The sequence below is a fragment of the uncultured Methylobacterium sp. genome (assembly GCF_964251405.1).
GTDB lineage: Bacteria > Pseudomonadota > Alphaproteobacteria > Rhizobiales > Beijerinckiaceae > Methylobacterium.
In genome coordinates this window covers 94,138-135,834 of sequence record NZ_CAXUJR010000001.1, presented here as the reverse complement: position 1 = coordinate 135,834, position 41,697 = coordinate 94,138, and the positions used below count along the sequence as shown (strand labels likewise).

Annotated in this window: 40 protein-coding genes and 1 pseudogene; 18 read left to right on the top strand and 23 right to left on the bottom strand. The window is 67.3% G+C overall.

Annotated elements, in window-relative coordinates; genetic code table 11:
- On the bottom strand, positions 1-2,651 hold a 2,651-nt coding region (locus ACFE7U_RS00680; protein ID WP_375407840.1), incomplete at its 3' end, for a DUF3971 domain-containing protein.
- Positions 2,652-2,802: 151 nt separating this feature from the next.
- Between ACFE7U_RS00680 and ACFE7U_RS00675 the strand changes: the two genes are divergently transcribed.
- Both ACFE7U_RS00675 and ACFE7U_RS00670 read left to right on the top strand, forming a co-directional pair.
- Positions 2,803-3,270, top strand: coding sequence for a peroxiredoxin (locus ACFE7U_RS00675; RefSeq protein WP_375407839.1), 468 nt, complete (start codon positions 2,803-2,805; stop codon positions 3,268-3,270).
- A gap of 119 nt (positions 3,271-3,389) precedes the next feature.
- Positions 3,390-4,574: a M23 family metallopeptidase gene (locus ACFE7U_RS00670; RefSeq protein WP_375407793.1), complete on the top strand. Its 1,185-nt coding sequence runs from the start codon at positions 3,390-3,392 to the stop codon at positions 4,572-4,574.
- Between the two features lie 126 nt (positions 4,575-4,700).
- Here ACFE7U_RS00670 and prfB read toward each other — a convergent pair.
- Positions 4,701-5,829, bottom strand: a protein-coding gene (prfB, locus tag ACFE7U_RS00665; protein ID WP_375407792.1) for a peptide chain release factor 2 whose coding sequence is annotated in 2 segments (ribosomal slippage) — positions 4,701-5,759 and positions 5,761-5,829 — 1,128 coding nt in all. Because the reading frame shifts where the segments join, the coding sequence is not laid out codon by codon here.
- A gap of 384 nt (positions 5,830-6,213) precedes the next feature.
- Between prfB and ACFE7U_RS00660 the strand changes: the two genes are divergently transcribed.
- A complete protein-coding gene (locus tag ACFE7U_RS00660; protein WP_375407791.1) occupies positions 6,214-7,269 on the top strand; it encodes a histidine kinase dimerization/phosphoacceptor domain -containing protein in 1,056 nt (351 codons plus the stop codon).
- A gap of 117 nt (positions 7,270-7,386) precedes the next feature.
- Here the strand turns inward: ACFE7U_RS00660 and ACFE7U_RS00655 are convergent, their stop codons facing one another.
- The gene (locus ACFE7U_RS00655; RefSeq protein WP_375407790.1) at positions 7,387-7,719 is read right to left on the bottom strand and encodes a hypothetical protein; all 333 of its coding nucleotides are present in this window, start codon (positions 7,717-7,719) and stop codon (positions 7,387-7,389) included.
- Positions 7,720-7,936: 217 nt separating this feature from the next.
- On the opposite strand from ACFE7U_RS00655, the gene ACFE7U_RS00650 reads away from it, so the two are divergent.
- Positions 7,937-8,215 (top strand): hypothetical protein, encoded by a 279-nt coding sequence (locus ACFE7U_RS00650; RefSeq protein WP_375407789.1) that lies wholly within the window; start codon positions 7,937-7,939, stop codon positions 8,213-8,215.
- A gap of 77 nt (positions 8,216-8,292) precedes the next feature.
- Here the strand turns inward: ACFE7U_RS00650 and ACFE7U_RS00645 are convergent, their stop codons facing one another.
- The 3 genes from ACFE7U_RS00645 to ACFE7U_RS00635 all read right to left on the bottom strand — a co-directional run bounded on the left by ACFE7U_RS00645 (position 8,293) and on the right by ACFE7U_RS00635 (position 10,329).
- Positions 8,293-8,505, bottom strand: coding sequence for a hypothetical protein (locus tag ACFE7U_RS00645; protein WP_375407788.1), 213 nt, complete (start codon positions 8,503-8,505; stop codon positions 8,293-8,295).
- Positions 8,506-8,670: 165 nt separating this feature from the next.
- Positions 8,671-9,888 (bottom strand): LL-diaminopimelate aminotransferase, encoded by a 1,218-nt coding sequence (locus tag ACFE7U_RS00640; protein WP_375407787.1) that lies wholly within the window; start codon positions 9,886-9,888, stop codon positions 8,671-8,673.
- Between the two features lie 111 nt (positions 9,889-9,999).
- On the bottom strand, positions 10,000-10,329 hold the full coding sequence (locus ACFE7U_RS00635; RefSeq protein ID WP_375407786.1) for a hypothetical protein: 330 nt from the start codon (positions 10,327-10,329) through the stop codon (positions 10,000-10,002).
- Between the two features lie 104 nt (positions 10,330-10,433).
- Between ACFE7U_RS00635 and phaC the strand changes: the two genes are divergently transcribed.
- The gene (phaC, locus tag ACFE7U_RS00630; RefSeq protein ID WP_375407785.1) at positions 10,434-12,281 is read left to right on the top strand and encodes a class I poly(R)-hydroxyalkanoic acid synthase; all 1,848 of its coding nucleotides are present in this window, start codon (positions 10,434-10,436) and stop codon (positions 12,279-12,281) included.
- Positions 12,282-12,366: 85 nt separating this feature from the next.
- On the opposite strand, the gene ACFE7U_RS00625 is transcribed toward phaC, so the two are convergent.
- On the bottom strand, positions 12,367-13,725 hold the full coding sequence (locus ACFE7U_RS00625; RefSeq protein ID WP_375407784.1) for an OmpP1/FadL family transporter: 1,359 nt from the start codon (positions 13,723-13,725) through the stop codon (positions 12,367-12,369).
- Between the two features lie 176 nt (positions 13,726-13,901).
- Between ACFE7U_RS00625 and ACFE7U_RS00620 the strand changes: the two genes are divergently transcribed.
- The 3 genes from ACFE7U_RS00620 to bioB all read left to right on the top strand — a co-directional run bounded on the left by ACFE7U_RS00620 (position 13,902) and on the right by bioB (position 16,106).
- Positions 13,902-14,069, top strand: a complete 168-nt coding sequence (locus ACFE7U_RS00620; RefSeq protein WP_375407783.1) for a hypothetical protein — start codon at positions 13,902-13,904, stop codon at positions 14,067-14,069.
- A gap of 61 nt (positions 14,070-14,130) precedes the next feature.
- Complete coding sequence (locus ACFE7U_RS00615; RefSeq protein ID WP_375407782.1) at positions 14,131-15,015, top strand: fumarylacetoacetate hydrolase family protein; 885 nt, start codon at positions 14,131-14,133, stop codon at positions 15,013-15,015.
- A gap of 71 nt (positions 15,016-15,086) precedes the next feature.
- A complete protein-coding gene (gene bioB / locus ACFE7U_RS00610) occupies positions 15,087-16,106 on the top strand; it encodes a biotin synthase BioB (protein ID WP_375407781.1) in 1,020 nt (339 codons plus the stop codon).
- A gap of 12 nt (positions 16,107-16,118) precedes the next feature.
- On the opposite strand, the gene ACFE7U_RS00605 is transcribed toward bioB, so the two are convergent.
- From ACFE7U_RS00605 to ACFE7U_RS00585, 5 genes are all read right to left on the bottom strand, one after another.
- Positions 16,119-17,669 (bottom strand): PAS domain-containing sensor histidine kinase, encoded by a 1,551-nt coding sequence (locus tag ACFE7U_RS00605; RefSeq protein ID WP_375407780.1) that lies wholly within the window; start codon positions 17,667-17,669, stop codon positions 16,119-16,121.
- 384 nt (positions 17,670-18,053) lie between these two features.
- On the bottom strand, positions 18,054-18,839 hold the full coding sequence (locus ACFE7U_RS00600) for a TVP38/TMEM64 family protein (protein WP_375407779.1): 786 nt from the start codon (positions 18,837-18,839) through the stop codon (positions 18,054-18,056).
- 25 nt (positions 18,840-18,864) lie between these two features.
- Complete coding sequence (locus tag ACFE7U_RS00595) at positions 18,865-19,515, bottom strand: class I SAM-dependent methyltransferase (protein ID WP_375407778.1); 651 nt, start codon at positions 19,513-19,515, stop codon at positions 18,865-18,867.
- A gap of 33 nt (positions 19,516-19,548) precedes the next feature.
- Positions 19,549-20,712: a tRNA 2-thiouridine(34) synthase MnmA gene (gene mnmA, locus ACFE7U_RS00590; RefSeq protein WP_375407777.1), complete on the bottom strand. Its 1,164-nt coding sequence runs from the start codon at positions 20,710-20,712 to the stop codon at positions 19,549-19,551.
- 296 nt (positions 20,713-21,008) lie between these two features.
- Positions 21,009-21,293, bottom strand: a complete 285-nt coding sequence (locus tag ACFE7U_RS00585) for a hypothetical protein (protein WP_375407776.1) — start codon at positions 21,291-21,293, stop codon at positions 21,009-21,011.
- 60 nt (positions 21,294-21,353) lie between these two features.
- Between ACFE7U_RS00585 and ACFE7U_RS00580 the strand changes: the two genes are divergently transcribed.
- From ACFE7U_RS00580 to ACFE7U_RS00565, 4 genes are all read left to right on the top strand, one after another.
- A complete protein-coding gene (locus tag ACFE7U_RS00580; RefSeq protein WP_375407775.1) occupies positions 21,354-22,487 on the top strand; it encodes a flagellar hook-length control protein FliK in 1,134 nt (377 codons plus the stop codon).
- 12 nt (positions 22,488-22,499) lie between these two features.
- The gene (locus tag ACFE7U_RS00575) at positions 22,500-23,174 is read left to right on the top strand and encodes a flagellar hook assembly protein FlgD (protein ID WP_375407774.1); all 675 of its coding nucleotides are present in this window, start codon (positions 22,500-22,502) and stop codon (positions 23,172-23,174) included.
- A 104-nt stretch (positions 23,175-23,278) separates the two neighbouring features.
- On the top strand, positions 23,279-23,554 hold the full coding sequence (locus tag ACFE7U_RS00570; RefSeq protein ID WP_055885701.1) for a DUF1153 domain-containing protein: 276 nt from the start codon (positions 23,279-23,281) through the stop codon (positions 23,552-23,554).
- A 321-nt stretch (positions 23,555-23,875) separates the two neighbouring features.
- Positions 23,876-24,967: a flippase-like domain-containing protein gene (locus ACFE7U_RS00565; protein ID WP_375407773.1), complete on the top strand. Its 1,092-nt coding sequence runs from the start codon at positions 23,876-23,878 to the stop codon at positions 24,965-24,967.
- A 9-nt stretch (positions 24,968-24,976) separates the two neighbouring features.
- Here the strand turns inward: ACFE7U_RS00565 and gmk are convergent, their stop codons facing one another.
- The 4 genes from gmk to ACFE7U_RS00545 all read right to left on the bottom strand — a co-directional run bounded on the left by gmk (position 24,977) and on the right by ACFE7U_RS00545 (position 29,149).
- Positions 24,977-25,630: a guanylate kinase gene (gmk, locus tag ACFE7U_RS00560; RefSeq protein WP_375407772.1), complete on the bottom strand. Its 654-nt coding sequence runs from the start codon at positions 25,628-25,630 to the stop codon at positions 24,977-24,979.
- A 13-nt stretch (positions 25,631-25,643) separates the two neighbouring features.
- Positions 25,644-26,522, bottom strand: a complete 879-nt coding sequence (locus ACFE7U_RS00555; RefSeq protein WP_375407771.1) for a YicC/YloC family endoribonuclease — start codon at positions 26,520-26,522, stop codon at positions 25,644-25,646.
- Positions 26,519-27,886 carry an endolytic transglycosylase MltG gene (mltG, locus tag ACFE7U_RS00550; RefSeq protein WP_375407770.1) on the bottom strand — a complete coding sequence of 456 codons (1,368 nt, stop codon included), beginning with the start codon at positions 27,884-27,886 and terminating at the stop codon, positions 26,519-26,521. Before mltG ends, ACFE7U_RS00555 begins: the two co-directional genes overlap by 4 nt.
- A 183-nt stretch (positions 27,887-28,069) precedes the next feature.
- Entirely contained in the window at positions 28,070-29,149 is a 1,080-nt protein-coding gene (locus tag ACFE7U_RS00545; RefSeq protein ID WP_375407769.1) for a GSCFA domain-containing protein, read from the bottom strand.
- 76 nt (positions 29,150-29,225) lie between these two features.
- Between ACFE7U_RS00545 and ACFE7U_RS00540 the strand changes: the two genes are divergently transcribed.
- Positions 29,226-30,293 carry a WcbI family polysaccharide biosynthesis putative acetyltransferase gene (locus ACFE7U_RS00540; RefSeq protein WP_375407768.1) on the top strand — a complete coding sequence of 356 codons (1,068 nt, stop codon included), beginning with the start codon at positions 29,226-29,228 and terminating at the stop codon, positions 30,291-30,293.
- A 1-nt stretch (position 30,294) separates the two neighbouring features.
- Here the strand turns inward: ACFE7U_RS00540 and fabF are convergent, their stop codons facing one another.
- From fabF to fabD, 4 genes are all read right to left on the bottom strand, one after another.
- Complete coding sequence (fabF, locus tag ACFE7U_RS00535) at positions 30,295-31,560, bottom strand: beta-ketoacyl-ACP synthase II (RefSeq protein WP_375407767.1); 1,266 nt, start codon at positions 31,558-31,560, stop codon at positions 30,295-30,297.
- An 89-nt stretch (positions 31,561-31,649) separates the two neighbouring features.
- Positions 31,650-31,886 (bottom strand): acyl carrier protein, encoded by a 237-nt coding sequence (locus ACFE7U_RS00530; protein WP_018044468.1) that lies wholly within the window; start codon positions 31,884-31,886, stop codon positions 31,650-31,652.
- Positions 31,887-32,164: 278 nt separating this feature from the next.
- Positions 32,165-32,905, bottom strand: coding sequence for a 3-oxoacyl-[acyl-carrier-protein] reductase (fabG, locus tag ACFE7U_RS00525; protein ID WP_375407766.1), 741 nt, complete (start codon positions 32,903-32,905; stop codon positions 32,165-32,167).
- A gap of 30 nt (positions 32,906-32,935) precedes the next feature.
- Positions 32,936-33,877, bottom strand: a complete 942-nt coding sequence (gene fabD / locus ACFE7U_RS00520; RefSeq protein ID WP_375407765.1) for an ACP S-malonyltransferase — start codon at positions 33,875-33,877, stop codon at positions 32,936-32,938.
- A 201-nt stretch (positions 33,878-34,078) separates the two neighbouring features.
- Between fabD and rpoZ the strand changes: the two genes are divergently transcribed.
- The 4 genes from rpoZ (at position 34,079) to ACFE7U_RS00500 (ending at position 38,623) form a co-directional block, all read left to right on the top strand.
- Positions 34,079-34,489, top strand: a complete 411-nt coding sequence (rpoZ, locus tag ACFE7U_RS00515) for a DNA-directed RNA polymerase subunit omega (protein ID WP_375407764.1) — start codon at positions 34,079-34,081, stop codon at positions 34,487-34,489.
- 181 nt (positions 34,490-34,670) lie between these two features.
- A complete protein-coding gene (locus ACFE7U_RS00510) occupies positions 34,671-36,923 on the top strand; it encodes a RelA/SpoT family protein (RefSeq protein ID WP_375407763.1) in 2,253 nt (750 codons plus the stop codon).
- Positions 36,924-37,011: 88 nt separating this feature from the next.
- Positions 37,012-37,602, top strand: coding sequence for an orotate phosphoribosyltransferase (pyrE, locus tag ACFE7U_RS00505; protein WP_375407762.1), 591 nt, complete (start codon positions 37,012-37,014; stop codon positions 37,600-37,602).
- 361 nt (positions 37,603-37,963) lie between these two features.
- Positions 37,964-38,623, top strand: a complete 660-nt coding sequence (locus ACFE7U_RS00500; protein ID WP_375407761.1) for an NYN domain-containing protein — start codon at positions 37,964-37,966, stop codon at positions 38,621-38,623.
- Here the strand turns inward: ACFE7U_RS00500 and ACFE7U_RS00495 are convergent.
- The 3 genes from ACFE7U_RS00495 to dapA all read right to left on the bottom strand — a co-directional run bounded on the left by ACFE7U_RS00495 (position 38,620) and on the right by dapA (position 40,688).
- Complete coding sequence (locus tag ACFE7U_RS00495) at positions 38,620-39,198, bottom strand: peroxiredoxin (RefSeq protein ID WP_375407760.1); 579 nt, start codon at positions 39,196-39,198, stop codon at positions 38,620-38,622. The genes ACFE7U_RS00500 and ACFE7U_RS00495 overlap by 4 nt on opposite strands.
- A 36-nt stretch (positions 39,199-39,234) precedes the next feature.
- The gene (gene smpB / locus ACFE7U_RS00490) at positions 39,235-39,708 is read right to left on the bottom strand and encodes an SsrA-binding protein SmpB (protein WP_375407759.1); all 474 of its coding nucleotides are present in this window, start codon (positions 39,706-39,708) and stop codon (positions 39,235-39,237) included.
- Between the two features lie 80 nt (positions 39,709-39,788).
- Positions 39,789-40,688, bottom strand: a complete 900-nt coding sequence (gene dapA / locus ACFE7U_RS00485) for a 4-hydroxy-tetrahydrodipicolinate synthase (RefSeq protein WP_375407758.1) — start codon at positions 40,686-40,688, stop codon at positions 39,789-39,791.
- Positions 40,689-40,888: 200 nt separating this feature from the next.
- On the opposite strand from dapA, the pseudogene ACFE7U_RS00480 reads away from it, so the two are divergent.
- A pseudogene (locus ACFE7U_RS00480) lies at positions 40,889-41,697 on the top strand (lytic transglycosylase domain-containing protein); the annotation flags it as partial.

Here is a 41,697-nt window from a genome sequence, read left to right as displayed (position 1 = left end):
GTGACGATGGCGAGGTTCACGTCCGCGTCGACGTCCTTCGAGGCGGTCTCCTTGGAGGGCTTGCCGTCTGGGCCGCCGAACCCTTTCAGGAAGGGCCGCGCATCGGCCACCTGCCCTTTCACGGTGACCTTGTAGCCTCCCCCGGAGCGCTCAGCCAGCAGCCTCATGTCGTCGCCGGGCGACAGCTTCAGCGTGGAGAAGTCGGCGCGTTCGAGCCCACCCTCCGCCGAGAGCACCGCCGTGCCCCGGGCCGAGCCCGGCGCCGCGTCGAAGACGAGGTCGCGAAGCTCCATGCCGCCGCCCGAGCCGACCTCGACCATCGTGAAGGTGAGGCGGCCGGGCCTGCCGGACGGCTTGGTGAGGCCGGGAACGTCGATCGCTGCCCGCGCCAGGTCGGCCTCGACCCGGACATGGGCCTTGGCGAGCCCGCCCCGCCCGATCGGCACGGTGATCCGGGTCGGGATCGACCCAGTGAGCTGGGGCGCGACCGGCATTCCCTTGCGGGCTCGAAGCGCCTCGTCGAGGGACAGGTTGACGAGGATCTCTCCGGCGCCTCCGGCCTTGGCCTGCCGCAGGTCGATGCTCACCGGGGCGCCGACGACCCTGCCGTCGCCCTTCAGGGTGAAGCCGCCGCGGTCGTAGGCGACCGCGAACTTCCCCGATTCCAGCCGGTCCTTACCGAAAGCCTTGTCGTAGCTGAGGTCGGTCAGCGTCCCGGTCATGGTGGCAGGCAGGTCGGGCAGATCGGGCATGTGCTTGAGGTCGAGGGGAAAGTCGATCCTGAGGTCCGCGTGGCCCTTGACGCTGGCGGGGTCGATCTCGGCTCCTGTCAGGCTCTTGAACATCTTCGTCTGCAGCAGCGCGGCCAGGCCGTCGGCGCCTCCCCCAAGCCCGAGCCCGATCTGGGCCACCACCTTCTCGGGCTTGATCTCGGAGATGATGAAGGAGCCGTCGCTGATGGCCAGGTTGCGGTTGTCGGCCATGCGGACCTCAGCCGTGGCGCCGCGGATGGTCGTGCTCTGCCCGGTGATGGTGCCGGCGACGCGACCGCGGCTCAGCGGCGGGGCGTCGGGCGAGATGCCGAGCGTGGCGTTCGAGACCGCGAACTTGATGTTCACTGCGTCGTCGGGCATCGGCTCGCCGCGGGTGGCGGAGGCCAATTCCCCGGCACTCATATCAACCACGATGTCGACGGAATCGACCTGACCATTGCGAAGGTTGTCGACGAGGTAGTTGCGGGCCGGCGGGGCGACATGCTCCGGCCAGAGCCGAAGGGCGGTGCGTGCCTCGGTGGTGCCGGCCGTGATGTGGAGGGTGAGGCCGCCGTCGTCGGCGGCCGTTCCGATGCTTCCGGTGATCCGGCCGCGGCCGCTGCCGGATTCCATCGTGAATTCGTCGATGATGATGCCGCCGGCACGGCCGACCAGCATGGCGTCGAGCTTATCGACAGGTACCGGCTTGTCACCGGGCGCGGCTCCGCGCAGCACCGCATCGCGTCCGGACAGGGCCAGCGACCACTCGGTCTCGGTGCCGGCAGGACTGGCAGCCCAGGCGCCCGAAAGGCGCACCGCGTTACCGGCGCCGCGAAAGTCGATCTCGTCGATGCGCAACGCCCGCGTCGTCTCGTCCCAGTTCGCGACGGCGCGCAGGCTCTCGACGGTGACCGGATTGAAGTCCTTCTCCTCGATGAGGAGGTTGCCGTCGCCGGTGCGCAACTCGGTCGTCATGCTCTCGATGCGGCCGTTATCGAGGGCGATGTCGGCCTTGGCGGAAAGCTTGAGGTCAGTGGTCACGGGCAGCCTCGACTGGCCGGACAACAGGAGAAAGTCGGAGACGGGCAAGTCGTCGAGGGTGATGGTTCCGGTGCGTCGCAGGCCGCCGGCCTCGTGCAGGTCGCCGCCGAGTCGCCATTCCCCGTGCGGACCGTCGATGCGAAGCTCGAAGACGCGCGCGTCGCGGGCGGCATCGCGCCGGAACAGCGCGTTGACGCGGTCGAACACCGCCCGTTCGCGGGCGTCGTCGTCGATCAGGGTCAGGCGGCCATTGGTGATGCGCGCCCGGTCGAGGGCGCCGACCACGCCGGCCGAATCGAGCACGACGCCGAAGATCGAGGCGACGGACGCCGAGAGCGGCGAGACGTTGCCGCGCGCGGCGTCGACGCTCGGCAGGGTATGCGGCTGCGCCTCGCCGGGATGGCCCGGGGAAGCGGCGGCGAATGCGATCGACCCGTCGCGATGGACGAGCGCGGTCATCTGCAGGTCGCGGAATTCGATGAAGCGCGGCTGGATCGACAGCCTCAGCAGGCCCCAGGTATCGAGGCTGACCACGGCCATCGGCGCGCGCATCACCAGCGCTCCCTCCGGGTTGCGGATGTCGAGCCCGCCGACCTGGAGCGCGAGGGAGCGCTCGCCATCGAGCTGGAGGGCGCTGTCGCGCAGGTCGACCCGCCAGCCCGGCCCGATCCGCGCGGCGATCGCGGAGGCCACCTGTTCCGACAGCCCCTCGATGCGCAGCGGGCCCGAGGCCAGGCGCAGGATGCCGCCGCCCACCGCGAGCACGACCAGGACCAGCGCGAGGGCGCACCATCGCAGCGGCCGGAGGCGTGTGGGCCGGCGCGTCTGGCGCGGGCTCGGGGCGGTTTCCTGAACCATCAGTCCTTAAGCCGCTGGATCGGCGGGCCGGCGCGGGATATCGATCTGCCGGCCGCCTTGCGGTCGTTTCTGGTTACGCCGCCCGGCTTCTGCGCCGATCGCGATGTCTCACCCCCTTGCCACACCATCAATCGGCCGAAAGGAAGGCATGATGTCCCTCGTTACCGGTGATCAGGCCCCCGACTTCGATTTGCCCGGCGCTGGCGGCGAGGTCGTCACCCTCGCGAGGCTGCAGGGCCGCAAAGTCGTTCTCTACTTCTACCCCAAGGACGACACCAGCGGTTGCACCCTGGAGGCGCAGGGTTTCAATGCCTTGGGCGAGGCCTTCGCCGAAGCAGATGCCGTCGTGATCGGCGTCTCGCCGGATTCGGTGAAGAGCCACGACAAGTTCTGCGCTAAGTACGGGCTCACCTTCCCGCTCGCCTCCGACGAAGGCAAGGCCATGCTGGAGGCCTACGGAGTGTGGGTCCAGAAGAGCATGTACGGCAAGACCTATATGGGGGTGGAGCGCACCACCGTGCTGATCGACCGCGCCGGCAAGATCGCCCGTGTCTGGCCCAAGGTGAAGGTCCCCGGCCACGCGGACGAGGTACTGGAGGCGGCGCGCACCCTGGCCTGATTTGAAGGGCGGACATCTCCTCTCCCCCAGGGCCGGGGAGAGGGGATGCTCTCGTCGGCTTACGCCTTCATTAACCCTAATGCCCCCTAATGACGCGCACCTGCCTCGGGTCCGATGTCATGCGTTTCCCATCCATTCCCGGCACCAGACTCCGCGCCGCGCTCGCCTCGCTCGGAGGCATCCGCATCCTTGCCGCCGGCTTCGTGGTCACGAGCCTCTGGGCCGGGGCCACGACCTGGTACCTCGTGTTCCGGGACGAGCTCCTCGCCCGCTTCGTCGCGCAGCAGGGCGCGATGCAGTACGGCTACGAGGAGCGGATCGGTGTGCTGCGGACCCAGATCGACCGGGCCGCGATCGAGCGCCTGTCGGCCAGCGATGGCGTCGAAGTCCGGCTGACCGAACTCGCCCAGCGCCAAGCCGCGATGGAGAAGCGCCACGCGATGCTGTCTGCGCTTACCGGGGCGCCCACCGTCCCTGAAGTGGCCACTGCTGCGGCACCGGCCGCCAAGCGACCGACGCCATCCGGCAAGCCCGTGCCCAGCCCCGACGCGCTCGAACTGCGCAGCCGCGACGAGGAGAGCCCGGAGGCGCTCGGCCGACGCTCCGCCCGCGACCTGCCCGTGACGATCGCCGCCCTGGAGGCCCGCCTCGACGGAATCGCGGCGGCGCAAACCCGCAGCCTCGAGCGCATCGCGCAACGCGCCGGCCACACGGCCCAGCGCCTGCGCGGCCTCGTGGCCAACACCGGGCTCGATGCGGCCCGCTTCGAGCGCCCATCCGCCGCCGGCCTCGGCGGTCCCCTTGTGCCGATCGTCATCGACCCCTTCGGCATCGCGTTCGTCGAGGCGCAGCGTGCGCTCGCCGATGAGGATCGGATGCGCCGCGTCGCCGACGGGCTGCCACTGCGTCAGCCGCTCGCCGGATCCTTCAGTCAATCGAGCCAGTTCGGCCCCCGCCTCGACCCCTTCACGCGGGGGCTGGCGCTCCACACCGGCATCGACATGAAGGCGGATGCGGGCGATCCGGCCCGCGCCACCGCCGCTGGCCGGGTCGTCGCCGCCGAGTACGCGGGCGGTTACGGCAACATGGTCGAGATCGACCACGGCCACGGCGTCACCACGCGCTACGCCCACCTCTCGGCCTTCGCGGTCCAGTCCGGCCAGACCGTGGAAGCCGGCAGCCTCGTCGGCCGCGTCGGCTCGACCGGCCGCTCCACAGGGAGCCACCTGCATTACGAGACCCGCATCGACGGCGAGCCGGTGGACCCGCAGCGGTTCTTGCGGGCGGGAACAGCCGGGCGGTAGCGATCGGGACCAGCGGGCTCGGGGAGCTTCGCCAGACGCGGCCGCGAATGATCCAGCTCCGCGCAGGTTGGAAAGAGGTCGCTACAAACGTCGGCTTTGGGCCGCGACGAGCTTAAGTAGCGAGCACTACTCGATATCCTCCACCCCCTCCCCGCCCCCATAGACCCGCTGCGCCAGCGACGCCTCCATGAACGGGTCGAGCGCGCCGTCGAGGACGGCGTCGGGGTCGGTGGATTGGGTGCCGGTCCGGAGGTCCTTCACAAGCTGGTAGGGCTGAAGCACGTAGCTCCGGATCTGGTGGCCCCAACCGATGTCGGTCTTGGCGGCGTTCTCGGCGTTGGCCTTTTCTTCCCGCTTCTTCAGCTCGGCCTCGTACATGCGGGCGCGCAGCATGTTCCAGGCGGTGGCACGGTTCTTGTGCTGCGAGCGTTCCTGCTGGCAGGCCACCACGATCCCCGTGGGATTGTGGGTGATGCGCACCGCCGAATCCGTGGTGTTCACGTGCTGGCCGCCCGCACCGGACGAGCGGTAGGTGTCGATGCGGCAGTCGCTCTCCTTGATCTCGATGACGATGCGGTCGTCGATCACCGGATAGACCCGGACAGAGGCGAAGCTGGTGTGGCGCCGGGCGCTCGAATCGTAGGGCGAGATGCGCACCAGCCGGTGGACGCCGGATTCGGTCTTGAGCCAGCCATAGGCGTTGTGGCCCTTGACCATGAGCGTGGCGCCCTTGATCCCGGCCTCGTCGCCGTCCGTCCACTCGACGATCTCGACCTTGTACTTCCGACGCTCGGCCCAGCGGCCGTACATGCGCTGCAGCATGTTGGCCCAGTCCTGGCTCTCGGTGCCGCCGGCCCCCGAATGGACCTCGACATAGGTGTCGAAGCCGTCGGCCTCGCCCGAGAGCAGCGTCTCGATCTGGCGGCGCGCGGCTTCCTTCTCGACCGCGCGGATGCCGGCCTCGCCCTCCAGGATGGTGGCCTCGTCGCCCTCCATCTCGCCGAGCTCGATCAGGGTCGCGGCGTCCTCGAGGTCCTGGGACAGCTTCCTGATCGCGTTCACCGCGTCGTCGAGCTGGGTCCGGTCGCGCATGACGGCCTGCGCCGCCTCGGCGTCGTTCCAGAGGTCGGGGTTCTCGGAGGCCGCATTCAGCTCCGCGAGGCGTTTCTCGACGGTATCCCAGTCAAAGATGCCTCCTCAGCAGTCCGATCGACTGCTTGGCGGCATCCGAGAGTTGTTCGATCTCGGCGCGCATTGGGTGTGGTTCACATGTCCGATGAAGGGCGGGGTGATACCCCCGCCGGGACGGAGTGTAAACGGTCCCGTTCGGTCGGCGAACAAGGACGCGGCGAGGAACTCATGCCCGGTGTCGCCGGGCCGGTCCCCAAGAACCATCTCAAACACATCTTTGTTTTATCGGTGAAACCGACCCAGCCATCAGCCGACGGTCTCGCTTCGGTGGTCTTAGGCTGTGGGAAATCCGCAGTCGGAGGCGATTGAGTAGTCCGCCCTGCGTTTGATGGTTGCCGACAGTCAAAATCGTCGGGTAGCCTCGTTGTGCGTCGCGGGTTTGGACAACTCACCGTTGCACAATGAATACAACAGGATCAGTGGAGCGGACCTGACGGGCCAGGTGGACATGACGCTGTCGTCGTTCGATCGAGATCGGGCGGACCCGTTCACCGCGGCCATGCGGGCGACCAGCGTGGCCATGGTGATGACGGACCCGCGGCTCCCCGACAATCCCATCGTGTTTGCGAACGACGCGTTCCTCGGACTGACCGGTTATTCGTCCGCCGAGGTCATCGGGCACAATTGCCGCTTCCTCCACGGGCCTCGCACCGATCCCGTCGCCGTCGCCAAGATCCGCGACGCCATCGATGCGAAGATGAACATCTCCATCGACCTCGGGAACTACCGCAAGGACGGATCATCCTTCCACAACGGTCTCCATATCAGCCCGGTCTTCAACGAGGCGGGCGAACTGCGGCTCTTCTTCGCCTCGCAGCTCGACCTGACCGACCGCTATCGGCTGCTCGGCGAGTGGGAGCAGGCGAACCGCACCCTGTCGGATGCGCTCGAAACCACGGCGACGCTCGTGCACGAGATCGATCATCGGGTGAAGAACAACCTCCAGATGGTGTCGGCGATGATCCTTCTGCAGAGCCTCGACCAGCCGGACCCGGAACTGCGCCGGGGCCTCACCGACACCCTGGCGCGCGTCGAGGCCCTGAGCACGGTCCACCGTCGCTTTCACCAATCGCCCGATGTCTCCCAGTTCGACGTCGCCGACTACGTCCGCGACCTTCTCGGTGATCTCGTAGGCGCGACCGGGCGTACGGACATCCGGCTCGACCTCGACCTCGCCTCCGCGATCGTCCCCGCGAGCAAGTCCGCGGCCATCGCCCTTCTGTTCAACGAGGTCTTCACCAACGCCCTGAAACACGCGTTTCCGGCCGGCTCTGGCGGAACCCTGCGCGTCAGCATGGTCTCAGCCGATGACCATCTCGCCGCAATCGTCGAGGACGACGGCGTCGGCATGCCTCAGGCACAAAGGCCGACGACCTCCTTCGGCCAGTCGCTCATCAAGACGTTGGCCCGTCAGCTTCGAGCCGAGGTCGCGGTCAAGCGGGTCGAACCCTCAGGTACGCGCATCGAGATCCGGCTGCCCAGGGAGAGGAAGGTCATGGCGTGAAGCGGCCCTCGCACAGGTCCCGGACGGCCGCTCCGACGCGAGGTGGCGGACGCAATCGCACACGGACACCCGCTCCTGGTCCGCCTCCCCGCTTTCATCCGAAGCGGTCGATACGGTTCAGTGTGGGGGCGCGATCCTGAGCGCCGGAGCGAGGATGTAGCTGTTCTGCCGGATACCGCTCCCCAGGCTGCCTTCGTGACGCCCGTCACTGTAGTAATCCGTCCCGGACTGGCCGAAGCCGCTGCCGTTCATGACACTCGGCACCGGGACGGCACGGTCGAGCCGCAGATCCTGCCGGTAGGGACTCGGCAGCGGCAAGCCACTGTCGGGATCGACTCTGAGGACCACGGGTCCCTCGGCCCCGACATGCCGTCGCTGTTGAGCCGCGGCTTCGACGGACATCATCGCTGCCGCGGCGGCGAGTGTGGCGGCAAAGGCAGATGCGATCATCCGAAACATGAGACTCTTTCCTTCGCGCGCGAACGCCTCGCCACATCTCGAAGCTGCGCCACTGACGTTCCTATCACGCTTCATCGAGCATGGCCGGTCCCAACGAGATGGTCGTCCTCAGGGGCAGTATGCTTCTGCTAGAGAGACAGGCACTGAACAATCTCTGGGTTGAGACGTTGGGAAAAACCAACATTCATACTGGAAGAGACACCGCATCATGATCCGTATCGGAACTCTCGCCGCCGCTGCCCTTGTGGTAGCCGGCATGTCGGGCACAGCGTATGCGCAGATCAGCACGCAGACCCAGGACAACGTCGGCACGAACGCCGCCGGTTCGAAATCCGGCGTCGTCGGCAAGGGCGACAGCATGGAGACGTCTCCCTCGACCACCGGAACGGCCGTCGCGCCGGGCACCCGCATGGCGCCGGATTCCCGTGGAATGACGAATGATCCGAGCGTCGCACCGCGGTCGACCGGCCCCGTGCCCGCGCGCTAAGCCAAACCTCTGTTCGAAACGACAAAAGGCCGGACCCTGTGTCCGGCCTTTTTTACGTTCCCGATGCGTCGACGCTCTCAGCCCTTGGCACGCACGACGGCCTGGGGCCGACGGGAAACGGGTTCGCATTGCGTGATGAACGCATTGAGGACGAGGGGCCGTGAATCGCACGCATAGCCGAGATCCGGCGTCGGTGCCGGCACGGGATCACGCGCAACGATGGGGTTAGGTCCGCAGCCGCAGAGTAAGCCCGCAAGGGCGAGGGCGGCGATCCGGTTCAATCGGTACATCAAGACCCTCGATCAAGCCATCGCGACCGTCTGGCGAAGGCATGTATCGAGCGAGCCTGATCGTCCCGGACGGGCCTGACAAGTTACGAGGCCCGCCCCGAGGCGCTTTACGTCGCGATGTATCCCCATGGCCACATGATCTGGCGATGATGGCGGCAGGCCTCCCTATCCGACCTTCGCCATCGGCACGACGTTGTGCAGGGTACGGTCGGCGCTCTCGAAGAAGCGCCGGATGTTGCGGGCGGCTTGCCGGATGCGCTGCTCGTTCTCGACGAGGGCGATGCGGACATACCCGTCGCCGTGCTCGCCGAAGCCGATGCCGGGCGCCACCGCCACGTCGGACTTCTCGAGCAGCAGCTTCGAGAATTCGAGGCTGCCCAGTTCCCTGAACTTGTCCGGGATCGGCACCCAGGCGAACATCGACGCGGACGGGCTCGGGATCTTCCAGCCCGTCTTGTCGAACGATTCGATCAGCGCATCGCGGCGCTTCTTGTAGATCGAACGCATCTCGACGATGCATTCCTCCGGCCCGTTCAGCGCCGCCGTCGCCGCCACTTGGATCGGCGTGAAGGCGCCGTAATCGAGGTATGACTTCACGCGGCTGAGCGCCGCGAGCAGGCGCTCGTTGCCCACGGCGAAGCCCATGCGCCAGCCGGCCATCGAGAACGTCTTCGAGAGCGAGGTGAACTCCACCGTGCAGTCGATCGCGCCGGGCACCTGCAGCACCGAGGGCGGCGCGTCCCCGTCGAAATAGACTTCCGCGTAGGCCAGATCCGACAGGATGATGATGTCGTGGCGCTTGGCGAAGGCGACGAGGTCCCGGTAGAAATCGAGGCTCGCCACGTAGGCGGTGGGGTTCGACGGATAGCAGACCACGATCGCCACGGGTTTGGGGATCGAGTGCTGCATCGCCTTCTCAACGGCCGGGAAGAAGGCCGGCGTCGGCTCGGCCGGGACGGAGCGGATCACCCCGCCCGCCATCAGGAAGCCGAATGCGTGGATCGGGTAGCTCGGGTTCGGCACCAGCACCACGTCGCCCGGCGCGGTGATGGCTTGCGCCATGTTGGCGAAGCCCTCCTTCGATCCGAGAGTCGCCACGACCTGGGTATCGGGATTGAGGCTGACGCCGAAGCGGCGCTGATAGTAGCCGGCCTGGGCGCGGCGCAGGCCGGCAATGCCCTTCGACGAGGAATAGCGGTCGGTGCGCGGCCGTCCCGCGGTCTCGACCAGCTTGGCGATGACGTGCTTGGGCGCATCGAGATCCGGGTTGCCCATGCCGAGGTCGATGATGTCGGCGCCGTTGGCGCGGGCCTGGGCCTTGATCCGGTTCACCTGCTCGAACACGTAGGGCGGCAGGCGCTTGATGCGGTGGAAATCGGTCATGGCCTTCACGGTATCCGTTGGGATGGCGGCTCTCCATCCACTCTGTCTGTCATCGCGGTGACATGCGCCTGCTGTTTAGCACCACGGACGGAAAACGCCGACCCCGAATCGTTATGGGGCCGCCGCTGCGGGTTTCGTCGCACGCCCCGCGTTCTCTGCCGCCCTGCCCTTGGCCTCGTTGGCGCCGCGCGCGCCTTCGAGCTCCGCAGCGAGCGCCTTGGTCCCCTCGCTCGATTTGGCGCGGACTTGGCGCGGCGGGGCCGAGACGCCCACGGGCAGGTACTCCGCCTCGCCCTTGCGGGAGCCGGCGACGAAGTCCGGTGCCGCCACGGGCTTCGGTTTCGGGACCGCCTGCATGTAGGCCTCCCGCAGGGGACTGAGATCGCTCGAGCAAGAGGCGAGGAGCGTGGCCAGGGCAACGACGATGGCGGGCCGGAGCATATCGGTCCTGCGCAAAAACCAGCGGACGATCGTTGGCGTATTGTCGGCCTCGCGCGTTAATTTGTCAGAAACGAGGCTAGCCCCGCCGAGCCGGACCCGGCACGGTGAGGAACGAAAAGGCCGGAACAGGGAGACTCGCACGCGTGAGCATCGACGGCACCACGCCGCGGCCGGACTACGAGGCCCTGTCGCGCAACACCAGCCAGTTCATCGAGGAGTTCGGGCGGGCCGCAGCCCTCTACATGGCTCCCAAGGTCGTGCCTCCGGCCGAGGGACTGGTTCCCATGCCGGCCAAGCCGCCCGAAGAGGTCAACGACGTCGTGCGAACCCTCGGCACCGTGGCCGAGCGCTGGATGGTCGATCCCAAGAAGGCGATGCAGGCCCAGACCAAGCTGAGCGAGGCTTTCATCGCGCTGTGGGGCTCTACTTGGCATCGCCTCCAGGGCGAGACCGTCACGCCGGTGGCCGAGCCCGAGCCGAAGGACAACCGTTTCAAGCACGAGGAATGGTCCAGCAATCCCGTCTTCGACTTCATCAAGCAGAGCTATCTCATCACCTCTCGCTGGGCCGAGGATCTGGTGGTGGAGGCCGACGGAATCGACGAGCACACCCGCCACAAGGCCCAGTTCTACCTGCGCCAGATCTCAGGCGCGCTCTCGCCCTCGAACTTCGTGATGACGAACCCGGAGCTGATCCGTCACACCCTCGAGGAGAACGGCGCAAACCTCGTGCGCGGCATGAAGATGCTCGCCGAGGACATCGAGGCCGGCAAGGGTGAGCTGCGGGTCCGCCAGACCGATCCGTCGAATTTCGAGGTCGGCGTCAACATGGCGGTGACCCCGGGCGAGGTCGTGTTCCGCAACGATCTCATCGAGCTGATCCAGTACGCGCCCACCACCGAGACGGTGCTCAAGCGCCCGTTCCTCATCGTGCCGCCCTGGATCAACAAGTTCTACATCCTCGACCTCAACCCTCAGAAGAGCCTGATCCGCTGGATGGTGGCTCAAGGCCTGACGGTGTTCTGCATCTCCTGGGTCAACCCGGACGAGCGGCACGCCGGCAAGGACTTCGAGAGCTACATGCGCGAGGGCATCGAAGCGGCCATCGACGCGATCGGCGTCGCCACCGGTGAGAGCGAGGTTGCTGCCGCTGGCTATTGCGTCGGAGGCACGCTCCTCGCCGTGACCCTGGCGATGCAGGCGGCCACCGGCAACAAGCGCATCAAGAGCGCGACCTTCCTGACGACGCAGGTCGACTTCACCCATGCCGGAGACCTCAAGGTCTTCGCCGACGAGGAGCAGATCCGCGGCATCGAGGCCCGCATGAAGAAGCGCGGCTACCTCGAAGGGACCGGGATGGCAGCAGCGTTCAACATGCTGCGCCCCAACGACCTGATCTGGTCCTACGTCGTCAACAACTACGTCAAGGGCAAGAAGCCGATGCCCTTCGACCTTCTCTACTGGAACGCCGACGCCACCCGGATGCCGGCGGCCAACCACTCGTTCTACCTGCGCAACTGCTATCTCGAGAACACTCTGGCGCGGGGCAAGATGATGATGGGCAACATCCGGCTCGACCTGAAGAAGGTGAAGGTCCCGGTCTTCAACCTCGCCACCCGCGAGGACCACATCGCCCCGGCTTTGTCGGTCTTCGAGGGATCCTCGAAGTTCGGCGGCAAGGTTGACCTCGTGATCGCCGGGTCCGGCCACATCGCCGGCGTCGTCAACCCGCCCGATAAGCCGAAATACGGCTTCTGGACCGGAGGTCCCGTCAAGGGACGCTTCGAGGATTGGCTCGAAGCTGCCACCGAGACCAAGGGCTCGTGGTGGCCGTACTGGTTCTCCTGGCTGGAGCATCAGGCTCCCGCCCGCGTGCCTGCCCGTGTGCCCGGAACGGCAGGCTTGCCATCCCTCGGACCGGCGCCCGGCACATACGTCAAGATGAAGGCGTGATCCCGGAACGACGAAGGCCGGCTGATCGCCAGCCGGCCTCCCGTCAGGTGGTCGGGCGCGGTGCTGCCACGCCCGGCCGTTCTGCTCAGAACTTGCGGATGATCGGCGCCGCGGCGATCGGCCGGGCGGGCTCGCCGAACACGTAGCGGAAGCCGACCGACACGATATCGGCGCTGCCGCTGGTGTCGCCGGCGAACGCGATGCTCTGGCCGGTGAGAAGCCGCTCGTTGTAGTCGCGTCCCGCGCCGGACAGGATCTTCGAATCCCCGACGAGGAAGAGGTGCGAGTATGCGAACAGTAGCGTCAGCTTCTCGTTCCAGCGGTAGCTCGCGCCGACGGAGACGTTGAAGCGGTCGCTGTCGGGCAGGCGCACCGAACGGTTCGAGAAATCGATCGGCGAGATCTCGTAGGCGACGCCGGCCCGCACGGTCAGGCTCTGGGACCAGTCGTACTCACCACCGACCGAGTAGGTGTAACCGTCCTTGTAGTTGAGCGGCAGCGAGGAGACGACGTTGCCCGTGCTGCGCTGGACGATGCCGATGTTGCCGGCCCTCGACCAGTTGTCCCACTCGAAGCCGAAGCTGACGCGGGTGACCGGATTGATGACCTGGGTGAGGCCGACCGTGACCTTATCGGGCGTGTTGAAGTTCGCCTTCACCTGGCCGGCGTTGCGGGCCAGCGCCACCAGCGGGACCCCGATCGCGCCTTCGATCTCCTGGTGGATCGAGGACCGGTAGCCGACGCCGAGGGTTGTCCCGGTCGGGGCCGTGATCACCGCACCTGCCGTGAAGCCGATGCCCCAGGAGTCGCCCTTCAGCGACGTGCTGGGAAGATTCGTGACCGGAATGTTGAAGGGAGGTCCCGACAGGACGCCGGTCGCTTGGCGCAGGGTCAGGCGGAAATACTGGATGTTGGGGCCTGCCGCCACCGACAACCACTCGTTGACCTTGTAGGCGATGACCGGATTGAAGGCGAGGGAGAAGATCCGGTTGGAGCGGCCATAGGCCTCGCCGGCCCAATTCTGGCGGGGCTTGGTCACGAGGCCGAAGGGCGCGCCCGTCGCGAAGCCGAGCCAGATGCGGTCGTTGAGCTGGTAGGAGGTCGCCCCGGCCGGCACCACGGCGCCCTGGCCGATGTCGCCGCTGCCGCCGAGGCCGGCGAAGTTCGCGCTCGTCCCGGCCTCGGGCCTGATCCGTGCCGAGAGGTTGATGAAGCTGAGATTCTGCTCCTTCACGAAGCCCGGGGCCATCGTGATGACGGCCGGGTTCCAGAACATCGAAGAGACACCGCCCGAGCCGGACGCCGCGCCCGCGAAGGCCAAGCCCTGAGCCTGAGTGCTCTGCTCACGGATGCCGAAGGCACCCGCCTTCACGTCGCCAAGCCCGGCAATCAGCGCCGATGCCGAGAGGCCCGCCAAGGCCAGTCCCCGAATATGTCCGCTCATGACCCGTTCCCACCTTATCTTGCGTCTGGCGTTCGCTTGCTCGTTCGAAACGGTCCGAACCGCCGCCTTGCCGCCATGATTGCCGCGCAATCCGCAACTTCGCAATGCCCCGGTCATGACTTACAGTATAAAATTATAATACTAAACTAAGCTATCGAGAACAGATTTGGCGCAAGATGACCGTGATGTTCGGAACGATTTATCAAGCAATTCGTATGATTGGTTTACATCTAAACGTTCTGCATGATGTTGCCGGTTTTGGACCGAATTTCACGGGGCTTCGCGCCTTGGTGGCGGCCCGTGTGTTTCCTGCAACACGTCGCCGCCCGGGTTTCACGCCATGACCTTGTCGCGCAGGCGGCACGCCCAATTTCATCAACAAAGGGTAAGCAGAAGGCGAAAAACATGAAGCTGGTTCGCCATGGCGACAGGGGCGTCGAGAAGCCCGGCGTGATCGATGCCGAGGGGGCGATTCGCGACCTCTCGGGGATCGTGCGCGATATTGCAGGCCCGACCCTCGCGAGGGTCTCGCTCGAGCGGATCCGGGCCGTCGATCCGCTATCCCTACCGCTCGTCCCTGCCGGGACGCGGCTCGGGCCTTGCGTCGGGGCGACCCGCAACTTCGTGGCGATCGGGCTGAACTATGCCGATCATGCCGCCGAAACCGGAGCGGCGATCCCGTCCGAGCCGATCGTCTTCAACAAGGCCCCGTCCTGCATCTGCGGACCCGACGACGACCTGATCCTGCCCAAAGGCTCGGCGAAGACCGATTGGGAAGTCGAACTCGCCGTCGTGATCGGCGCGACGGCATCCTATGTCCATGCCAACGAGGCGCTCAGCTACGTCGCGGGGCTCTGCGTCTGCAACGACGTCTCGGAACGCGAATTCCAGATGGAGCGCGGGGGCACCTGGACCAAGGGGAAGGGTTGCCCGACCTTCGGCCCGCTCGGGCCATGGCTCGTCACCCTCGACGAGGTGCCGGACCTGCGCGACCTATCCATGTTCCTCGACGTCAACGGCGAGCGGATGCAGACGGGCTCCACCGCGACGATGATCTTCGACGTGGCGCAGATCGTCGCCTACCTGTCGCATTTCATGATCCTCGAGCCGGGCGACGTCATCACCACTGGCACGCCGCCAGGGGTCGGCCTGGCTCGCAAGCCGCCGCGCTATCTACAGAGCGGCGACGTGGTCAGCCTGGGAATCGCCGGGCTCGGGCAGCAGCGCCAGACGGTCGTCGCCTTCGACGATTGGACCGCGAAGGTCGCCGCAGGCGAACCGACGAACTGAGCGGGATCGCGGGGAGCGTATCGGGACCGGTCCCGGCTTGATTTTCGGGTCGGGATTGGTCTCTTGGGCGCATGACCGAGACCATGGCTCCCCTCGCCACCCTGCCCGTCGCCGAGATCGCAGCGATCCGCCACGATTGGAGCGTGGCAGAGATCCAGGCGATCCACGATCTGCCGCTGCTCGATCTCGTCCACCGCGCCGGCCTCGTCCACCGCGCCCACAACGACCCGGCCGACATCCAGCGGGCGAGCCTCCTCTCGATCAAGACGGGCGGCTGCCCGGAGGATTGCGCCTACTGCCCGCAATCGGCCCATCACAAGGATGCCGGCCAGATCCGTGAACGCCTGATGCCGGTGGAAGCCGTGTTGCAGGAAGCGGCCGCCGCCAGGGCCGCCGGGGCGCACCGCTTCTGCATGGGCGCGGCCTGGCGCCAACCGAAGGATGGGCCGGATTTCGACGCCGTCCTGTCCATGGTGCGCGGGGTCCGTGCGCTGGGCATGGAGGCCTGCGTCACGCTCGGCATGCTCACCGCCTCACAGGCCGGGCGCCTCGCCGAGGCAGGCCTCACCTCGTACAACCACAACCTCGATACCGGCCCGGACTTCTACGGCGACATCATCTCGACGCGGACCTACGCGGATCGGCTCAAGACCCTAGAGAACGTTCGCGAGGCCGGTATCGGTGTCTGCTGCGGCGGCATCGTCGGCATGGGCGAGGGCGTGCACGACCGGGCCGCGATGCTTCAGGTGCTGGCCAATCACGCCCCCCATCCCGAGAGCGTGCCGATCAACGCGCTTGTCGCCGTACCCGGCACCCCGCTGGAGGACCGCCCGGCTGTTGATCCCCTCGACCTCGTACGGATGTGCGCCACGGCGCGGATCGTGATGCCGCGCGCCCGCGTGCGGCTCAGTGCTGGGCGCAAGGACCTCACCCGCGAGGCACAGATCCTGTGCTTCCTCGCTGGCGCCAACTCGATCTTCTACGGCGAGCGCCTGCTCACCACGGCCAACAACGAGACCGATGCGGATGCCGAGCTCCTGCGCGACATCGGCATCACGGTCCCGGGACTTACGCTCGCCGCGGCCGAATAGCCTTCGCAGGTCTCAGGCCGGCCGACCCTCTGCGACCTTGCCGGGCACGACGATCCGGAAGCAGGCGCCGCTCGTACCCTCGTCGAGATCGAGGGTCCCGCCGTTGAGGCGGACGAGTTCCGAGGCGATGGCGAGGCCGAGCCCGGTACCGCCCGCCCGCATGGAGCCCTGAAAGGGCGCGAACAACGTCGCTCTGGCGCTTTCGGGCAGTCCCGGGCCGTTATCGGCGAGGAGAATGACCACCCGATCGTCCTGGCGCCGCGCCGTGATCGTCACGAGGGGTGCGACCTCCTGGGTGCCGGCGGCATCCAGAGCCTGGACCGCATTGCGGACGATGTTGGTGAGCGCCCGCGCGAATTGCTCGGGATCCACGTAGATGGCGAGGTCAGGTTCGGCATCGGTCTCAATCCGGATGCGCGCGTCGGCGCCGAGTGCTGCCAGATCCTCCATCTCGTCGAGGAGAGGTGCGAGCAGGACGCGGCGGCGCTGCGGATAGGGCTCCGTCGCACGCCCATAGGCCAGAGTCGCCTCGCAGAAGCGGATCGCCCGGTCGAGGGTCGCGATGAGGCGGGGCGCCACCCGCTGCACGACCGGATCGGCAACGCCTTCGAGGCGGTCACCGAGCAGTTGGGCGGTTGTGAGCAGGTTCCTGAGCTCGTGATTGATCTTGCTCACCGACAGCCCGAGCCCGGCCAGGCGCCGGCGTTCGCGCAGTTCGCCCGCCAGCGCCCATTGCATCTGCGCGAGCGCGGTCTCCGCCCGTCCGATCGCATCGCTGCGCCGGGACGGCACGATGTTGGCGTCGATCGCCTCGGGGTCGTTCGCGAACTCGCCTATGTTGCGCGCGAGGCGACGGACCGGGCGCACGACGCTGCGCTGAATGACGAGGTAAACCAACCCGGCTGCCGCGACGGCAGCCAACAGGCAGGCGGCGAGAAGCTGGAGCGCAAACTCCCGCATCGACCTCTGCAGCAGTCTCTCGTCCACCAACACGTCGACGCGCCCGAGGCGCACGTCGTCACTGCCTCCGATGGCGGCGAGGTGGTGGTCGACGGACCGGTCGATCGAGCCGGAGCGGGCAAGTTTCGGCCCCACGATCCAGATCGATCGCGACGCATCCGAGAACAGAAGCCTCATGCACGCGCCGAGCGCAGCATTGACGGTCTCTTCGGCCAGGTCGAACCCCCGGGCATCGCGGTCCCCTGCTCCCGACGGACCCAGGAGACGTCTGCCGCCATGGCTCTCGACGGCGACGGCCTTGGCGCCGATTTCGTCGAGGACGACCCGTCCCCGCTCATCGGAGACCCGTCGCTCCTCCGTCATGTCCATCGCAAAGGCCGCAATCCGGGCTTCGGCACTGCGCTCCGAGAGCCATGTCCTGCGATGATCAGCAAGGAGGCTCATCGCAGCCACAGCCTCGACGACCAGGACGAGGGCGAAGACGACGAGGAACAGCCGCGCCGCGAGGTCGATCCCGTGCCGACGGTCCCGAACGTCGTGTCGCGGCACCGGCGTCGAGGTCCTATCGGTGTCGTTCGTCTCGATTCCCGGATGGAGGTTCATCGATGCCGTGATCGATCCATTCCGTGCCGCTTCGGGCGGCGTCATCGTGGCATCACCGAGAGCCGAACTGTCGATGTCATCCGGCTGGGCATGCGCATCGACGGGTCCGAATTGGGCATGACCTGCTGCACTGATCTATTCTCTCGTAACACGCGAACGCTATGACCATCTCAGCGGTCGAGCGTTGACGAAGAACGATCGCGTCATGTGCTTCCTGGAGCATTTGGCGGATGCGTTGGCAATCGCACACAGATCCATTGCAGGACGCCGATGGCATTATTCTGCCTCGTACAGCAAGGCGGCGTCAGCGGAACCGACGGCGCGCCGGCGATGTGTTCAGGCGACCCTTGCCGAATACGACGAACCTCGCAGTGCTGATGTCGATCAGGCTTCGCGGACACGGTGACGCCGGACGAACCAGTGCCGCAGGGCGATCGAAGCGAGGGCGAAGGCCGCGAGGGTGCCGAGGCCCGCCAAGGTCTTCGGTGTGACGAAAGCGGTGAACGACAGGGCGTCGTCGCAAGCGCCGCCGGCAGTGAGGCAGGCGGCCTTGGTGGCCTCATGCGCGGCGACGACGCCCTCTATCGCAGCGCCTGTGGCCGCATACACGAAGGCACCGGGCGTCAGACCGATCAAGGTCGCCGACGCGAAGCTCCGCAACCGCACCCCGAAGGCCGCAGGCGCGAGGTTGGTGAGCCAGAACGGGAAGACCGGCAGCAGCCGCAGAACCACGATGTAGCCGAAGGCGTCGCGGCGGAAGCCGTCGGCGAGGCCGGAGAGCCGCGGACCGGCACGCCGCGCGAGAAGATCAGCCGCGGCCCAACGGCCGATCGAAAACACGATGACCGCGCCCGTCGTCGCGGCCGCGACGGCGAGGCAAGCGCCGACAGTCGTGCCGAACAGGAAGCCGAAGATCACCGTCAGGATCACCGAGGCCGGGATCGAGACGACGACGAAGGCGACGTAGGCGAGCCAGGCGGCCGCCATCGCGCGCGGCGGATTCTCGGAGACCGCGGCCGCCAGCCAGGCCCGCGAGGCGAGGAGCTGGTCGAGACCGACGAACCGGGACGCGCCCGACGCGAGGACGGCGAGCGAGACCGCGAGGAGCAGGCCGAGGGGCGCCCAGCGCAGACCGGCCCGCAGCCGTGTTTCCCGGTTCGCCGCCGTCATTGGGTGTCCCTGCCGAGGATCGACCTCAGCCGCGCTTGCGCATCCGCAGGATCTTGAAGAAGCCACCCGGGAAGGTCGGGGCCACGCCGATGAACTCGACGCCGTTTCGCCGCGCCCAAGCCTCGATCCGTGTCGACTTGAAGGCGGACGACCACCCGATCTTGGTGCAGAGTGGCGCCACGATTTCCTCGACCTTGGCGACGGCGCCGCGTGTCTGGCCGAAATGATTGGCGAGCACGATCTCGCCGCCGGGCCTTACCACGCGAAGGAACTCCGAGAGGGCACCCTCGGGGTCCGGCACCAGGGTGATGAGGAACTGCGCGACCACCGCATCGAAGCTGTCATCGGCATAGCCGAGCCGGCACACGTCCATCACCTGCAGCCCGCGTACATGGGTCAGGCCGCGGCGCAGGACCTTGCGTCGGGCGCGCTTGAGCATGTCTTCGGAGAGGTCGACGCCGCAGACGAAGCTGCCCGCGGGATAGTAGCCGAGTGACAGACCGGTACCGACGCCGGCCTCCAGGATGCGCGGTCCGCAGGCGACTGCGGCCTCGACGGCGTCGCGTGCCGCCGGCTCGGTGAGCTTGTCGTAGACCACGTCGTAGACGGGCGCCCACCGCGCATAGGCCTTGCGCATCAGCGCCGTGCTCGGACCGGCCTGCGGCTCGCTCAGCATAGGGACCTCGTGTTCGGAAAAGTGGGAATCGGCTCAAGCGGCGCGGGCTGTCCCCGCCTGCAACGCGTCGACCCGCCGGATGGTGCCGCCGCCGAGAACGCGGGCACGCGGCCCGTCATCGGCGTAGAGGACGCATGCCTGCCCCGGCGAGACGCCGTCCTCCGGCGTACCCAGGACCACGTCGGCATGGCCCGTCGCCGCATCGTAGGACAGGATTGCCGGACGCGGCTCGCGGGTCGAGCGAACGCGCACGGCTACCGGCAACTCGGCAATGTCGGCGAGCGGCACCGGGCCGAGCCAGTTGACGTCGGTCAGCCGGATGCGGCTCGTGGCCAGCGCCGAGCGCGGCCCAACGACGACGCGGGCGGCATCGGGTTCGAGCCGGACGACGTAGAGGGGTTCGCCGACCGCGAGCTTCAGGCCGCGGCGCTGGCCGACCGTGTAGTGGATGATGCCGTCGTGGCGTCCGAGAACGCGGCCTTCGAGATCGACCACGTCGCCGGGCCTCGCCGCATCCGGCCGCAGCCGCGCGATCACGTCGGCGTAGCGCCCTTGCGGCACGAAGCAGATGTCCTGGCTGTCGGCCTTCTCCGCCACCGAAAGGCCGAGCTCGCGCGCGAGGCGCCGCGTCTCGTCCTTGGGCAACTCGCCCAGCGGAAAGCGTAGGAAGTCGAGCTGCTCGGCCGTCGTGGCGTAGAGGAAATAGCTCTGGTCGCGGGCCGGATCGAGGGCGCGATACAGGGCGCGCGCCGGCCCGCCGGGGGCGACCGGTCGGCTCGCCACGTAATGGCCCGTCGCCAGGGCATCGGCGTCGAGGCTGCGGGCGAGGCCGAGGAGGTCGCGGAACTTCACCGACCTGTTGCACTCGACGCAGGGGATCGGGGTCTCGCCGGCGAGATAACTCTCGGCAAATCGATCGATCACGGCCTCGCGAAACTTGTCCTCGTAGTCGAGGACGTAGTGCGGGATGCCCAGCGACTCCGCGACCCGCCGGGCGTCGTCGATGTCCTGCCCGGCGCAGCATGCACCCTTGCGATGGATCGCGGCGCCATGGTCGTAGAGCTGGAGCGTCACGCCGACGACGTCGTAGCCCTGCCGCTTGAGCAGACCGGCAACGACGGAAGAATCGACGCCGCCGGACATGGCGACGACGACCCGCGTCTCGTGTGGGGCCTTGGGAAGGTCGAGGGAGTTCATCGCGTCGCGGTTTGCCGGTGTCCGGTGGGAACGGACCGTTAGCACCCGGCTGAACCTATATCGATCCTCGCGCGCAAGTTCCAGGCATGGCCTGAATGAGTGCCCGACCACGGCGATCCTTTCGACCGAGGGCGGCAAATCTTGCCGGAGCGCGGCACGATCCGCCGGTTTCAACCCGCCGATCTCATCGAGTGGTTCTAAAAACATAGCTGCTTCAGATACTTGGCATTGACCCAAAATGGCTTACGACTTGCTCGATGGTAGCGAGAGACGAGACTGGGCGAATGACGATGCGGCTACAGGAAACGGAAGGGTTTGCAGGGCAGGCCGTTCGCGCGGCAGCCAAAGGCAGCATGGTCGCCCGCCGCGACCCTCTGCCGATCCAGCGCTTCACGATCGAGGACGAGCGCGGCGCGGCCGATCGCTCGCGGCTGGAACGGGCTCAAACCGATCGGAAAGCCGACGCCGATCTCGTGGAGCGGCGTGAGGCGCAGCGTAACCTGGATCGGCGAGCCACGTCCGCGTCGATGTCCGAGATTCGCGCTGAACGGCCCGAACAATTGCTGGGAGGACGGGGCCAAACGCCTTCGACCGAACAGGGTTCGGTGTCGAGCCGGCAGGCAGAAGCCGAGGCTGCCGAGGTGTCCCCAGCCGGGCGCGATCCCGTCGAGAAGGACGACGAGAAGGCCAGCGAGGCGCCTTCGGAGGCACGGGCAGCCCAGGACGCCCAGTCATCCTTGATGATGTCGCCGCCGTTGCCAGTGGGGAGGGTGCTGGCCCAGGCCGCATCCGCGCCGGCGGGCCGAAACGTCGCCGAGATCGCTTCTGAGGACGAGTACGAGGCTTCGGCGAAACTGAATGGAGATGACGGACGTGGCCGGGAGGGCGAGGGCCAGGCGACCCAGGCTGAAGAGGCCCAAGCCAAGGACCTGGCGACAGCCGCAGTCTCGGTGAGCCCCATCCCCTCGGGAACGCTGCCCGCTACCGCGGCGGCCGAGCAAACGCAGCCCGGACCGGCCCATGGTCCGGCGCCGGAATCCGTCCAGCGAACCGCACTCGATGGCAAAGGCGGACACGGCACAGCCCCGGTCACGAATTTGGCCGGACCCGGTCCAACCTCGGTTCAAGCCGCGTCGAACGAAGCCGATTCCGCGACGTCCGCCGTCACTGAGCCGCGCGATGGCGGCAGCCCCTTCGCCGACGTCCTCTCCGGCGTCTCGCCGGAGGCGGCGAAGGACCTGATGGCGGCAACCGTCCCCACCGCTTCCACGGAATCAATTGCGGCCAATTCCAGCTTGGAGGCCCCAGCCTCGCTGCCGACGCCTCACCAGGGTGCTCCCGTGCCGATCGGCGCCGTTCCGATGACCATCGGGCTGCGCTCGCTGTCGGGCTCCAGCCATTTCGAGATCCGGCTCGATCCGGTCGATCTCGGCCGGATCGACGTCAGGCTCGAGATCGACAAGGACCTCGGCACGGTGACGACCAGTGTGGTGGTCGACCGCCCCGATACCCTGGCGCTGCTTCAGCGCGATTCCGGGAACCTTCAGCAGGCTCTGGCCCAGGCCGGGCTCGACCCTGGGGCTGGCATCTCGTTGTCCTTGCGGAGCGACGGGATGGCCGGCGACCGGGGATCGGGCGATCCACGATCCGAAGGCCGCGGAACGGACGGCCGGGGCGGTCCGCCGAGCGCGGACCCATCCCTCCCACAGCCTCTCACCGACTACGTCGCCCCACGCATGCTGCGTGGGATTGCCGGCATCGATATCCGGATCTGAAGGAGCTTCATCATGACGGCCGGCATCAGTTCACTGACCAATACCGCCTCGTCCTCGAGCTCGGCGACATCCGCCGACAAGCAGGAGATCGCGGGCAACTTCACCCAGTTCCTGACCTTGCTGACGACGCAGCTCAAGAACCAGAATCCCCTCGACCCGCTCGATACCAACCAGTTCACGCAGCAACTGGTGCAGTATGCGGGCGTGGAGCAGCAGCTCAAATCGAACGACCGGCTCGATTCCATCCTCTCGAACGCCAAGTCGTCGAGTGCGGCCTCCGCCACGGGCTTCATCGGCCAGACCGTGACGGCCGACGGCAAGACCGCGCAGCTCAACGGGGGGGCTGCGACCTGGAGCCTGACCCCCTCGCGCGCCGGCAAGGCCACGATCACCATCAGCGATGCCAAGGGCAACGTGGTCGCCACACAGAACAAGGCGCTCACCGCGGGTGCCCAGACCTTCACCTGGGACGGCCGGTCGTCGTCCGGCTTCAGCTCGGCGGACGGGACCTACTCGATCAAGGTCGACGCCGTCGATACGACCGGAAGCAAGGTTTCGGTCGATACGCAGCTCACCGGCAAGGTCGACGCGATCGATCTCACGGGCTCGGAACCCGTCCTCCTGATTGGCGATGCGCGACTGCCCGTCTCCAGCGTCCGCAGCATCGGAACAGGGTTATCCACATGACGCAGTTGGGGATGATTCGGATACAATCGATCCGCTTCAAGATATTTTAAGTGGGCGCGACTAGCTTCGGGGCTCGACAGGTCAGTCGAGTTGTAGAGCGTATCATGACCGAACCGCACCGCCCGAGAGTCAAGTACGTCATCGGGCCCGATGGAAGCCCCCTGACGATTGCCGATCTACCGCCGACTACGACCCGTCGCTGGGTCATCCGCCGTAAAGCCGAAGTCGTCGCCGCCGTCCGCGGTGGTCTCCTCAGTCTCGAGGAAGCCTGCCAACGCTACACGTTGACGACCGAAGAGTTCCTGAGCTGGCAGTTCTCCATCGATCAGCACGGCCTCGCCGGACTTCGGACCACGCGGATCCAGCATTACCGTCACTGACGGGTCGGAAACGGACGAGATCCCGCTTCGGCATCAAGGGATCCATATCGAAAGCCGCGTCCACCGCTGTGGACGCGGCTTTTCGTTGTGCGGATCGCGCGCTCGCAGGGCCGGCGCCTTGCACACGTCGTGTCGCCGATACCCTGATTTCGGCCCCAAAGACGCCCTATCGGTCGACTGCCAGGATGGATGGGCGCTCCGCGAGAGCATTGCGGCTCGTCCGAGCGGCCCGAACTATGGCACCGGGCGCGTCATCTCAGGGGGAACGATCGTGCCATCAGTCCGCGCCCTGATCCTGGAGAACCGCGGGGATGATACCGCATGAGCATCACCGAGGTGCGGGCAAGTCCCGGCCGCGGGTCCGTGATCCTGCGTTGGGTCCTGCGCCGCCTGCCGCTCGTCGGAACCCTCATCGGCTTCGGCCTCGCGGTCTGGCTCGTCTCCACGAACGATCTCGGTGCGATCGGTGCCGCCTTCGCGCGGATCGGACCGTGGGGACTGGGTGCGATCGTCCTCGTGCGGATGGCCATCATCCTCCTGTGCGGGCTCGGATGGAGCCGAATCCTCGGCCGTCTCGCTCCCGTCGCCGATGGACCCTACGTGATGCTGCGCTTCGTGCGCGAGGGTATCAACACGCTCCTTCCGGTGGCATCGGTCGGTGGCGACGTGGTCGGCGGCCGGCTGCTGACGTTCTGGGGGGTCCCGGGTGCCTCCGCGGCGGCCTCGATCCTGGTCGATCTGCTGCTCCAGACGGCGACCCTGGTGGTTTTCACATTGATCGGCGTCGTCCTGCTCATGCAGGTCGAAGGTGATGCGGCCGCCTCCCTGGCGAATTGGGCCCTCCATGCCCTCGTAGTCATGGCGGTCGTCCTCGCGTGCTTCTTCGCGTTCCAGCGCGCCGGTGCGGTCGGGACGTTCGCGCGGTTGCTCGGTGATCTCGGCCGCCGCTTGTCTCGCGACGATGCCCCTGCCCGGGACGCCGCCAAAGCCGGCGCCGCCACCGTGGCCGCGGATGTGCAACATGCCCTCGATACCGTCTGGGCCAGGGATCGCCGCACGGCGCTCGCCCAGTCGATCCTCCTGCACTTCGGTGCGTGGCTGCTGGGCGCCTTCGAGATCTGGATCGCCCTCGCGTGCATCGGCGTCGAGGGTATCGGGTTCGCGGAAGCGATCGTGATCGAGGCCCTGACCCAGGCCATCAAGACCGCGGCTTTCCCCGTGCCGAGCGGCCTCGGCGTCCAGGAAGGCGGCTTCGTTCTCGTCGGCAGCCTGTTCGGCCTCGATGCGGGCACGGCGCTGGCGCTGTCCCTGGTCAAGCGCGTGCCGGACGTGGTCCTGGGCCTACCCTCCCTGGTCCTGTGGCAGAGCCTCGAGGCGCGACGGGCGACCGTCATGCCGCCGCGAACCGGCTGAGCCCGGCGTTCAGGCAGTCCTGTCGGCCTCGCTTAGCAATCCTTCCACGAAACCGGTGAGGCCGCTGCGCCGCGTCCGCTTCAGGCGCTCGGCCGTGAGGATGCCCTGCAGCGACCGGAAGGCTTCGTCGAGGTCGTCGTTGACGAGCACATAGTCGTACTCGTTCCAGCGCTGGATCTCCATGCGGGCATTGGCGAGGCGCTTCTCGATGGTGGCGGGCGAATCCTCCGCGCGGCGTTCGAGGCGGCTGCGCAGCTCGGCCATGCTCGGAGGCAGGATGAAGATCGTCACCACGTCGTCAACGAGCTTGGACCGGACCTGGCGCGTGCCCTGGTAGTCGATGTCGAAGATCATGTCGCGACCGGCCGCCAGCACCCGTTCCACCGGGCGGCGCGGCGTGCCGTAGAAGTTGCCGTGGACCTCCGCCCATTCCAGGAGATCGTCCCGGGAGCGCAGGCTCTCGAACGCCTCGCGGTCGATGAAGGTGTAGTGCTTGCCGTCGATCTCGGAGGGGCGGCGCTGCCGGGTCGTCACCGAGATCGACAGGTCGAGGCCCCAGGACGCATCGCCGGCGACGGCTCGCGTCAGGGTCGTCTTGCCCGCCCCTGACGGCGAGGACAGGATCAGGATGAACCCACGTCGCCCGATCGTCTGCGCTGTCATCGTCTTCTCGAACCTATTCGACGTTCTGGACCTGCTCCCGGAATTGCTCCACGACGGCCTTCAAGTCGAGTCCGATCCGCGACAGGGCGACGTCATTGGCCTTGGCGCAGAGCGTATTGGCCTCGCGCCCGAGCTCCTGCGCGAGGAAATCGAGCTTGCGCCCGATGGCGCCCCCTCCGGCGACGAGGTCGCGCAGGCTGGCGAGGTGAGCGCGCAGGCGATCGAGCTCCTCGCGAACATCGGCCTTGGCGGCCATCAGCACCGCCTCCTGATGCAGACGCTCCGCGTCGAAGCTGCCCGATTGCAGGAGAGTCTCGACCGTTGCCGCCAGACGTGCGCGCACGGCCTCGGGCTTGCGCGCCGGGCACGCCTCGGCGGCCTCGGTCAGCCCCTCCATCGCGGCGAGCTGGCCCTCGATGATCTCGCGCAACTGCCGCCCTTCGGCCCTGCGTGCCTCGATGAGATCGGCGACCAGCCTGACGACGCCCTCGGAGAGATCGCGGGACAGCGTCTCCGCCTCTGCGCCTGGCTCGTCGTCCGCCTCGATCACGCCGCGGATGCCGAGCAGGCCGTCGAGGGTCGCGGGCGCCATTCCAGAGGGAAGCGGCACCCTGGCGATCGATGCCGCGAGCGAGGCCAGAAGCGCCTCGTTGATCCGGATGCGGGGTGTGACCTCCGGGCGGATGAGCGTGAGGCTCACCTGGCACTGCCCACGGCTCAGGCTGCGCTGCAGGGCCGTGCGCGCCACGTCGCCGATGGCGTCGAACCCGTTGGGAACCCTCAGCCGAACATCGAGGCCGCGCCCGTTGACGCTGCGGACCTCCCAGGCCCACTGCACCGGACCCGTGGTGCCGGATGCCCGGGCGAACCCCGTCATGCTCGACAGGATCATGGTTGCTTGAGCACCGGGACGGTTTTCGCCGAGTTCAGGTCGAAGGTCCGGTTGCGCAGAGGATCGAGCCTGGTCCCCTCCGAGGCATCGAAGGCCTTGGACTTCTGGCCCGACCCGTCGGGGCCGGCACCCAGCGCGAAATTCGCTCCCCCCGGCGCGTAGGCCGAAGCCTTCCCGCCCGCGGCCGATTCCACCGGTGGCTCGGCCTTGTCGACGGCACCGGCATCGGGTGCCGCCGGGGTCTGGCGGCTGCGCTCGACCTGGCGCCAGCGCGCCACGTTGCGCGCATGGGCCTCAAGGGTCTCGGCGAAGGCGTGGCCGCCGGTGCCGTCGGCGACGAAGAACAGGTCCTTGGTCCGCGACGGGTTGGCCACCGCCTCCAGTGCGGCGCGGCCCGGATTGGCGATGGGACCGGGCGGCAGGCCCTCGATGACGTAGGTGTTGTACGGGGTCGCCCGCTCGATCTCGGAGCGCTGGATGCCGCGACCGAGGGTGCCGCGCCCGCCCACGAGCCCGTACACGATGGTGGGGTCGGATTGCAGCTTCATGCGCTTGTTGAGGCGGTTGACGAAGACGCCGGCGACGCGCGGTCGCTCGTCGGCCCGGCCGGTCTCCTTCTCGACGATGGAGGCGAGGGTGACCATCTCGGCCGGCGTCTTGACCGGGACGTCGGCGTTGCGGCGCGCCCAGATCTGGTTGAGCACCTCGCGCTGCTTGGCACGCATCAGGTTCACGATCTGCTGCCGCGTGGCACCGCGTTCGTACTTGTAGGTGTCGGGCAACAACGATCCTTCCGGCGGGATCTCGTTGATGTCGCCTACCAGGACGTCGTCCTCGTTGAGGCGGCCGACGATCTGCTCACTGGTCAGGCCCTCCGGAAAGGTGAGGGCGTGCTGCACCTGGCGCCCGGCGGAGAGGACGTCGATGACCTCCGCCAGGCTTGCATGGGCCTTGAACGGGTACTCTCCGGCCTTCAGGGCCTTGCCGCTCAGCCGGGCGGCGAGTTCGAACACACCGGTATGGCTGATGACCCCCTCGCGGGTCAGCGCTTCGGCGATCTCGCTGGTGCCGCTGCGGGACGGAATGACGACGACCTTGTCGGTCTGGAGCGGCCCCGGTTCGCGGGTCTGGCGCTGGAAGACCGAGAGGCCGATCATCACGCCGATGGCCAGCACGACGGAGAGGGTGAGCAGGCCGCTGATGGTGCCGACGAGCCCGCCGCGCCGACGCTTGGGGCGGAACGGCGGCGGGGGTGCCGCCGTCGGCTTGATCGCCTCGCTCGGGCTACGCGGCGACAGGCGGTTCGGGAGGGCCGGCTCGTCCGCCTGGACGGGAGTGGCTGGCGGTTGGCGTCTGCGGAACATGAACATCCTGTGCGGACTTCGATGGCGCCCGTCGCCGCTGCCTCTGAATGGCGCGGCGCCGCTGCACGCGTCAAGCTTGGCAACGTTCCCCAAAGCCTGATCGATTTTTATGGCCAAAAGGCGATGCCGGGGCACGCATCATCGTCATTCAGCCTGGATCGGCGGCTTCATCGACCTCGTTCTTCAGGAATCGAGCAATTCCTCGTCGCAGACGACTTGGGCCGTGCGCAGGTTCTCGCCCCGGAGGTCGAAGCGCGTGGCTTCGGGGCGCTCGTGCACCTCATCCGCATGGGCCATGAAGCAGCGCATCACGTGGGCGACGCCCGCTGGCGTGACGGCGCGCAGGTTGTCAGCGAAGTATCGCCCGATCGTCGTAGGCGCCGTGACGATCTCGTAGGAGGGGAAATAGAACACCTGCGAGCGCGCGGCGCAGACCTCCTCGGCCACGACCCGCAGGGCGGCCTTGCTGTAGGCGTTGGCCACGAGGACGTGGCGATCGGCATAGGTCGCGGCGAGGGGCACCGGCGAGACCGTGAGGATGACGCGCGCGGCCGGGTTCACGGTTCGCAGGGCATCGATGAAGCGCAGCATGTCGGCGGTCATCTCGGCGACACCCGCATTGACGAAGCCGATCTGCTCCGGATCCCAGATCCCGCCTGCGACCCCCGGCGGAAGCGGCAGGGCGGCGCCATCCGAAAGGTCGCGCCAGCCCTCTGTCAGTCCGAGGGTGAAGACCAGGGTGTCGAGGCTCTCGAACAGGGTACGGACACGGCCGAGATGGGCGTCGCGCGCGGCGGCCACGGCCTCGGGGCCGTCATGGCCGTCGGCCTCGATGCGAGGGCGGAACGGATCCACGAAACGACCATCCGCGCGCTGCCAGGCGACGAGGTTGGGTGCGAAGGTGCCGAAGGCCCTGTCGAAGAGCTGAACGAGCTGGCGCGTCGTGTAGATGTTACCGTAGCGCGCCGAGAAATCCCCTTCCGCCTCGGCGCCGAGGCCATCCGCCTTCGGCCCGGCCGGGACATCGCCTCCGGGCGGCTCAGCGACGAGGAAGTTGAAGCCGCCGGCTTTCAGGGCTCGGGCCACGTGCTGGGCAAAGCAGCTTCCCGCCGTGGCGATGCGCTCGGTCCGGCTCAGACGAAACACGGTTCCGCCGGTCGGGTCGAGGGCGAAGGGCGGCGTCCCGGCCACGGCGCGGCGCCACGAGCGCCGCTCCGGCAGGCTCGAATAGGGGTTCGTCGCGTAGAGGGGATCGGACGCCACGGCTTCTCCTGCGGCTACGGAACGGCGCTCCGGGCCGATGCTTGTCCTCGCGCGGCAATGGTGAGAAAACGCGCCCATGCCGATTATCGATGTTCTGCGTAGGGTTCAACGCGGCGCCCGATCTCGCCTTGGCGAGAAGAGCCGGCCGGGGTCGCCGCGCATCCTCGTCATCGGGATCTGCCAGGGAGCGGCGATCGCCCGCGCGATGCGGCTTCTCCTTCCCGACGCGGACGTCAGCTTCCTATCCGCCTTCGGCGCCGCCAAGGCCTTCCCGCGCATCGGCGACCTCATCGCGGAGGCGCAATCCCACGACGTCGTCTTCGCCAACACCTACCTGCCGGCGTTCAGGGACAGCGGCGATATCGAGACCCTCAGGGCGGCATCGAACCTGATCCTGATACCGTTGATCGTCTTCCCGGCCTTCCATCCCGACCTCGTCCATGTCGGCGAGGAGGAGGTTCCCGGCGACGGCAACCTGCTGGTCGGTCCGATGGGGCGTTCGCATTCGGCGCTGGCGCTCTTCGGCTTCCGGGCCGGCCTCTCACCGGAGGAGACGCGGCGCCTGTTCGCGGCCTCGGTCTATCGGCGGCTCGGCTATTTCGACGGATGGAACGAGTCCGTCGGGTTCCTGCGCACGTTGGGTCAACAGGCCGGCTACGACCTCGATGCCGATCTCGCACGCTGGACCCGGCGCGGCTGCTTCATGCACACCAACAATCACCCCAAGATGTACGTCGCCGCCGATCTCGCCCGCGGCCTTCTCGCCAAAGCCGGCATTCCCTTCGGCGATTGCGATCTCGACGCCTATCTCTCGGACGATTTCATCCGCCTCGGGACCTGGCCGGTCTACCCCGAGATCGCCGAGCATTACGGCGTCCCGGACAGTGCACTGTTCCTGACGCCGGAGATCGCGAAGGCCGGCCGGTCCCGGACCCTGACGATCGAGGCCTTCATCGAACGGAGCTTCGCACTGTACCGGGACCAGCCTCGGGATCGTCTCGTCTGCGCCCGTGTCGCGGCCTGGCTCTCGGACCCGGAGATCTGCGCCGACCTGCAAGTCTCGTCCGCCGGCGCCGTGGCCTCGCGTCCCGAAACAGATCGAGACGTTTCCGGCTCCATTGGCGAACGGGTTGCCGTCGGGTAGCTCAGTCCTCGACGCGGCGCATGACCAGCGACGCGTTGGTGCCGCCGAAGCCGAAGGAGTTCGAGAGCACGATATCGACGCGCTTGCGCCTCGCCTCGTGCGGGACGAGATCGATGGCCGTCTCGACAGAGGGGTTGTCGAGGTTGAGCGTCGGCGGGATGACGCCGTCGCGGATGGTCAGCACCGAGAAGATCGCCTCCACGGCACCGGCGGCACCGAGCAGGTGCCCGATCGCCGATTTCGTCGACGACATCGCCGCCTGCGAGGCGCCATCGCCGAGCAGCCGTTCCACCGCCTTCAGTTCGAGTTCGTCGCCCATGGGCGTCGAGGTGCCGTGCGCGTTGATGTAGTCGATCTTCGACGGGTCGATGCCGGCCCGCTTCACTGCCGCCGTCATGCAGCGGAAGGCACCGTCGCCGTCCGGAGCGGGCGAGGTGATGTGATAGGCGTCGCCGGTCAGGCCGTAGCCGACGATCTCGGCATAGATTTTGGCGCCGCGCGCCTTCGCATGCTCGTATTCCTCGAGCACGACCACGCCCGCACCCTCGCCCATCACGAAGCCGTCGCGGTCCTTGTCGTAGGGGCGCGAGGCGCGGGTCGGATCCTCGTTGAAGCCCGTCGAGAGCGCACGGCACGCGGCGAAGCCCGCCAGCGCGAGCCGGTTCACGGGCGATTCCGCGCCGCCGGCGAGCATCACGTCGGCGTCTCCGAACTGGATCAGGCGGGCGGCGTCGCCGATGGCGTGGGCGCCCGTCGAGCAGGCGGTCACGACGGCGTGGTTCGGACCCTTGAGCCCGTGGGCGATGGAGACTTGCCCGGAGGCGAGGTTGATGATCCGGCCAGGAATGAAGAACGGCGAGATCCGCCGGGGTCCCTTGTCGTGGAGGGTGACGGACGCATCGTAGATCCCACCGATTCCGCCGATCCCGGACCCGATCATCACGCCGGTGGCGCACTGGTCCTCGTGGGTCTTGGGGTGCCAGCCGGCGTCGTCGAGCGCTTGGCCCGCGGCAGCCATGGCGTAGACGATGAAGGGATCGACCTTGCGCTGCTCCTTCGGCTCCATCCAGGCATCGGGATCGAAGGTCCCGTCGCTGCCGTTGCCGAGCGGGACGGAACAGGCGATGCGGCAGGCGAGGTCCGCGACCTCGAACGCCGTGACCTTGGCGGCACCGCTGTCACCGGCGATCAACCGGCTCCAGGTGGCCTCGACGCCGCTGCCGAGCGGCGTCACCATGCCGAGACCTGTCACCACCACCCGACGCATCGCGCTATCCCGAATCGATCCCATCATCCTGAAACGTTCGACGCGCGGGGTCGTTCGACCCCGCTCCAGGCGCCTCCCCGCAACAGTGCTTAAGCGGAGTTCTTCTCCAGGAACTTCACCGCATCGCCGACGGTCTGGATCGTCTCGGCGGCATCGTCGGGGATCTCGACGTTGAACTCTTCCTCGAACGCCATCACGAGCTCGACGGTGTCGAGGCTGTCGGCGCCAAGGTCGTCGATGAAGTTCGCGCCCTCGACCACCTTCTCGGGCTCGACGCCCAGGTGCTCGACAACGATCTTCTTCACGCGCTCAGCGATATCGCTCATCGTTCTTGGTCCTTAGCTATTCGATCGTGATGGTGAAGGCGCCGTGGCCGCGCTTCAGATCAGGTGATGTGTCCGAGGCGGCGTTTGTCCGATCGCGCGTGGTTCTGCAAACCCGCTGCACGCTGATCCGTCAACCCCCAAGCACGGCGAGCGGGGTGGTAGCATAGGGTTCCGGCGCTGGCGAGGGGCCGTTCACAAGCCGTTCAGACCTGTGGTTTTTCGGCAGAATGTGCTCCCGCAAACCTGCGTGCATCGCAGCATTACAGTATCCGGAACGCTCAATACATCGCCATTCCGCCGTTGACGTGCAGCGTCTGCCCGGTGACGTAGCCGGCCTCGTCGGAGGCGAGATAGACGGTGGCCGAGGCGACGTCGCCGCCGCTGCCGAGCCGTCCCATCGGGACCCGCGAGAGAATGCCCTCGCGCTGCTTGTCGTTGAGTCCGTCGGTCATCGGCGAGGTGATGAAGCCCGGTGCGATGCAGTTGACGGTGAGGTTGCGGCTGGCGACCTCGGCCGCGAGCGCCTTGGTCATGCCGACGAGGCCCGCCTTGGCGGCAGCGTAGTTCACCTGGCCCGGATTGCCGGTCGAGCCCACCACCGAGCCGATATTGACGATGCGGCCGTGCCGCCTGCGCATCATTCCCTTCACGGCCGCTCGCGAGAGCCGGAACGCCGCCGTCAGGTTGACGGCGATGACCGCATCCCATTCCTCGTCCTTCATGCGCAGAAAGAGGTTATCGCGGGTGATGCCGGCATTGTTCACCAGGATATCGAGCCCGCCCATCGCGGCCTCAGCCGCCGGGACCAGGGCTTCGACCGCGTCCTTGTCGGAAAGATTGGTGACGAGGCTGTGGACCCGTTCCCCGCCGAGTTCCGCGGCCAGAGCTTCGAGGGCGTCACTCCGTGTGCCCGAGATCGACACCGCGGCGCCCTGGGCATGGAGCGCCCGGGCAATGGATCCGCCGAGGCCGCCGGTGGCGCCGGTGACGAGGGCCTTGCGGCCGGTCAGGTCGAACATGGGCAGCTCTCTGATAAGCGACGCGCGGTGTCAGCGCAGGTCCGGGAATGCGGCAACGTCCTCGGGCGTGCCCACCGCGCCGGCGGCGGCCGTCGGCACGATCCGCTTGACGAGACCGGTGAGCACCTTGCCGGCGCCGAGTTCGTGGAAGCTGTCGACGCCGGCGGACGCCATGGCGAGGACGCACTCGCGCCAGCGCACCGTACCGGTGACCTGGGCGACGAGGGCGGCGCGGATCGCTTCCGGGTCCGTGACGGGACCTGCGAGAACGTTGGCATAGACCGGCACGATGGGCACCCCGAGCGCCACGCCCGACAGGGCATCGCGCATGGCCTCTGCGGCGGATTCCATCAGCGAGCAGTGGAAGGGCGCCGAGACGTTCAGCATCACGGCGCGCCTGACGCCGCGCGCCTGCGCGATGGTGAGGGCCCGTTCGACCGCCGCCTTCGTTCCGGACAGAACCACCTGACCGGCGCCGTTGTCGTTGGCGACTTCGCAGACCTCGCCACCGGCCGCCTCTGCGGCGATCGCGCCCGCGGTCTCGGCATCCGGCCCGATCAGCGCCGCCATCGCGCCTGCGCCCGGTGCCACGGCCCGCTGCATGGCCGCGCCGCGAAGGCGCAACAGCCGGGCCGCGTCCGTGATGGAGAAGGTGCCGCCCGCCGCGAGGGCCGTGTATTCACCAAGGGAATGGCCGGCGAGGCACGCGACGTCTCGCCCGATGTCGAGGCCACGCTCGGCTTCGAGCACACGCAGGGTCGCGAGGCTCGCCGCCATCAGGGCAGGCTGGGCGTTCGTCGTCAGAGTGAGTTCGTCTGCGGGACCCTCGAACATCAGGCGCGACAGGTTCTCGCCGAGCGCCGCGTCGACTTCCTCGAAGACGAGACGCGCCTGAGGGAAGGCGTCCGCCAGGGCACGGCTCATGCCGACCGACTGGCTGCCCTGCCCCGGAAAGATGCATGCGCGCGTCATCGGTCCTCGTCGTGCCGGGTCGTGCCTAAGAGGGCGGCGCAGTCGCACCGCCCGCAACCTGTGTCAACATGGCACCCAAAGATGGGTTGCGCCGAAAACAACCGACGGCCGGTCGTCGCGCGCTCCTTGTTGCAGGGCGTCAAGCGGTGTAAGAGCCGCGGCAGTCCCCAAGCTTTCGTTTTCAGGAAGGAGCCGCCCGCCATGGCTCGCGTCACCGTTGAAGATTGCATCGACAAGGTCGAGAACCGCTTCGAGCTCGTGCTGCTCGCGAGCCACCGTGCCCGTCTGCTCGCTGCCGGCGCTCCCCTGACCATCGATCGCGATCGCGACAAGAACCCCGTCTGTGCCCTGCGCGAGATCGGCGACGCCACCATCACGGCCGACGACCTCAAGGAACAGCTCATCCACTCGATGCAGAAATACGTCGAAGTCGACGAGCCCGAGGCCGAGACCGTGCCGCTTCTCTCGAGCTCGCCGGCAGCCGCCTCGGTTGCTCCGCCCTCGACCAGCGACGACGGCGCGGTGCAGTTCGATCGCATGAGCGAGGAAGACCTTCTGCGTGGACTTGAGAACCTCGCCCCTCCGACTGAGACGGAAGAAGAAGCCGAATAGCCACCCGGCGATCCACTTCATCGGACCACAGCCACGAAACCCGGCCACTGCGCCGGGTTTTTCATGTCCGTGAGGGCAAAATCGCTGCGATGCGACGCCATCGGGTCTGGCGTGTCGGGTAGCGATGCGGGACAACTCGTCCGCGACGGGGCGGCGCGAGCAGGGAAGGGTGACGCGGCGGATGATGCGCCAGTACGAGCTCGTCGAACGGGTCAAGCGCTATAATCCCGCGACTGACGAAGGCCTTCTCAACCGCGCCTACGTCTACGCGATGCGGGCTCACGGTACCCAGAAGCGTGCCTCCGGCGACCCGTTCTTCGCTCATCCCCTCGAAGTCGCCGCCATCCTGACGGACCTGCGGCTCGACGATGCCACCATCGTCGCGGCCGTCCTGCACGATACGGTGGAAGACACCTCTGCGACGCTCGACGAGATCAGCGAGATCTTCAGCCCCGAGATCGGGGCGCTGGTCGATGGATTGACCAAGCTCAAGCGCCTCGACCTGGTCTCGAAGCGCGCGGTGCAGGGCGAGAACTTCCGCAAGCTGCTGCTCGCCGTGGCGGCGGACGTGCGGGTGCTCCTCGTCAAGCTCGCCGACCGCCTGCACAACATGCGCACCCTCCACCACATGCCCCCCGAGAAGCGGGTGCGCATCGCCGAGGAAACCCTCGACATCTACGCCCCGCTCTCGGGCCGGATGGGGATGCAGGAGCTGCGCGAGGAGCTCGAAGACCTCGCCTTCCGCAACCTGAAGCCGGACATCTACGCCACCATCACGCAGCGCCTCACCGACCTCTCCGCGCGCTCCGAACGGCTCGTCGACAGCATCGAGCAGGATCTCACCGCCAAGCTCGCCGCCCGTGGGATCAAGGCCGAGGTCACCGGCCGCCAGAAGCGGCCCTTCTCGATCTGGTCGAAGATGGAGCGCAAGTCGATCGCGTTCGAGCAGCTTTCCGACATCTTCGGCTTCCGCGTCGTGGTCGAGCGAGTCGAGGATTGCTACGGGGCGCTCGGCGTCGTTCACACGAGCTGGCCGATGGTTCCCGGGCGCTACAAGGACTACATCTCGACGCCGAAGCAGAACGACTACCGCTCGATCCAGACCACCGTCATCGGCCCCAAGAGCCAGCGCGTCGAACTCCAGATCCGCACCGCCGCCATGGACGAGATCGCCGAGTACGGCATCGCCGCCCACGCCCACTACAAGGAGACCGGCGACAAGGACGCGGTCGGCATGCATCCGCGGTTGGTTACGGAAAGCGGCGCCTACCAGTGGCTGCGCCGGACCATCGAACTCCTCGCCGAGGGCGACAGCCCAGAGGAATTCCTGGAGCATACCAAGCTCGAGCTGTTCCAGGACCAGGTCTTCTGCTTCACGCCCAAGGGCCGCCTGATCGCCCTGCCGCGTGGGGCGACGCCGATCGACTTCGCCTATGCGGTCCACACCGATGTCGGCAACTCGGCGGTGGGCGCGAAGATCAACGGCCGGATGGCGCCGCTCCTCTACGAACTCGCCAACGGCGATGAGGTCGAGATCGCCCGCTCGGACGGGCAGTCGCCGCCGGCGGCATGGGAATCCCTCGTCGTCACGGGCAAGGCCCGCTCGGCGATCCGTCGCGCGACCCGCGTGGCGGTGCGCCGGCAATATGCCGGTCTCGGCCGCCAGATCCTCGACCGTGCCTTCGAGCGCGCCGGAAAAAGCTTCACCGAGGACAAGCTGCGCGGCGTCCTGCCCCGCCTCGCGCGCGTTTCGGCGGAGGACGTGTTCGCGGCGGTGGGCCGAGGCGAGATGTTCTCGGGGGACGTGGTCAAGGCCGTCTACCCGGACTTCAAAGAGGAGCGCCGGCTCGGGTCGTCGCCCCTTCAGCAGCCTGCCGCCGGCGGCGCCGGTCGGCTCAGCCTCGCCAAGGACCAGACCATGCGTCTGACCTTCCCCGAAGGCGCCATCCCCGACGCCACTTTGCCCGACGTCACTCATTCCGAGGCGATCCCGATCCGCGGTCTCGACAGCGATCTTGCCGTGACCTTCGCGCCGATCGGAGGCGCGGTCCCGGGTGACCGCATCGTCGGCATCCTGACGCCCGGCATCGGGGTCACGATCTATCCGATCCAGTCGGCGGCGCTGGCCGCCTTCGACAACGAGCCCGAACGCTGGCTCGACGTCCGTTGGGACGTCGAGGCGGGGGGCAGCGAGCGCTTCCCGGCCAGGCTCGCCCTGCAATCGATCAACGAGCCGGGTGTGCTGGCGCAGATCGCCCAGGTGATCGCCGATCATGACGGCAACATCGACAACGTCTCGATGAAACGGCGCACGCAGGACTTCACCGAGATCGTGATCGACCTCTCGGTCTGGGACCTCAAGCACCTCAACGCCATCATCGCGGAACTGCGCGGCAAGCGGGCAGTGAGCAAGGTCGATCGCGTGAACGGCTGAGGGCGCCTGTTTCGTCGCCTTCCTTGCGTCCCCCTCCCGCCGCTGCCACAAGCGGCCACGACGCGAACAGGCCGCTGGAGCTGGATTCATGACACCCGAGGACGTGCTCGCCGAGTTCCGCGAGGCCGGCGCCCTGCTCGAAGGCCATTTCATCCTGAGTTCCGGCCTGCATTCCGGCGTGTTCCTGCAGAAGATGGCGATCTTCTCCGATCCCGTCCGGACCGAGCGCCTTTGCAGCGTCCTTGCCTCGCTGATCAAGGAGACCTTCGGCGCCATCGACATCGTCGTCTCCCCGGCGATCGGCGGCATCGTTCCAGGCTACGAGACTGCACGGCACCTCGGCGCGAAGGCGATCTTCGTCGAGCGCGAGCCCGGGGGTCCCTTCACCCTTCGAAGGGGCTTCAGCATCCCGGCCGGGGCCCGTGCCGTCATCGTCGAGGACATCGTCACCACGGGCCTCTCGGCCCGGGAATGCCTCGCTTCCCTCTCCGGCGAGGCAGGGGAAGTGGTCGGGGCCGCCTGCCTCATCGACCGCTCGGGCGGGCGCGGCGACATCGGCCTGCGGCTCGCAAGCCTCGTCACCCTCGACATTCCGGCTTATGCTGCCGACGCATTGCCCCCTGAACTCGCCGCCCTTCCGGCCGTGAAGCCCGGAAGCCGTATGACATCGGCGAGGTGATGGAATTCAGGCATCGATGCCCTCGCCAACAGGAGTACGACGACCGGCCCACACCGAAAACGATACCTGGTAGATCTTCGACAACTTGTAGTAATAACACCAAGAAGAAATATTTGCTTCTATTTTGTATTCAGTTGACAGTGCGATAGAAGGCAAGATATTTTATGGTCAGGAGTGCCTCCGACATTTATTGGGGGCGCCTACCATCCAGAGTCCGTGGATATTCAGGTTCGCGATCTCTCGACGGAGCGATCGCTCCACGCCTCAGCATCCCTGACGACAGCAACTCTCATTTTGATTGCCGAGGGCGAGTCGAAGATCTCGCTTCTGCGAAGAAGACATACATAAAACAGGTCTTTCCATGTCAACACAACAGCGCAGCGCGCTTTTCATTGATGGCGCCAATCTTTATGCCGCCACCAAGGCTCTCGGTTTCGATATCGATTACAAACGCTTGCTGAAAGAATTTCAAACCCGCGATAACATGATCAGAGCCTTCTACTACACGGCCATGATCGAGGACCAGGAATACTCCTCGATCCGCCCTTTGATCGATTGGCTCGACTACAACGGCTACCGTGTCGTCACGAAACCGGCCAAGGAATTCACGGATTCCGCCGGGCGTCGTAAGATCAAGGGCAATATGGACATCGAGCTTGCCATCGATGCCCTCGAACTCGCGCCCCATATCGACCACATGGTCCTGTTCTCCGGCGACGGCGATTTCCGCTCCCTCGTCGAGGCGATGCAGCGGCGGGGCGTGAAGGTCACCGTCGTCTCCACGATCCAGACCCAGCCCGCCATGGTCTCCGACGAGTTGCGGCGGCAGGCCGACGAGTTCCTCGACCTCGTGCAACTGATCCCCAAGGTCGGCCGCGATCCTGGAGAACGGGGAACGCGCAGTTTTACCGAGACCCGCAGCCGCGAGCCCTCCGAGCGCCCGGTGGGAGCCCGTCCGAGCCCCGGGCTGGAAAGCCGCTACGGCATCCGTCACACCGACGGCTCGGCGGTCGAGGATTAGGCGCTCGGCGTCTCCTGCTGCGCGAGCCAGACCAGCACCGCCTCGGCGCTGCGGTCGGGCGGAAACACCGGATAGAACACCTTCGTCACCCGTCCGTCATCGATCACGAGGGTCAGGCGCTTGAGCAGCGTCTGGCCGGCGGCCTCGAAGGTCGGCAGTCGTATGGCTGTCGCGAAGGCCCGGTTCGGGTCGGCCAGCAGCGTGAAAGGCAGGTGCAGCCGGCTTGCGGCCTCGGCCTGATAGGCGCTGGTCTGGGTCGAAAGGCCGTGCACCTGCCCGACGCCGTGCGCGATCAGGTCCGAATGATGATCCCGGAAGGCGCAGGATTGCGGCGTGCAGCCGCGCGCGCCGGGAATGGCATCCCAGTCGGAAACGAGGTTGGGCTGGCCCGGCTCGCCGGTCCGCGGATAGGCATAGACCACCGTGCGGCCCTTGAGCTTGGCCAGCGAGACGCGACCTCCATCCGTGGCGGCCAGCGACACGTCGGGCAGGATCATGCCCTCGAGGTGGCGCGCGGCACCGTCGTCCGACGGCGCTGGGAGGTCGTCGGGAAGGGACGAGTAATCCTGGCTCATTGTTGATCCCTTCGTGTCCGAACGGTTCCGGCGTCTCTACCCCCGATCTCTCAGGATCCTGGCCCGATCGCGATCCCAATCCCGCTGCTTCGAGGTCTCTCGCTTGTCGTGGAGCTTCTTGCCCCGTCCCAGGCCCAGCTCGATCTTGGCTCGGCCCTGGTCGTTGAAATAGATCTTCAACGGCACGACGGTGTAGCCCTCGCGCTGTGTCGCGCCGATCAGCTTGTCGATCTGGCGCCGGTGCAGGAGCAGGCGTCGCGGCCGCTTCGGCTCGTGGTTGAAGCGGTTGGCTTCGAGATATTCGGGAATATAGGCGTTGAACAGCACGAGGTCGTCGCCCGACGGACCGGCATAGGCCTCGCCGATCGTCGCCTTGCCCTTGCGCAGGGATTTCACCTCCGTGCCGGTCAGCGCGATGCCCGCCTCGAGGACGTCGGAGATCTCGTAATGGTAGCGGGCGGCGCGGTTGTCCGCGACGATGCGCCGGGAAGGTTCGGGTTTGGGAGCCATCTCAATGCCGGTTGGGGCCGGGTGCGCCTTGGCACCGGATCTGACGATATGGTTTGCCGGACAGGGTTCTGCGAGGCTGCCTAAGCCTCGATGATCCCCGCGTGACGCAGAGCGGCGTCGACGATGCCCTTCGTCTGCTCGCTCACGGTCAGCAGCGGCAGCCGACACTCGTCGCGCATCAGGCCCAGGCGCGAGAGGGCGTACTTCACCGGCGACGGGTTCGATTCCGCGAAGAGCCCCATATGCAGCGGCAGCAGAGCATCCTGGATCTGCAAGGCCTTGGCGTAGTCCCCCGCAAGGGTCGCCTCCTGGAAAGTGGCGCTGAGCCGCGGCGCCACGTTCGAGACCACGGAAATGCAGCCGACGCCGCCATGGGCATTGAAGCCGAGCGCCGTCGCATCTTCGCCTGAAAGTTGGATGAAGTCTTCGCCCATGGCTTGGCGCTGCAGGCTGACACGGTCGAGCTTGGCCGTCGCATCCTTCACGCCGGCGATGTTCTTGAGTTCGTACAGCCGCGCCATGGTCTCGACGCTCATGTCGACCACCGAACGCGCAGGAATATTGTAGATGATGATCGGAATGCCGACCGCATCGTTGACGGCCTTGAAATGGGCATAGAGCCCGGCCTGCGTCGGCTTGTTGTAGTAGGGCGTCACCACCAGGACGGCGTCGGCCCCGACCGATTCCGCATGGCGGGCGCGGGCCACAGCTTCGGCGGTCGAGTTCGAGCCGGCGCCGGCGATGACAGGCACGCGGCCGGCCGCCTCCGCGACGCAAGCCTCGACCACCCGGTCGTGCTCGTCGTGGGTCAGCGTCGGGCTCTCGCCGGTGGTGCCGGTGGGGACGAGGCCGTGGATGCCCTGCTCGATCTGCCAAGCCACGAATGCCCGAAAGGAGGCCTCGTCGAAGGTGCCGTCCTTGAACGGCGTGGCGAGGGCGGTCATGGCGCCCTTCAGCCGGCGGCGTGTCGTGTCGGTCATCCTGGCGTTCCCGGCCGTCAAACTGTGTCGCGCAGGGACCTTTGGCGGCGATGCGGCCTCTGCAGCGGCGCAGACATAGGCCGTCGGCCGCGCCTTCGCAAACGCTCACGGCACACGGTTGACACTTCCTTAACATCCCCGATGCGAGCTTGGCGTTCGGTCGCCCTCCTTGCCCGATTCCCAGTGGGACGAGACGCACGATGACGGTCACCATCGCCTCCGCCCGCAGCCTCCTCGCCGTCGGGATCGGCCTCATTCTCGCCGCCCCCGCGGGGATCGCGCGGGCGAACGAGGGGGTGCCGGCCACCGACGCCACCGCGCCGACGTCCCTGCTCGCGGACTCCAAGGCCGTGGTGGACCCGGTCTCGGCCGATGCCGCCAAGGTGGAGCTCGCGACCCCGGAAGCGGCGGTGAGACCGCTCTCGACGGCACCCGTCGCGACGAAGAGCGCGGCGGTGAATGCCTACGCGTCCGCCGATGCGGACGCGCCCATGGCGTTCCCGCTTCCGGACGCCGCGGTGACCCCGGCCGCGCCCGTGCCGGAACTGCCGGACCCGGCGCGCCTGTCACGCTCCGGCGACACCGACATCGAGTCCCTGCGCGGCGCCATCGACGCCTACCGCAAGGGCCGCGTGACCGAGGGAGACCGGTTGCGCGACGGGTTCAAGGACCCGGCGGCCAGGGCCTTGCTGGAATGGGTGGCGATCCGCGCCGGAGCGGGCATCGGATTCGAGCGCACGGTCGCCTTCACCCGGACGAACCCCGATTGGCCCGCCGGCCCGCTCCTGCGCCGTCGGGCCGAAGAGGCGCTTCTCACCGAGAGGAAGAGCCCGGCCGTGGTCCGCGCCTTCTTCTCGTCGGCGAAGCCCGCGAGCGCGCCGGGCAAATTCGCCCTGGCACTGGCCTTCAAGGCCGAATCCCTGACCGAGGACGCCGCCGCTCTGGTGCGCGACCTCTGGCGTTCGGACAGCTTCGGCAAGACCCTGGAGGCCCGCATCCTCGACGCCTT

Coding starts and splice junctions, on each gene's coding strand:
- ACFE7U_RS00675 (WP_375407839.1), top strand. CDS start 2,803: ATGTCCCTCGTTACCGGTGATCAGGCCCCCGACTTCGATTTGCCCGGC.
- ACFE7U_RS00670 (WP_375407793.1), top strand. CDS start 3,390: ATGCGTTTCCCATCCATTCCCGGCACCAGACTCCGCGCCGCGCTCGCC.
- ACFE7U_RS00660 (WP_375407791.1), top strand. CDS start 6,214: ATGACGCTGTCGTCGTTCGATCGAGATCGGGCGGACCCGTTCACCGCG.
- ACFE7U_RS00655 (WP_375407790.1), bottom strand. CDS start 7,719: ATGATCGCATCTGCCTTTGCCGCCACACTCGCCGCCGCGGCAGCGATG.
- ACFE7U_RS00650 (WP_375407789.1), top strand. CDS start 7,937: ATGATCCGTATCGGAACTCTCGCCGCCGCTGCCCTTGTGGTAGCCGGC.
- ACFE7U_RS00645 (WP_375407788.1), bottom strand. CDS start 8,505: ATGTACCGATTGAACCGGATCGCCGCCCTCGCCCTTGCGGGCTTACTC.
- ACFE7U_RS00640 (WP_375407787.1), bottom strand. CDS start 9,888: ATGACCGATTTCCACCGCATCAAGCGCCTGCCGCCCTACGTGTTCGAG.
- ACFE7U_RS00635 (WP_375407786.1), bottom strand. CDS start 10,329: ATGCTCCGGCCCGCCATCGTCGTTGCCCTGGCCACGCTCCTCGCCTCT.
- ACFE7U_RS00625 (WP_375407784.1), bottom strand. CDS start 13,725: ATGAGCGGACATATTCGGGGACTGGCCTTGGCGGGCCTCTCGGCATCG.
- ACFE7U_RS00620 (WP_375407783.1), top strand. CDS start 13,902: ATGACCGTGATGTTCGGAACGATTTATCAAGCAATTCGTATGATTGGT.
- ACFE7U_RS00615 (WP_375407782.1), top strand. CDS start 14,131: ATGAAGCTGGTTCGCCATGGCGACAGGGGCGTCGAGAAGCCCGGCGTG.
- bioB (WP_375407781.1), top strand. CDS start 15,087: ATGACCGAGACCATGGCTCCCCTCGCCACCCTGCCCGTCGCCGAGATC.
- ACFE7U_RS00605 (WP_375407780.1), bottom strand. CDS start 17,669: ATGAACCTCCATCCGGGAATCGAGACGAACGACACCGATAGGACCTCG.
- ACFE7U_RS00600 (WP_375407779.1), bottom strand. CDS start 18,839: ATGACGGCGGCGAACCGGGAAACACGGCTGCGGGCCGGTCTGCGCTGG.
- ACFE7U_RS00595 (WP_375407778.1), bottom strand. CDS start 19,515: ATGCTGAGCGAGCCGCAGGCCGGTCCGAGCACGGCGCTGATGCGCAAG.
- mnmA (WP_375407777.1), bottom strand. CDS start 20,712: ATGAACTCCCTCGACCTTCCCAAGGCCCCACACGAGACGCGGGTCGTC.
- ACFE7U_RS00575 (WP_375407774.1), top strand. CDS start 22,500: ATGACGGCCGGCATCAGTTCACTGACCAATACCGCCTCGTCCTCGAGC.
- ACFE7U_RS00570 (WP_055885701.1), top strand. CDS start 23,279: ATGACCGAACCGCACCGCCCGAGAGTCAAGTACGTCATCGGGCCCGAT.
- ACFE7U_RS00565 (WP_375407773.1), top strand. CDS start 23,876: ATGAGCATCACCGAGGTGCGGGCAAGTCCCGGCCGCGGGTCCGTGATC.
- gmk (WP_375407772.1), bottom strand. CDS start 25,630: ATGACAGCGCAGACGATCGGGCGACGTGGGTTCATCCTGATCCTGTCC.
- ACFE7U_RS00555 (WP_375407771.1), bottom strand. CDS start 26,522: ATGATCCTGTCGAGCATGACGGGGTTCGCCCGGGCATCCGGCACCACG.
- mltG (WP_375407770.1), bottom strand. CDS start 27,886: ATGTTCCGCAGACGCCAACCGCCAGCCACTCCCGTCCAGGCGGACGAG.
- ACFE7U_RS00540 (WP_375407768.1), top strand. CDS start 29,226: ATGCCGATTATCGATGTTCTGCGTAGGGTTCAACGCGGCGCCCGATCT.
- fabF (WP_375407767.1), bottom strand. CDS start 31,560: ATGCGTCGGGTGGTGGTGACAGGTCTCGGCATGGTGACGCCGCTCGGC.
- ACFE7U_RS00530 (WP_018044468.1), bottom strand. CDS start 31,886: ATGAGCGATATCGCTGAGCGCGTGAAGAAGATCGTTGTCGAGCACCTG.
- fabG (WP_375407766.1), bottom strand. CDS start 32,905: ATGTTCGACCTGACCGGCCGCAAGGCCCTCGTCACCGGCGCCACCGGC.
- fabD (WP_375407765.1), bottom strand. CDS start 33,877: ATGACGCGCGCATGCATCTTTCCGGGGCAGGGCAGCCAGTCGGTCGGC.
- rpoZ (WP_375407764.1), top strand. CDS start 34,079: ATGGCTCGCGTCACCGTTGAAGATTGCATCGACAAGGTCGAGAACCGC.
- ACFE7U_RS00510 (WP_375407763.1), top strand. CDS start 34,671: ATGATGCGCCAGTACGAGCTCGTCGAACGGGTCAAGCGCTATAATCCC.
- pyrE (WP_375407762.1), top strand. CDS start 37,012: ATGACACCCGAGGACGTGCTCGCCGAGTTCCGCGAGGCCGGCGCCCTG.
- ACFE7U_RS00500 (WP_375407761.1), top strand. CDS start 37,964: ATGTCAACACAACAGCGCAGCGCGCTTTTCATTGATGGCGCCAATCTT.
- ACFE7U_RS00495 (WP_375407760.1), bottom strand. CDS start 39,198: ATGAGCCAGGATTACTCGTCCCTTCCCGACGACCTCCCAGCGCCGTCG.
- smpB (WP_375407759.1), bottom strand. CDS start 39,708: ATGGCTCCCAAACCCGAACCTTCCCGGCGCATCGTCGCGGACAACCGC.
- dapA (WP_375407758.1), bottom strand. CDS start 40,688: ATGACCGACACGACACGCCGCCGGCTGAAGGGCGCCATGACCGCCCTC.